Origin of the sequence: Pedobacter zeae (assembly GCF_014196715.1) — a bacterium.
In the GTDB taxonomy this organism is placed as follows: domain Bacteria; phylum Bacteroidota; class Bacteroidia; order Sphingobacteriales; family Sphingobacteriaceae; genus Pedobacter; species Pedobacter zeae.
In genome coordinates, this window is the sequence record NZ_JACIEF010000001.1 from 341,886 (window position 1) to 399,556 (window position 57,671).

Sequence of the window (57,671 nt, forward strand, 5' to 3'; positions counted from 1 at the left end):
AATCGTATCCGGAACTGCGGCTAACCAACGGGTAATATACTCCTTTGATTTGGCAAAACCTTGTCCGCCGATATTCACCACACGGCCGGTACCATTATCCTGGTTAAATAAAGCCTGCAGGTTATTTACAATTTCCGGATGATCTTCTACAAAGGCCCTCGAACCGTTTAAGCCCTGCTCTTCGCTGCCCCAATGCCCCACTAAAATGGTACGTTTCGGGTTAGGATAAAATTTCTTCAGAATACGCATGGCTTCCATCATTAAAATGGTGCCTGAGCCATTATCTGTTGCACCGCTTGCGCCATCCCACGAATCGAAATGCGCCGATAGCATTACATATTCGTTTGGTTTTTGCTTGCCTTTAATCTCGGCAAGGGTATTAAAAGTAGGTACAGCCCCTAATTTTTTAGATTCTGATTCGATTTTAAGCATGGGTTTATTGCCATTTAAAGCCAAACGGTAAACCAGGCCATAATCTTCTACCGATAAATCTAATGTTGGCACTTTGGTGGTGTTCGCGCCAAAAATTTTATCAACCCCAAATCCTTGCGACCAGTTGTTGATCACTACGGCCACAGCGCCCGCATTTTCTAAAGCTACAGGGAGTGTTTTGGCTGTTAAGCCTGTTTTGGCGAGGCTTGCTGCCCATGCTTTTGCAGCATCGGCTTTTTCTTTTTTAAACTTTTCGAAAAGATCTTTTGTAGCAAACTCTTCCCAGTTTTTTTCCGGGCGGCCAGAAAGCTGGTTCATGGAAATTAAAACGATTTTGCCTTTTACATTAGGCAACCATTTCTGAAAAGATACCGAATCGGTAATTGTTGGGAGGATAATGGCTTCTGCATTGATGGCTTTACCGTTGGTTGAGGGGCTCCAGGCCAACTGTGTACCTTCTAAAGTACGTACCCGCGGACTTACCAGGTCGATATGGGTAATGCCACGTTCCCAACCTGCCCATTCACCCCATTTTTCGTTTTTGGCCGAAATGCCCCAGTCGCTGTATTTTTTTACAGCCCAGTCGTTAGCCTGTTTCATTTGTGGCGAACCAACCAAACGCGGACCTACTACATCCAGCAACTCGTGTGCAAGTTTCTCTAATTGCGAGTTTTCGTTTACTTCTTTAACAATATTGTCGATCACTTTTTTGTCTTGTGCAAAAACACTGACCGAAGCGCATAGCAATAGCGCAGAAAAGAGTAGTTTTTTATTCATAATTAGTTAGGGTTGATTATTTGATGTGCTAATTTATGAAATAAGGGGTAGGATTGAGGGATGTTAATGGAAATGTTGCAGTTGGGTTAAGTAGTACAGCCGTTACCAGCCCACACCTATTGATTAACCCGCTAATCTGATTAAAGGTCAGGCGGAAACATCTGACCGCACGGATATAAACCTCACTTCTCATTTTGTGGCGTTAAGCCGGTAGAAATGTCTTTTAAATTGTTATGGCAGGTTCTCCGGCAAACTCAGGATAGCAACTCTTTTTCCTTCATCTGTGGCTAAAAAGTCTAGAAAATGCTCTTCTGTATTTTATCATGAAAAGGCAGGTACGCTGAAAGTGCTGCCGATCCGTACCAGTTATACAATTCTGGCTCTAACAATTTCGCTTTAATGGCAGGATCACTTTCCAATAACTGCCTGGCTTCTTCTATTGATTTTGTATTTAAAATGAAAATGCCACGGTAATTTTTATCGTTTTTGCCCATCGGGCCGGCAACAACCAGCTTTTGCATCTCAACCATTTTACCCATGTTAGCCATATGTCCGGCAAACAGACTATCGGTTTTAGCTTTGGTTTCTGTAATGTTTGGGCCTGTTTTAAGGATTACCAGCACATACATTTTCATTCCATAATTATCGGCCCCGAGTTTTTTAGCCAAGGCCTCGTCGTAAAGTGCTTTAGGTTTTTTCTCCTGTGCATTAACGGAAATCATAGCGGTGATGAAGCAGGTAAGCAGTAATAGGTTTTTCATCTGATTTTAAGTTTGGTTAAGTTAAAAATACGGAAAATTGTAATGTTTTATCCTGACCAGGCAGCTTTTCTTTTGGCTTTAATCAAAAAGCCAACCCCCGGTTTTCTACGAACCCTGGAATGCCTTTAACTGATTTAACCAGCCGAAAAAGGATGCACACAGGTATAAAAATCTGTGTTCATCTGTATAGATATGTGATTAAAACCTTACGTAATGACACTGGGTAAGGATGCTTGTAGCATTTACGGGAAAACCTCTCAAAAGAACCACAAGCTCCTATTAATTAAACCTGATTGCCGCGAAAAGCCCGGAGTGCAACGAGGACTTGAAGCAAAAAGCAGGACTGAATTAACCTAAGTTATTCAAGCCCTGCTTTCTTATTATCGTTTACCAGCTCATTTGTCATTTGCTTATTGGTCGATTTGCAGTAATGAACCAATGCCTAATGAACTACTGAACCAATTTAATTATTCATCATTTTAATAAAAGCGCCCAGTTTAGCTTTCATGGCGCGCCTATCAACAATAAAATCCAGGAAACCATGTTCCAGTACGAATTCTGAAGTTTGGAAACCTTTCGGTAAATCTTTTTTAATAGTTTCTTTAATTACCCTCGGACCGGCAAAACCTATCAAAGCACCCGGTTCAGCAATGTTGATGTCGCCAAGCATGGCATAAGATGCCGTTACACCTCCCGTAGTCGGATCGGTTAATAAAGATATATAAGGAACTTTAGCCTGCCCTAACAATGCCAGTTTTGCTGAAGTTTTAGCCATCTGCATTAATGAAAATGCGGCTTCCATCATTCGGGCTCCACCTGATTTGGAAATCATGAGGAAAGGAACTTTGTGTTTGATGCTATAGTCGATTGAACGTGCAATTTTTTCGCCTACAACCGAACCCATTGAACCGCCGATGAAAGCAAAATCCATACAGGCAATTACAATATCTTGTCCTTCGATTTTACCAACAGCTGCTCTTATGGCATCTTTTAAGCCTGTTTTAGCCTGGCTTTCTTTAATTCTATCAGTATAGGGTTTGTTATCGTTAAAATTTAAAGGGTCGCCTGATGTGAGGTTAGGAAACAGCTCTTTAAACTGATTGTTATCAAATAAAACCTCAAAATATTCTTTTGAACCTACTCTCAGGTGGTAATCACAATAGTGGCAAACATATTTGTTTTCCTGAAGTTCTGCCTGATGTAGTGGTTTCTTGCAATTTGGACATTTATTCCACAAGCCATCCGGTGCTTCTTTTTTCTCTTCAGTTGTGGTAATGATACCTTTATTCTCTCTTTTAAACCAAGCCATATAATTTTTTAAAGAATTGGATTGCAAAGAAACGAAAAATAAAATAAAGTCGAACCTTATTTAGCTGTAAAAAAAGAGAATGCTCAGTTGCCTGATCGTTGATTGCCTATTGTGAAGCGAATGAGAAACCGGTATTGACCTGTTGCCGGCTGCGGAACCTAAAACTATAGTGTGTCTTTTTTACACTAAGGATAATGTGTTTTTTACACTAAATAGGCTTTATTTTGCTGTTAGGCAAATAATTCTGTTGTTACAAAAGCTTGGAATGTTATTTTTTTTTATAACTTCGAATTTAATAAAATTAACAAGAAATGAGTTTAAAAGGCTACAAAGGCGTAATTTACGGAGATGCCGTTCAGGAATTATTTGAGCAGGCTAAAAAACATCAGTTTGCTTTACCAGCAGTAAACGTTACCGGTACCAATACGGTAAATGCGGTAATGGAAACTGCTAAGGCAGTAAATTCGCCTGTTATGATTCAATTATCGAATGGTGGTGCCCAGTTTTATGCGGGTAAATCGTTAGATAATGAGAAATTGCAAGCATGTATTTTAGGAGCTGTATCGGCTGCTAAGCATGTACACTTATTGGCAGAGCATTATGGTGTTGCCGTGGTTTTACATACCGACCACGCCGCTAAAAAATTATTGCCTTGGATTGATGGACTTTTAGACCACGGCGAAAAATTCTTCGCTGAAACCGGAAAACCATTGTTTTCATCGCACATGCTGGATTTATCAGAAGAGTCGATTGAAGAAAACATGGAAATTTCTGCTAAATACCTGGCACGCATGGCTAAAATGAACATGACGATCGAAATCGAGCTTGGGGTTACCGGTGGCGAAGAAGATGGTGTTGATAATAGCGATGTAGACAGTTCTAAATTATATACTCAACCAAGTGAGGTTGCTTATGCTTACGAAGAGTTAAGCAAGGTTTCTCCACGCTTTACTGTTGCTGCGGCTTTTGGTAACGTACATGGTGTTTATAAACCGGGTAACGTTAAACTTCAACCGGTAATTTTGAAAAACTCCCAGGATTTTATCAAAGAAAAATTCGGGCTGACTGCTGAGAAACCGATCAATTTCGTGTTCCATGGCGGTTCTGGTTCTTCTCAGGAAGAAATCAGGGAAGCTATTTCTTATGGTGCCATTAAAATGAATATCGATACAGATATGCAGTGGGCATTTTGGGAAGGTATTTTAGAATATTACAAAAAGAACGAAGGTTATCTTCAAGGCCAGATTGGTAATCCTGATGGCGATGATAAACCAAATAAAAAATATTACGATCCGCGTGTTTGGTTACGTAAAGGTGAAGAAGCTTTTGTTAAGCGTTTAACCACTGCTTTTGAAGATCTGAACTGTATTAATGTAAACGATAAACTTTAATCGGGTTTTAAGGCTGGAAAGTTGAAGGATTTAACCTCACAACCTTCCAATATTTTTAACTTTCTAACAATAAACAAAGCGCCATGAGTTTTAAAACTTATGGCGCTTTTGTTTGTTTTATGGTTATATTTAAACAAACAAATTTGTGATGGCAAAATCTAGAAACGAAACCCGGAAAAACAATTTTTTTGAGCGATTCGCAAATGCGGCAACCAAGTTTACAGGGAGTTCTATTGCATTTATTTCGGCAACGGCTATAGTGGTTCTTTGGGCGGTTACCGGCCCGCTTTTCAATTACTCTGAAACCTGGCAACTGGTAATTAATACGGGTACAACGATTATTACCTTTTTGATGGTATTTCTGATTCAAAAGGCACAGAACAAAGATGGAAAGGCAATACAGTTAAAGTTGAACGAATTAATTGCAGCACACGAAAAGGCCAGTAACCGGATGGTAGATATAGAGGATTTAACAGAAAAGGATTTAGATCAGTTACACAAATTTTACGTTACGCTGGCTACCTTAGCCAAAAAAGAGACCGATATTCATTGTTCCCATTCAATTGATGTTGCCGAAGCATTAAATGAGATAAAATTAAAATCGAATAAACACTTTAAACACCACGGTAATGAGTCTGCACGTTCAAAAGGTTAACCACCCTGAAGATTTAGATAAAGTATTTGCTATACGTAAAATTGTATTTGTAGATGAGCAGAAATGCCCACCGGAGCTCGAATGGGAGCATGAAGATGAATCTACACATTTTCTGGCTACCAGCAACGGACAGCCTTGCGGTGCATGCAGGTGGCGTAAAACCGATCTGGGTTATAAGCTGGAACGTTTTGCAGTTCTAAAGGATTTTAGAGGGCAGGGGGTGGGCCGTGCATTAATTGCAGAGGCTTTATCCGATCTGCCGGAAGATGCACATTATATTTACCTAAACTCACAATTAGATGCCATGAGCTTGTATGCCAAGTTTGGTTTTGTTGCAGAAGGTGAGCAGTTTGAAGAAGCTGGCATACAGCACTTTAAAATGGTGAAGAAAGTCTGAATTTAATTAGCAATGAAGACTTGGAAAGTACAGGTATCAACGAAAAATCGTCATTGCGAGGAACGAAGCAATCTTAAAGCGATCGCTATATCAATGTTGTTTATCCATCCATAGTTGTAGAATTGCTTTGTTCCTGTAAAATTCCCTAGTTAAATTAAAATGGAAAGAGGAGGATGTGTTTATATTATGGCAAATTCTTTTAATACTGTTTTTTATACTGGTGTAACTTCTGATTTGCATGGTAGGGTTTGGCAACATAAAAACAACGAATTTCCAAATAGTTTTACCTCGAGATACAAATGTTATAAATTGGTTTATTATGCATCTTTCTTCGGAATTGAAGAAGCTATTAATGAAGAAAAGAGGATAAAAGGGGGAAGCCGTCAACAGAAAATAGACTTAATTGTAGCTCTAAATCCAAATTGGATTGATTTGTACGAAGAATTGGATAAATAATTTCCTTAGATTACCTGCACATGAAGCATGCTTAAGCAAGCACTAGATTTGAAGTAATTTACCCCATCTATAGTTGTAGGATTGCTTCGTTCCTCGCAATGACGATTCTTTTTATTTGATTGGTCAAAAAAACTACCCGAATATCTTCTCCGATAATACCATTGCTTCGTTCCATTTATCCATATTCAGGTTTAACTGCTCGCCTTTGGCATTTAAAAACCCAATTACATCTTCAGTGGCAATGTTGCCGGTAAGGTCGTCGGCAGCCATGGGGCAGCCTCCAAAGCCTTTTAAAGCAGAATCGATGCGTTTAACCCCTGAACGGTATGCTGCTTCAATTTTTTCGAAGCGTTCGTCAGGAGTGGAGTGCAAATGGATACCGATTTCCGCATGGGTAAACCTTGAAATCAGTCTGGGTAATATGTTTTCAATTTTCTCAGGTGTAGAGACCCCTACAGTATCGGCCAGCGACAAAATCTTCACCCCTTTACTCACCAGTACGTCGGCCCATTGTTCTACAATTTCATAATTCCATTCGTCGCCATATGGATTGCCAAAACCCATAGAGAGGTAAACCACTGCCTCTTTATTGTTTTTAATACAAAGAGAAAGCATTTCCTCCACGGTACTGAGCGATTGTGCAATGCTGGAATTTGTATTGCGTTGCTGGAAGGTTTCGGAGATGGAAAAAGGAAAACCAAGGTAATTGATCTCCTGGTGTTTTATGGCAGCTTCTACGCCACGTAAATTGGCTACAATGGCCAGCAATTTGGTTTTAGTATTGCTTAAATCCAATTTTGCGAGAACTTCGGCTGTATCTGCCATTTGCGGAATGGCCTTTGGCGAAACAAAGCTGCCAAAATCGAGCGTATCAAAACCTACCTGAAGCAACAAATTAAGGTATCCGGATTTGAGCTCAGTAGGTACAAAATCATGAAGTCCCTGCATGGCATCGCGTGGACATTCTACTAATTTGAATTTATTTTGGCTCATATTCTTGGTTTAAACGCAAATTGGGGAAAGTTTTTGTAAAAAAGAAGTAGAGCATGGTGCATAGCGCAGTGTATTACCCGGTCAATTTTCAGTTTGCAGTAAATAATTTTCAGTTGACTAGAGGTTATTCACTAATAATCCATTGGCTATCAGCTATTAACCAATAAGCTGCTGAACGAATGACCAATGAACAATTGACTAATAAACTAATGAACCAATAAACTAATGAACTAATGAACCTTCACCTCACTTTTCACTTCTTCGCGATAATCTACACTCCGGTCTTTTGCAAAGGTTCTGATGATTAAACGGGTTCCCCGGTCATAACTGAAATAACTCCAAACCCAATTCACGAAAACAATAATCTTATTTCTGAAGCCTACCAAAGTCATTAAGTGTACAAACATCCAGGTAAACCAGGCAAAAACACCTTGAAAACGGATTTTACCAATATCAACCACAGCTTTGTTTCTGCCTACTGTAGCCATCGATCCTTTATCGAAGTATTTAAATTTCTCTAATGGTTTGTTCGTAGTGATATTGATCAGGTTCTTAGCCAGATGATGCCCTTGCTGAATGGCAGCTGGTGCTACGCCCGGATGGCCATTAGGGGTTTCTTCATCAATGATAGCGGCTACATCGCCAATGGCGTATATATTTTGATATCCTGTTACTAAATTTTGAGTATCGGTTTTTAATCTTCCTCCCCGCACAATTTCTGCTTTGTCGAGCCCGTTTATCAACTGTCCTTTAACCCCGGCACTCCAAATCACCGTTGAGCTTAAAATAGGCGCTTTATCCTGTAAGGTTAGGGTATGGCCGTCGTAACCCAATACTCGTGTTTCGTTCATCACCTGTACGCCCATGTCGGTCAGGAAATCTTTCGATTTTTTTTGTGCCTGTGGCGACATTACCCCCAGTAGTTCCGGCGAATTTTCGATCAGGTAAATGTTTACCCTGCTTACATCCATTTCCGGATAATCGTTCGGTATAACGTGCTTTTTAAGCTCTGCAATGGCACCGGAGGTTTCTACACCTGTTGGACCACCACCTACCACCACGAAGTTGAGCAGCGCATTCTTTTTATCGGGATCTTTTTCGATCAGCGATTTTTCGAAGTTCTGCAAAATCAGGCTTCTTAAGTCTAATGCTTCCGGAATTGATTTCATGGGCATAGAATTGGCTTCAATTTCTTTATTGCCAAAGAAGTTACTGGTAGAGCCGGTGGCGATAACCAAATAGTCGTACTTGACCCTGCCGATATCGGTTTGTAAACAGTTTTCGGCTGCATTCACTTCTGTAACCTTCGTTACCCGGAAAATAAGGTTTTTCTGACCTTTAAAAATCTTTCTTAGCGGAAAGGCAATAGAATCGGCTTCTAATCCTCCTGTAGCTACCTGGTAAAGTAAGGGCTGGAATGTATGGTAATTATGTTTATCGAGCATCACTACCTGGAAAGGTTTGTTCTTTAAACGTTTGGCTAATTCAATCCCGCCAAATCCGCCGCCAACAATAACTACTCTGGGGTATTCGCTTTTAGGAAGTTGTAAATCCATTTTCTATCGGTTTATCTGCTGCTAATGTAACAAAAAGATGGCCAAAAGGTTTAAAAAATGGGTGTTTTGGTTTACCGGTTATCGTTTTGCCACAGATATAACGTTGGGATGACGGAGGACATTTTTAAACCTGATGGGTTTTGAAAACCTATCAGGTTTGGCATAAAAAAAGCGCCCAGGTTAACCTGGGCGCTTCATATATTAAAGATTTTAAAATCTTATTTTTTCTCAGCTGAGCTACCCAAATCGATTACGATAGGAGTAGAGATACATAATGATGAGTACGTACCGATGATACGGCCGATCAATAAGGCGAAAATGAATCCGCGGATGCTGTCGCCACCGAAAATAAAGATAACCAATAACACGAAAAATACGGTTAACGAGGTTAAGATGGTACGGCTTAAGGTACTGTTTAACGCAAAGTTAATTAAGTTGTTGCGTGCTTCGCCGTGTAAATCTTCTTTGCCGGATTCTTTTAATTTCTCACGGATACGGTCGAATACAACAACCGTTTCAGTCATGGTATAACCCATTACCGTTAATATGGCTGCAATAAAATCCTGACCGATTTCTAATGAGAATGGCATGATTCCATCTAAAATGGTATAGAAAGATAATACCATTAGTACGTCGTGGAATAAGGCAATTACCGCACCTAAACCATACTGCCATTTTTTAAATCGTACTACGATGTAAATAAACATGAACAAGCATGAGATCAATACAGCATAGAAAGCACCATTTACGATATCGCTGGCGATAATAGGGGTTACTTTTTGCGAACTTACGATCTCATATTTAGAACCGGCTAAACCTTTATTTAGGGCATCTTCCACCACTTTATCCGTTTTAATGTCCTGATCTTCGATGTGGAAGGTAGTGGTGATTTTAACCTGGCTATCTTCACCTGCAGTTTTAACCTCAGGGGTTTCGTTGCCGAAAACAGGGCTTAATTTAGATTTTAAATCTTCGGTGTTAACCGCTTTATCGAAGTGAACCAAATAAGTTCTGCCACCTTTAAAGTCTACACCTAAGTTTAACCCACCGTTTTTGAAGTACATACCAATACCCGCAACAATGATGATGGTAGAGATAGCGTAATAGATTTTACGACGGCCAACGAAGTTGAATGCTAAGTTTTTGAATGCGTTACGGGTTAAGCTGTTATCGAAGTTAACTTCAATTTTACGGGCTAACAACGATTCGAAAACTACTCTTGAAATGGCTACAGCAGCAAACAACGAAGAAAGGATACCGATACACAACGTAGTTGCAAAACCCTGAACCGGGCCGCTACCAAAAGCATAAAGGATAGCACCTAAAATGAATAAGGTCACGTTTGAGTCGATAATGGAAGGCATCGCATGTTTAAAACCTTCTTTAATGGCAGCACCAACGTTTTTGCCATGTGCAAGTTCTTCACGTACCCGTTCGAAGATCAAAATGTTCGCATCCACAGATAGACCGATCGTTAACACGATACCGGCAATACCCGGTAAAGTTAACACCGCGCCTAACGATACCAAAATACCGATTACGAAAAATAAGTTGATCAACAATGCAAAGTTAGCAACCCAGCCTGCACGGTGATAATATAACGCCATGAAGATCAGGATTACAATAAAGGCAATTACGAAAGAGATTAAACCATCGTGGATAGCCTGTGCGCCCAAAGTAGGACCAACAATGTAGCTACCCGCAATACGTGCAGGGGCAGGTAATTTACCCGCTTTTAAAATGTTTGATAAATCCTTGGTATCGGCCTGTGTAAAGTTACCAGTGATAGAGGAAACACCACCGGCTATTTCGTTCTGTACGGTAGGCGCAGAATAAACCTGGTTATCCAATACAATTGCGATTGATTTTTTGTTATTTGGATCAGCAGCAGCTTCAGCAGTAATTTTTTTCCATTTAGCAGCACCTTCACTGGTCATGTACATGGTTACCTCTGGTTTACCTTTCTGATCAAAGTCTGCACGCGAATCGCTGATCGCTTCGCCACCTAAATCAGGTTTGCCATCAGCGCTTACCACTTTAATGGCATATAATTCGAAAACTTTAGAACCTTCCCTTGGTTTAACGCTCCACATAAATTTCATTGTAGATGGAATTGCAGCAGCAACCTCAGGTATTCTTAAATATGCATTAACTTTCGCAGTATCTTTCTGTAACGACATCCCAACAACTGCACCTGGCATTAATTGCTGCTGTCCGTTTTGGCCCTGATATATAGGAAGATTAAGAACTGCATAAAGTGGGTTAGATTTTAATAACTCCGCTCTAACGGCTGTAGAATCTTTTTTACCTAAACCCGCAAGTTTACCGCCTTTTGCAGTAGAATCTTTGGTAGCAGTTTTTTCTAAGCCCGCTAATTTGCTTCCGGCTGCAGCTGGGGCAGCAGTTGTATCTTTAGTTGCAGGAGCATCAGCTTTTAATGTTGCTGCTAAAGTTTTATTGATGTTTTCTAATAAAGGCGCAACTTCCTGTACCTGGTATACCTGCCAGAACTGTAATTCGGCAGAACCCTGTAAAAGTTTAGCAATACGCTCTTTATCCTGCACACCTGGCATTTCGATTAAGATGCGGTTGCTACCTTCTTGTTTTTGCATGTTCGGGCTTACTACACCGAAACCATCAATACGCGAACGTAATACTGTAAACGAACGGTCGATAGCACTTGTTGCTTCTTTCTCCAGGAAAGATTCAACATCACTATTGCTTGCATTTGGTTTTAACTGAGATGCATTATCCTGGTTCGAAAAATAATCGGCAAGTTTTACCCCCGGACTTAATTTTTCGAATTCTTTAACGAAAATCTTGATGTAGTCTTTACCACCAGCATTTAACTGGATCTGTGCGTTTTGAACTGCTTTGTTGAAGTTCGCATCAGTAGGATTGCCTGCTAATGATTTAACCAGTTCTGCTAACGATATCTCCATCGTTACGTTCATACCGCCTTTTAAGTCTAGACCCAAATTGATTTCTTTGGCTTTCACTTCTTGATAGGTAAAGCCAACAACCGGATAAACTTTCTCGGTACTCATCGAATCTAAGTAAGCCTTTTCTTTGGCTAAATCACCTTTCGCATAGTTTTTTGCGTCTTTTTCTACCTTGGATGCGACCAAAGTAAAAGAAAGTGCATACGCACAAACGATAGCCAATACTATCGCTATAAACTTAATAAAACCTTTTCCTTGCATTGTTTGTTTAAAATAATTTGTCTTTCGCTGTTTTTTTAACAAGTCGGCAAATCTAATTAAATTTTTAATTTATAGAACCCCTTAATTGATAATTTATTAAGATTAATTTCCAACATGGAATTATCGTTGTAAAATAGTTGTGTTGGGGATTGTGAAATGGAGACGTCATTTCGGGCGGAGTACCGCAGCGCTGAGGAATCTGCGTCTAGGCAATGATTGAAATAGATCGTTATCCTGGTTTGTTATTAGCTTTTTCTGTAGTTTTCTATTGTTTAATTGCTGCTTCACAGTTAATGGCCGTCATGATCGACCTCTTCCCGCCTGCAACGGGCAGGCGTTGCAGGCAGGATGTCGGTTGTTTTAGAAGTGTTGCTCACTTTAAGGAATCATTCGCATACTTTGGTTAGATTGTTCTAAATCCGTTCTAAAACCTCAAAGGTATAATCATACTTATTTTTTTCGTCTGCTTTGTGTGGTTCTGAACTGATTACTTTCCATTCGCTCCGGTTAATTTCGGGGAAAAAAGTGTCGGCTTCAAAAGGATGATGAATGGTGGTTAAATAAAGCCTCTGCGTTTTAGGCAAGGCCTGTTTGTAAATTTCGGCGCCACCCACAATAAATACCGGTTTTTCTTCCGTTTTGGTAATTTCTAAAGCTTTGTCGAGGCTATTTACCACTTCAACACCCTCAATTTTTAACTGGGTATCTCTCGTTATCACGATATTCCTGCGGTTAGGGAGAGGTTTGCCCACCGAATCGAAGGTTTTACGTCCCATAATAACCGTATAGCCGGAGGTAGTTTGTTTAAAAAACTTTAAATCTGCCGGCATGTGCCATAAAAGTTGGTTGTTTTTACCAATTGCGTAATTTTCGCCAATTGCTACGGCTATGGCAAGTGAAGGGCTTCCTGGTTTATTGGTCATTAGTTGTTGTTTATTGGTTCATTCCGCTAACGCGTTCATTAGTTCATTATTTTGAACCAATAGAACCTTTTCCTATGTATTTCATATAGGAATTAAGTTTAATATGAATGATTTCCAGTTTTTTAAAAAGATCCTGATATTCTTTATCTGATATCAAAGTCCTATGTTTCATTTTCCTTAAAAAGGATTTTGTTTCCAGAATTGAGCCACGGCTATAGTAACAGAAATTTTTATTTTCCTTAAAATGATAACGCCCGTAACCTTCTGCAATATTTGCACTGATAGAATCAGCAGATCTGCAAACCTGCTTTCCAATGGTATCTTTAGAGAAAAGATCCCATGTAGTCGTAATGTCCCAAATTTCATTCGACAAATCTTCAGCGAGAAGATACACTTCCAAATCTTCAAGTTTGTTGTAACTCATAATTGTTCTTTTTTATTAAATTAATTACAAGGGATGACTTGAAATATTTGCCTCTAATAATGAACGATTGAACAACTCAACTAATGAACAATTGAACCAATGAACGATTGAACTACACCGCCACCACGCCTTTAATATGCGGATGTGCCTCATAATTTTCGAGTGTAAAATCGTCAAACTTGAAATCGAAAATGCTTTTTACCTCTGGATTGATTTTCATGGTTGGAAGCGGCTTAGGCTCGCGGCTTAACTGCAGGTTGGCCTGTTCGATGTGGTTGTTATACAGGTGGGCATCGCCGAGGGTGTGGATAAAATCTCCGGCTTCAAGCCCACACACCTGTGCCACCATCATGGTTAATAAAGCATAAGAAGCAATATTAAAAGGTACACCAAGGAAAATATCGGCGCTGCGCTGATACAGCTGGCAACTTAACTTACCATCGGCCACGTAAAATTGAAAAAAAGCATGACAAGGGGGTAATGCCATATTTTCGATTTCAGCTACATTCCAGGCAGAAACAATAATCCTGCGCGAATCGGGGTTGTTTTTGATCGTGTTGATGATGTTTGTGATCTGGTCGATATGCTGCCCGTCGGGTGTTGGCCAGCTTCTCCATTGCGAGCCGTAAACCGGTCCCAGGTTGCCATTTTCATCGGCCCACTCATCCCAGATGCGCACACCGTTATCTTTAAGGTATTTAATGTTGGTATCGCCGCTCAAGAACCAGATCAGTTCGTGAATGATAGATTTTAAATGCAGTTTTTTTGTGGTTACCATCGGAAAACCCTCTTGCAGGTTAAAACGCATCTGGTAGCCAAATACACTTATTGTTCCCGTGCCGGTACGGTCGTGCTTTTGAGCGCCGTGATCCAGCACATGCTGCATTAAATCTAAATATTGTTTCATACTGTTCTGATAATTTACAAATATCTAAAATTTATCAGCTGTTGTAAATCATTTTTATAAACACTGTTCACTTACTAACATTGTAATGATAATTGTTTTTAAAGCATATTGAAATCTGATGTTTTAAGGGCTTAACTATTAATACAAGCAGCAACAATCCCCTTAGCCCCGGGTTGAGCGGCTACCCTGCAGCGAGGAGATAGGACAAAGCGAAGCGTAAAAGCGGAATATGGGAAGAAACGGAATAATAGCTACTGCCATTGCGCTCCAAAACATAAAAATACTGTTAAAGCCCATGGAGTAAAAAACACTTTGTATGTTTGCAGAATGAGCCAACTGCTGGTTTTTGCATGATGGCCTCAGGACTTAAAACTCACGACTCAGGATTACCATGCTAGCTTTTCCCAACGCAAAAATAAACTTAGGTTTAAACATCACCGAAAAACGTGCTGATGGTTATCACAACCTCGAAACTGTTTTTTATCCGGTCAGCATTAAAGATTCGGTCGAAATTACCGATGCTGCAGTAACCTCTTGCAAAATACATGGCATCGATATCCCTGGCGATGCGAACGATAACCTCTGTTTTAAAGCTTACCAGTTGCTGAAAAATGATTTCGATATCCCTGCACAGCAGATCAGTTTATTAAAGAACATCCCCGTAGGAGCGGGGTTAGGCGGGGGATCGGCAGACTGTGCCTTTCTGATCAAACTGTTGAATGAAAAATTTAGCTTGGGGTTATCTGTTGGTAAAATGGAAGATTACGCACGTCAGCTGGGTGCCGATTGTGCCTTCTTTATTGAAAATAAACCTGTTTATGCCTATAATAAGGGGGATGAATTTGAAAAATGCGAAGTAGATTTGTCATCCTGGTTTAAAGTTTTAGTAAAACCGCCGGTACATGTCAGTACTGGCGATGCTTATGCACATGTAAAACCTCAAAAACCTTTGCAATCGTTAAAAGAAATCATACATTTGCATCCAACAACATGGAAATATAAGGTTATCAACGATTTCGAATTATCCGTTTTCGCTAAATATCCCCAAATTCGTCAAATAAAAACCAGTTTATACGATGCAGGCGCAACATTCGCTTTGATGAGTGGCAGCGGCTCTTCTGTTTTTGCAATTTTCGACCATCCGGTTAAATTGCCAGAACTGGAAAAAAATAACTTAGTATTTTATGGTATTTAAGCTGAGCGCATGGCGTGTAGCATTTGAATAGCAGGTAAGGTTGAAAGGTTGAAAGATTTTGGGCGCTTAATATGCCTTGCGCTTCAGATCTGACATCTTGATACCAGTAGGAATAAATTTAAACAGAGGTGGATGGTAGAGGGCGTAAGGTATAAGATTTAAAGAGGACTTAAGTCTCATACCTCACATCTCCTATCTCAGGTACCAATAGGACACAACATGAACATAAATCTAATCCGTAAGAGCGGTAAATTTAATTTTGAGGCAGAAAACGAAAGCGGTTTTACGGTAGAGTTGGATGCAAAAGCTGCAATAGGTGGCCAGGGGAAAGGTTTCAGACCAATGGAAATGCTGTTGGTTGGCCTGGGTGGTTGCAGTGGAATTGATATGGTAAATGTATTAACCAAACAGAAGGAACCGCTTGATGATATTAAAATTGCCATAAAAGCAACACGCAGGGATGAAGAAATGCCCCCGATTTTTGATGTAATCGATATTCACTTCGATCTTTTTGGCGATTTAAGCGTTAACAAGGTTGAGCGCGCATTACAAATGACTTTCGATAAATATTGCTCGGTATCGAATATTTTAGGCCGGTCGGCAACCATTAATTTTACTTACAACATCAATAAGGTTTAAGGTAGAGGGTTTAAGGTTTAGGGATAGAATCCCAAATCTTATGTCTCAACCTCACAAATCTCCATACTCATATCATATATTATAATGAAATCTGAAAATTTTGAAACCATAGCTATACGCACTCAAACCGAACGCAGCTTACACAAGGAGCATTCATCGCCAATTTACCTTACTTCGAGTTATAAGTTCGAAGATGCGGAAGAAATGCGTGCTTTATTTGCCAACGAAAAAGAAGGGAATGTTTATAGCCGTTATTCAAATCCAAATACCTCAGAGTTTATCGATAAAATGTGCCTTTTAGAAGGTGCTGAAGACGGTTTTGCAACCGCAACAGGTATGGCAGCCATTTTTACCACTTTTGGTGCTTTCTTGAAAAATGGCGATCACCTGGTGTCCAGTAGATCGGTTTTTGGTTCAACGCACCAATTATTAACCAATGTTTTTTCAAACTGGGGCGTAACTTTCGATTATGCGGATTTGGATAAACCTCAGGATTGGGAAGCACTGATTAAGCCAAACACTAAAATGATTTTTGTTGAAACCCCGTCAAATCCGGGTATCGACATCATCGACCTGGAATTTTTGGGCGGTCTGGCTAAAAAACACAATTTATTGCTGGTGGTTGATAATTGTTTTGCTACACCTTACCTGCAACAGCCAATTAAATATGGTGCGCATATTTCTATCCACTCGGCTACCAAGTATATCGATGGGCAGGGCCGTGTATTAGGTGGCATTATTTTAGGTACAAAAGAGTTAATTGCAGAAGTGGTAGGTTTCGCCCGCCATAGCGGACCGGCTTTATCGCCTTTTAACGCCTGGATTTTATCTAAAAGCTTGGAAACGCTGGCCATTCGTATGGACCGTCATTGCGAAAATGCTTTAAAAGTTGCCGAATATTTAGAAAAACATCCTAAAATCAAATTGGTGAAATATCCGTTTCTGCCATCGCATCCGCAGTACGAAATCGCTAAAAAACAAATGAAACAGGGTGGAGGTATTGTAACCATTGTGGTTCAAGGCGGTATTGATGCGGCCCGCAAGTTTATGGATGGCCTGAAAATGTTTTCGATCTCAGCCAACCTGGCCGATACACGTTCAATCGCAACACACCCGGCTACAAGTACACACAGCAAACTTACCGAAGAACAACGTAACGAAGTAGGTATTGAGCAGGGGTCCATTCGTTTATCAATCGGTTTAGAGCATATCAACGATATTTTGGCCGATATTGAGCAGGCTTTGGCTTAGTAACTGCTGTGAATCAGATAAAAAATGGAGCTTGTTATGCAAGCTCCATTTTTGTGTTGTCACGTTGAGCCTGTCGAAACGCTACCGAAAACATTTCGGATTCTTCAATAAGCTATCAATTAAAGATTTTATACGCATAGATCGTCATTGAGAGGAGTAACGGACGATGTTCGATCAGATTCTCTTTTTGTTTGGCCTTGATCCTGCTATTCGTATTTCGAAAAATCTACCGCAAATATGCAACGGTTAACCTGACTGCCGTTACTGGCACCGGCATTGGGTTCAAATTCTGTTAAACTCCATAAGTATCCGTATTGTGCTTCGAAATATAACGATTCGGCGCCGTAGGGCCATCTGTACCGCACAGTATTGGTATCGCCATCGGTGTATCTGGCTAAACGGGCTGTTGATCCATACGATTCGCTTGGCGATCCGGTGCAGGAAAGCCAGGTTCTGTTACCTTTTCTAAAAACACCCTGTATGCCATGCGCATGATCGGAAGTAAATAAACTGTTTTTAGGGATTACCGTTTGAATGCCCGAATTTTGCAACTCGCCTGATGCATTAATAGGGAATCCGAAAATTTTGGGTACAATCGATGCATCTGCGCTTCCGGCGTAGTATTGGCCTGTCCACAATTGGTTATTTTCATAATTTACCTGAACGGTAGAAAATGGGTCGGCATCGTTAATTTTATAATAACCTACCTGTGGCAGGATGTAGCGGTAATTAAAAGCATAAAGATTACCACTGGCATCTTTACCACATTTACTCTCGGTGCCCGTCCCGGTGGTTACTTCAATAATTTTATCTAAATCAAATACCCTCAATCCGAGGCTGGTACTGCTTAAATAAATTTTACCATTAAAGTAGGCTATTCCACCTGCATGTACGTTTAAAGGGGCGTAAGTGCCGTATTGGGTATAATCTAAAGTGCCTGTGGGCAGGTTAGGCTGTACCAGTAAAATGTGCCGGTAGGTTAAATAAGTGCTCGAGCTCGGGCTGATGTCGATCAGGGTAATTCTCGATCCTTTACTTTCAGCAGCATCTTTGGCATACCAGCTTACCAGTAAATAACGCACTCCATTTCTGGAGAAACCGGCAATTCCCTGAGGGCGCCAGATGGATGTGGTTTCATCATCCTCATTCCATCTAATACCACGCACCCTGTTTTCTTCCGGAATGTTAAAGCCATATACCTCGGTGTAAGCACTTCCGCCGATGGCCACCCGGTTTTTGTCAACTTGGCTTGGATTTAAAAAAGCGAATCCGGTATTGATGTAACTGGAGGTATTCGTGTAGGCATTAACACTTGCTGCCGCGCTGGTTCCGGCAGTTGTAGCCATAAGGCTGTTTTTCTTTTGGCTGGTGGTACTGGTTTGTTCTTCAGTAAGGGTGTTCTTTTGGCAGGAAACGGCGAACAGGCACGAGGCCAACAGTAACCGGAGCATGGTTTTTTTCATGATTTTTTAAGGTTAACAGGTTGTAAGGTTAAAAATTATGCTTGTAAAACCCGAACAAGTTAGGTTGTGGATATAAACTTAACAATCAGCACATGTTAAGGATTGGTTATGTTTAAGCTATTTTCTCCGAAAAAACTATATTTGACCGACGATCAAAATGTACCTTAATGAGCATAAAGAAAATTAGCGCTTTATTCGGCTTTGCCCTTTTATTAACTGCCAAATTTAACTTTGCCCAGGAGCTTGGTATACTTCCTCAGCCAGAATCTGTTAAAGTCCTTCAGGGTAAATTTGTGTTCTCCGGAAATACAGCCATTGTTGATAAAGAAAGTATTTTTTCCATTGCCGCTCAGGAAATTAAGCTGTTGAAAAAAAACAGGACTGGCGGGCTAAGCAATCAGCTGGTTTTTACCCGTGATGCAAGCTTAAAGCCAGAGGCCTATCGCTTAAAAATATTGCCTGAACAAATAACCATTACAGCTAGTAATAAACTGGGAGCTTTCTGGGCCGTTCAAACGCTTAAGCAGTTGGCCGGAACGAACGCCTTTAAAACCAAAAACACCTGGGTATTGCCTGCGCTCGAAATCAACGATCAGCCTAAATTTTCGTGGCGCGGTGTGCATTTAGATGTTTCCCGTCATTTTTTCGATATCGATTATCTTCATCGTTTTATCGATCGGCTTGCCTTTTACAAGTTTAATAAATTTCATTGGCACCTTACCGACGACCAGGGATGGCGGATTGAAATTAAGAAATACCCTGAGTTAACGGCAAAAGGGGCATGGAGAAAATTAAATAATCAGGATTCTGCCTGCTTAAAACTGGCAACTACCAATCCGGATTACCGTATTCCGGAGAAACATTTCAAAATGATCGACGGGGAAAAAATGTATGGCGGGTTTTACACGCAGGAGCAGGTTAAAGAACTGGTATCGTATGCGGCCGGTAAAGGCATTGAAATTATCCCAGAGATCGATATGCCCGGCCACATGCAAGCGGCAACCAGGCTTTTTCCATGGCTAACTTCTACAGGATCGGTACAAAAAGAAAAAAACTTTACCGATCCGGTCTGTCCCTGTAAAGAAACTACTTTTGAGTTTGCTGAACATATTTTTAAGGAAGTTGCGCAGCTGTTTCCATCAAAATATATCCATTTGGGGGCAGATGAGGTTGAAAAAAGCAGCTGGAAGAATATTCCTGAATGTGAGGCCTTAATGAAGCACGAAAACCTTAAAAACATTGATGAAATACAGAGCTATTTTGTAAAGCGGATGGAAAAATATTTTCATAGCCTGGGCAAAGAACTGATTGGCTGGGATGAAATTCTGGATGGTGGTATTTCTCCAACCGCTACTCTAATGTATTGGCGTACCTGGGTGCCAACAGCTCCTAAACACGCAGCAGAAAAAGGTAACCCGATCATCATGACCCCGGGCGAATATTGCTATTTTGATGCACAGCAGGATAGCCATTCGCTCCAAAAGGTGTATAGCTTCAATCCGGTTGGTTTCGGACTCAATGAAAGCGAGCAGCAATACGTTTTAGGCGGGCAGGCCAACATCTGGACGGAGTATATTCCATCAGAACAACGATTGGAATATATGCTTTTCCCACGTATGTTAGCTATGAGCGAAGTTTTATGGGGTCATCAGCAGGATTTTAAAACCTTTAGCCGGAAAATGGATCGGCAGTTTACAGTTTTAGATGCCATGCGCATCAATTACCGCTTTACCGACCTCAAAGGCTTTGCCGAAAATAATGTCTTCCTGAAATCGGCATATCTGAACATTGAAGCACCAAAAAATGCGGTGGTGCATTATACTACCGATGGAAGTACACCGAAAATTAGCGCCCCCAAGTATACCAAACCAATCTACATTGATAAAACCCAAACCATAAAAGCTGCAATATTTGGTGCTGACGGTAGGATGGGCGATGTTTTTACAGCAAATTATGTGCAAACCGGTTATGTTGATGCGGTATCGCTTAAAAATCCAAAACCGGGCTTAAACTTTAGCTATTATCCTAAATTTTATAAAGCAGTAAACTTAATTTCGGAAGCCGATAAAACCAAAACCGCAACTACTGCAGCGATCGAAATTCCGGTTGAAGATAAAGCAGGTAGCTTTGCCACCCGCCATCAGGGCTATTTTTATGCTGCTGAAGATGGTATTTATTCGTTTTTCCTCCGTTCGGATGACGGCAGTGTATTGAAAATACAAAACAAAACCCTGGTCGATAATGATGGAATGCACTTTGCAATCGAAAAATCAGCTCAGATCGCGCTTAAAAAAGGCTATCATCCGTTCGAGCTGTTATTCCTGGAAGGTGGGGGTGGTTATACCCTGCAACTGGAATATAGTTTGGGAGCATCGAAACGTAAAGCAGTTTCGGCAAGTGATTTCGTTATAGAATAGTCGGGTTTAAAGCATATGCTCAGTTTCTAACCAACAGCCATGAATGATCTGGAATTTATCCTTTCTGAACTGAAAGCCATAAGTGAGCCTGGCTATTTAAATAAAATGGCTCATTTTGGAATTGATATTTCCAAAGCTTACGGTATCCGGGTGCCGCATATTCGCAAGCTTGGCAAACAGATCGGCAAAAACCACGAACTCTCCTTGTTGCTGTGGGGAACGGGTTTTCATGAAGCGCGCTTGCTGGCCACTTTTATCGGCGATTTTAAACAGGTTACAGAAGCACAAATAAACGCGTGGACAAACGATTTCAGCTCCTGGGATATATGTGACCAGGCCTGCGGAAACCTTTTCGTTAAAACGCCTTATTTTAAGTCGAAGGTTTTGGAATTTACACAGGCCGATCCTGAATTTGTAAAACGGACCGGTTTTGTGCTCATGGCCGAAGCTGCTGTTCACCTCAAAAAAGAAACAGACGAAACCTTTCTTTCTTTTCTGCCCATTATTGAGCGTGAAGCTTACGATAACCGCAACTTCGTGAAAAAAGCCATGAACTGGGCACTCCGGCAGATCGGTAAACGCAATGCCCTTCTGCACGGGCATGCCATTGAAACGGCCTACAATATTCTTGCTCAAAATAATAAAAAGGCTAATTGGGTAGCTTTAGATGCGTTAAGGGAGCTGAATAGCGATGGGGTTCTTGCCAAAATCAATAAGACTAAAGCTTAAAGACCAAAAGGCTGAAGGCTAAAATAGCTCTTCACATGCTTATTTCGTAAACAATGTACAGTGCTTTCCGTTAACGCTTTTTAACTGGCGCGCTAACGCTTCACCCACTGCTCCATCACTTCTTATCTTACATCAATGCCGGGTTGGCAAATGCGCAGTAAATTTGTATCATAAACAAGAAAGGAAATTTATGTCACAGTTCATTTTGCACAAAGAAAACACCCGCGGCCACGCCAACCATGGCTGGTTAAATGCACACCATTCATTCAGTTTTGCTAATTACTACAATCCGGAAAGAATGCACTTTGGGGTTTTGCGGGTTTTAAATGATGACTTGATTGACGGTGGTATGGGTTTTGGTGCCCATCCACACGATAACATGGAAATTATTACCATTCCATTGGCCGGGGCGATTGCACACAAAGATAGTATGGGTAACTCAGCGGTTATTAAAAATGGAGAAATCCAGGTAATGAGCGCCGGAACAGGGGTTAGCCACAGCGAGTTTAACGCCAATGCTGATGAGCAGTTAAACTTACTGCAGATCTGGTTGTTCCCGAATAAGAAAAACGTTACACCACGCTACGATCAGCAAACATTGGATGTTGCTGCCAGTCACAATAACTTCCAACAGATCTTATCGCCAAATGCAGACGATGCAGGCGTTTGGATCCATCAGGATGCTTGGTTTTCGCTGGGTAATTTTGATGAAGGCTTCGAAACTGAGTATAAAATCAAAAAAGCAGGTAACGGTGTTTATGCTTTCGTAATCAATGGAGAAGTAACCATCAACGGACAGGTGCTGGGCAAAAGAGATGCATTAGGAATTTGGGATACCGATAGCATCAGCTTTAAAGCCAATACCGCCGGGGCTGAAGTTTTATTGATGGATGTTCCGATGGAATTGAATTAAAAATACACAACCAAACCTCGCAGGTTTTAAGCCTGCGGGGTTTATTTATTAAAGAACTATGCAAACTACCATACTTTATATCGGAAGGGATACTGAAATTACCACGGTAATGAGCCGCCTGTTAAATGCCAGGCCTGAGTGGAAAGGGATCTGCGTATGCACGGATGATGAGGCCATTGCTATTTGCAATGAACAGCACCTTGACCTGGTTCTGCTCGGAAACGGAATTGATGCCGAATGTGAAAAAGCATTAAGAGCAAAACTGACCGGAATCAGGCCCGGCCTGAAAATTATCCAGCATTACGGTGGGGGAAGTGGCTTGTTGTATGGGGAAATCATGACCGCGCTTAACCACTAAAGAAATATCCTTTATTCCGATAATGATCTATTATATAAAAACCAATGTGATTGAAAGAAAGTTTAAGAAGATCATTATCCTAAGTTGCCATCATCTCGAGCGAAGTGCAACAAAGCCGAGAGATCTATCAAAACAGATCCCTCCGTTTCACTGCGTTCCAGTCGAGATGACGATCTGTCTATGGATGATCAAAGCACTGGAATCTAATAATCCTGTTCAATCCTGGCACTAGCTGATGTAATCCCTATCCTCATCACTTAATTCCTTTTTGCTGTCGGTAGTTTGTGCTTTCCGCTCAATATCGTCGTCATAACTACTCAATGTTTTTCGTGGCCGGCCTACAACAAAGCCAATAATGAAACCGATGATGATGCAGACGCCGATAACCAAAAGTTTGGATACCGGAACCGTAGCCACCAAAAAATCAAAATCTACAGGGTCGGTGTTTACCATTAAAAAAATGGTTAGTAATGCCGTAAGTATAATAATCGAAATTGTTTTTGCACTCATGGTTTAAAAGCTATAATTAAATGAAAACTCTAATATCGGATTTTGATTGTAAATCTGGTTGACAAAAACCAATCTTGCCCCTAAGTCTACAACAGGCTGATAGCGCAAAAGGTTTACACTGGTGTTTAATTCTACGCCGTAGGTTTTAGGATCGTTAAGGGTAGTGCCCTTGCCGATGTTCTCATAATGGCAAAATAAACCCGCCCTGAAATTCCTTACATAAGCCAGCGGGCCTAACTCCCAATCAGGAAAGGCAAATGGAAAGCGGTAGTTAAAAAGCAGGCTGTTCTGCAGTTTACTTTTTGCCAGGATGTTGTTGTATCCGTACACGATTGCAATCTCCGTTGCATACTGGTTTACCCCGCTTGCTTTTTGGTAATTAAAGCTCGCCAGGAAGGAATGGTTCTTTGCGAAGCCTGGAAAGTAAAGGAAACTTTCGAGTGCTAAAATTTCTCCTTTTAAATTCTTGTCGAAAGGTTGGTGGTTGTAAGTAGCCCTGAGCACCTGTGCCCACCTGGGCGCAATGTCTCTTTCGGTGGTACGTACACTGTGGTTGAAAGTGAAATTATATTCCATCGGGAATTTAAGCTCCCGGATAAAACCAGCCGGCATGTTTTCTGGCATGTACCGTTGTGTAAAACTGGTCGCCGTATTCAGCGCAAAAGCATAGTTCTCGTTACGGGTGTTGAACGATAATGGAAGGGATGCATTAAGCTTTATATAGTTCTCTCTCCAATCGCCTTGCTGTACCACATTTTTAGCCCGGTAGAACGTTCTTTTCGGACGGTTGCGATACAGAACACTAAATACAGGATAAAGCGCCTTATAGCTAATATCTGCTGTGTATTCAAAACGTTTTAAATCGCGGTGGTATTTTGCGCCTGAATAAAAATCCAGCGTATTAAGCAGGTTGTTCGATTGCAGTTCCAGGCCAAAAACATATTCGTTATCAATTACCGGGATAATGCTATGAATGCTGAAAAGATTTAGTGCCTGGTGATAGCGTTTAGACTGGAAAGTGCTATCTGGTATATCGTCAAAAACATTCCCAACGTTTTCCTGCTTTTCTGCTGCGGCCGAAAAATCGACAAAGTTATTTTCACCTATTGGTTTTTCTGTAAGGGCGGTTTCGGCAATTTCGTAGCCGTTGATTTTATAGTCGTTAAAAATGATTTTTCCATCACCGGTTTCGGTGGGGTTAAAGGCACCGTATGGCGATGCGCTAAGTGCTGTTATTTTCTTTGAAACCGGATCAATTGCATAAATATTATCGATGCCATTGAAATGCGCATTGAAAACAATTTTACCGTTAATAAAAACCGGGCGACTGAGCTGTTGCCGGCTGTTCGAAATCAACGCTGATTTTTTTTCTCCTTCCATCAGCCACAAACTTTTTCCTTTTTCTGTTACACCGATGTAAGCAATTTGGTTTCCACTCTTATCGAAGCTTGGTGTTTGCAAAATTTCGTTTCCGGGATTGGGGTAGGTTTTTAAAATCCTTCCTGAAGCCGCATCGATTTCTACCAGGTTGAACTGGTTGTTGAGCTCAACTTTGGCTGCAATGATTTTCTTTCCATCAGCAGAGAGGCTAGGGGAGAAGAGCCTGCTTTTGCTGCTGAGTTTATTGAATTTTTTTGTCTTTAAATTATATGAGCAGATTACACTATAACTCCGCTGTTTATATCTCGGATCGTAACGGATTTCGTCCCAAACCAAAAGGCCGTTTTTCAGGCTGAACCAAGGTTGTTCCTGGTAGCCGATTCCGAATAATTTTTGCTCTGTTTTATCTTCGTTGATCAGTACAAAATACCGGGCATCGGTCTTACTTTCTTTGAGTGCTAAAATCTGGCTATTATTAAGCCTCGCCGGTAAAAAATAATTTGTGGCAAACGATGTTTTTTGATTTAGACTTTCATACTTTTCCGGAGCAGATTTTTCTTCCTGTATTTTCCACTTTTCGGCAAGTTTGTTTTGGGTGGCCAGAAAATATTGGCGCGTATTTTTTCCGGTGTATTTTTTTAGGCTTTTCGAAAATGGGTAAGGCCTCACCGGTCTTTTTCTGATGTCGCTAAGTAAACTATCGGAAATGAACTGGCCGTATTTTTCTTTCATATCCGCAACCATCAAATACCCGGTTTGGTAGTAACCCGGAGTAACGTCTTTGTTCGAACCAAAATAGACTTTGCTGTATGTAAATTTTTTACCTTCTAAAATTGTAGCCCGGTAAGGCATGATCCAACCCGGCTGACGGCCCCGGCCCGAATAGGTGAGTGCGGTTTCATTTACAACGGCATCACCTTCGAAAAACCATGTCGGGATGCCTGCTCCAAAATAGGCAAAGTAAACCAGCTCAGGAAAGGGATGTGTCTGCGTTCCTGTCAACTTGTCAAACTGTGCGACGTGCCGAAGTTCATGTACAGCGAGGTTGTTTAACCAATCCTGACTATCGAAAAACTGAGGGGGTGTGGCATAGAATTCCGACTTCTTCGGACCCAGCTGAACAAAGCCGTTTGCCACCGTTCCGCGGTTCTGTAACAGGAGTGGGATAGTCGTTTTTTGCTGCCGTAAACCTAGTCCAATTTTGGTATAAATATAGGGTAGGGTATTGGCCATTCTTTGGGCTTCCTTTTCTAATTCTTCAGGGTAGATGATTTTAAAGCCTCCCGATGAAATATAGTTCCATTTTACACTAAGTGGGTTTTGTGCCGTGCTGAAAATCTGTCCAAAAACCGATGGCGAAATAAAACTTAAAGTAATCGCACTTAAATACTTGATAATTAATTTATTATTGATTTGTTTTAAATTCATCTAAAATATTTGCTAAAATAATTAGTTTTTTAAATTTTTAAGGGGTCTGAAATTGTAAATTTTTAATTTATGTTAAATGTTTTAATTAACTGATTTATAGTTATTAATGAATTTATATAAATTTATTTATTGTTGGTTTTTTTTATGATTTTAAGCTCATTTTTATATCAAATTCAAGCGCCTCTTCCCATTTTTTATCAATTGAAATTGATTAACTTAATTTACACTTATTAATCGGTTTTTATGGAAAATTTTTGTGGCTTTTTAAATTTTTGTATGAAAGGTTATACCCCGTTTCAATCGTCAAAGTTGGTGCCTTCGCCATGCTGATTTTGGAATCATCCGGTAGGGTTGATAGGGTTTAGATTGCCAGGGCTATTTGGTTGGGTAGAGAAAAATTCTTCCGGTAAATTGGATTTTTTTACGGTCAGAAATTTGATTTTTAAAGCCAAAAATTTTTAAAAATTATATGAAAGAATCTCTAAATTGATGGGAGATTTTAAAATTCAATTTGATTGGTATGATTGTGACTTGTGACAAAATGTCTTTATTTTTTTGCTTCATGATTCGGCCATCTTTCTATGATCAGACTCCAAATTTAACTTTCACAACTGGTGGTTTATCAATGCTGGCGGTTAGGAATGCCACTGGCTGATCGTTTAAAATCCAGGTTTTTTATGGTTAAAAGCAAGATTTCAGGTTCAGAATTTCGGCCTGAATTTTGGTTCCGGTATGCTGATTTGTATGTTTTTTTTACGTTTTTGGCCGGTAAAACGCTCGTTTTTTACCGGGATAATGCAGTTTCCTTGCGATATTTCCCAGGTAAAATGAATTTTGAATAAATTTTCGGAAAAATTGTATTGTATAATAAAAAGTGCCTTTATGGTGGTTTAAGCCGCGTTTTTGACGGAATTTATATTAATTTTTTATCTGATTAAATAGGTAAGGTTTTAATCGGTATGGAGTTGAAAAGACTGAATTATGCGGTGCTGATCAGCCTGTTTTTTCTAGGTTTTCTTACGGCTGTTGGTTAAAATCTTACTGATTTTTTGATTGCACACAGCTGGTTCTTTCGCCAATACCGGATGCGATAATATCAGGTGTTTAGATTGAACTTCTCTATTTCAGTTCCGAATCTTAATGCAAGAACAAGCTAAAAATAATGGTTATTTAGGAAGAACCTGGCCATCCCATTTCATGGGTTTACGATTTAAGTAAGTGTGTAATTTTAGGTGAAATTCAACGCTGATTTCAGCTCCGGTTTGTGGTAGGTTTATGTGTTGTTTCTATATCTATTTTATGCTTTTTTACTGGTTTGTTTTTATTGTATTTTAAGTCTTTTTTATAGGTTGGTTCGAGGTTTTTTATAGGATTATATCCGGGGTTTTTAGCTCTTTTTTTGGAGGGTGATTTTCATATTTTTTTATCAGCTATTACCCTCCATAAGTTGTTGTTTTTTGGTCTTTTGATTCAGCGGTTTTTTATACCTGAAATTTAATTTTTAGTGGTGGGATTTTTATCCTTTTGGATGTTGAATGGAATAGTTTTAGGATATGTTTTATTATTGAAAGGACGGTCATCTGTTCGTGATTTTAGATGCTGTTCTGGCTGTAACCAGCTATAAATAGATGACGAATTTTGATGCTAAAAAAGGAGTGGAATGTCTGGGTTTCATCGATCGATTTTAACAGGGTCGATTTTTATTACCGGAAAGTTTTGGTGATCCGGTCAATGGAATTAGCTTTTTAAAGTTGTGAATATGGAGCGCTTTTTTTTTGCCTGATTAGCAGGTGAAATTCTATACATCGGAAAGCTGTCTCTGGCAGTTAATGCCTATCCGGGGTGCCCTTTTTTGAACCGGCTGTTAATAGGTTGTTGTCGTTTAAGTGTAGTTTATATCTGCAAATAAAAGCGTAATCCGGTAAGGATTTTTGATCAGTGCTACACCGGTTAATGGCTCCTTATTAATGTGAAGATTTTATCAAAACTGCAGGCCCGATTTTCGCCAATAGCTACAGCTTGTTCTTTCTTTTTTTATAGATGGGGTATAAGAATATTGATCCTAAAATAATCGTTGCACCGATGTAGAAACCACCTGTCATCTGTTCTTTATTCTGAAAGAAAATAAAAGCCAGGAGAATACCGTAAACAGGCTCGAGGTTGGTAATTAAAGCCGTTCTGAAGGCAGATAACGTTCGCATTACTGCAACGCCTGCAACATAGGCAACTGACGTACAGAGCGTGCCAAGAAGTGTTAAATAGAACCAGTTTTTTGTACTCAGGTTAAAGGGCGTATGCAATAAAGTTCCGTCGTAGAGGCGGTATATGGTGATCCAGAAAAGCGCACCAACCAGTTCATAAAAACCAATAATTGCAGGATCGCTTTTTTGTACCAATGTCGAATTGATGGTTGAAAAAAGAGCTGAGGCCACAGCAGCCAGCAAACCAAAAATAATTCCCAACGTATATTGGCCTTCAAATTTAAAGATCATGTAAATGCCTAAAATAATCAATAATCCGATCAGGATATCGCCCATTTGTATAGGCTGTTTTTTAATCAGCGGCTCTAAAATAGCGGTAAATAAAGTGAAAGAGGAAAGGCATACCAATGTAACCGAAACGGTAGAGACTTTGATGGCATGAAAAAAAAATATCCAGTGAATGGCAACAATTCCTCCTGTTAAAAAGAACTGAATAAACTGTTTTTTGCTGATCCTGATGTTCTTCCGCGTGATCAAAAACCAGGCAAAAAGTGTGGCGGCTGCAATGAGTACCCGGTACCAAACCATTGGCACAGCATCGATGGAGATTATTTTTCCAAGCACGCCTGTAAAGCCCCAGACAAATACGGTAAGATGAAGAATGAGCAGATTTTTCCTGGTGGTTTCCATTGCTATTTTGGCGCTTTCCTTAACAGGTAAAAACCTAATAGCCCAAAGAAGAGCGTAGGCATAATAACTGCCGCAAATGGAGGTAATCCACCCTTGGTAGAGAACATCTGCGTAAACTGGTTAAATACGATATAAGCAAAGCTGATAAAGATCCCGATGCCTAGTGATACGCCTACACCTCCGCGTACTTTACGTGACGATAGTGCTACACCTATAAGCGTTAATACATAAGCAGAAAGAGGATGGAGGTAACGTTTATATTTTTCGAACTGAAGATCGTTCATGATACCGGTTCCACGTATTTTTTCTTTTCTGATTTTATCTGAAAGTTCCTTTGTGGTTAAATTTTGCACTACATTATCATAAGCAGAGAAATCGTCCGGGCGCATATCCAGGATGGTATCCTTTAATTTTCCGTTACCATAAACCATGGTTTCTTTAAGGCCGTCGATCTTTCGGATAGAATAATTCGTTAATTGCCATTTGCGCTTTAGCGAATCCCACTTGATATTCTCTGCTACAATTTTTTTGGTTAAAATATCACCATTAAAATTATCAAGCGAAAAGCGGTAGCCCGAATTTGTTTTGTTATCGAAATTATCAATGTAGATATAGGTCCTATCATCCAGTTTCATGTGGATTTTAGATTTTGACGACGGGTCGTTACGCTTTACATAAGTGTTTTCGAAACTATTTTTCAGGGTATTGGTATAAGGAAGGATGTACAGGTTGGAGAGCAGGTTGGCAGAGAAAATGATCGAAGCCGATACCAGGTAAGGAAACAAAAAACGGTTAAAACTAACACCTCCACTTAAAATCGGAACGATTTCTGTCTGATCGGCCATCTTGGCCGTAAAGAAAATTACGGCAATAAAATTGATTAACGGCGAGAGCATGTTTACATAAAAAGGAATGGAACCGGCATAATATTTAGAGAGGATTCCCCAAAAACTCAGTCCGCTTTTCATAAAATCATCCATCTTTTCAGATAGGTCGAACACCACAATAATGATTACGAAAATAGCGAGGGTATAAATAAATGTACCCAGGTATTTGCCGATAATATACTGATCGATGATTTTTATCCTTCCTTTTAACAGATTCATTTTATAGCTTATTGCCTAATATTTTAACCATTTTGTTTTTCCACTCGTAAAATTCACCACTAATAATCTTCTCCCTGGCCTGTTTTACTAACCAAAGATAGAAATGCAGGTTATGCAAGGTAGCAATTTGTGCGCCAAGCATCTCATTGCTGTGCACCAAATGCCTTAAATAAGCTTTACTGGTTACCTGGTCGGCATGCAGGTCGCTCTCGGCATCCAACGGCGAAAAATCGTTTTCCCACTTCTTGTTCCTGATGTTGATGATCCCGTTTCTGGTAAAAAGCATCCCGTTTCTTGCATTTCTGGTAGGCATTACACAGTCGAACATATCCACACCTAATGCAATGTTTTCCAGGATATTGATGGGTGTACCCACACCCATTAGATAACGTGGTTTTTCTGCCGGTAATATGTCGCACACTACTTCTGTCATTGCGTACATCTCTTCTGCAGGCTCGCCAACCGATAAGCCGCCAATGGCATTGCCTTCACGGCCCATGCTGGCAATAAATTCTGCAGATTTAATCCGCAGATCTTTATATACTGAACCCTGTACGATAGGAAACAGCGTTTGGTCGAAACCGTATTTGGGTTCTGTTGAGTCAAAACGCTCACAGCAGCGTTTTAACCAACGGTGTGTCATTTTTATCGATTGCGCCGCATAAGCATAATCGCAGGGGTATGGCGTACATTCATCAAATGCCATAATGATATCTGCACCAATGGTACGCTGGATATCCATGGCGTATTCCGGAGTGAAAAGGTGTTTAGAGCCGTCGATATGGGAGTGAAAAGTAACGCCTTCCTCCTTGATTTTACGCACTTTACTTAAAGAATATACCTGGTAACCACCACTATCGGTTAATATCGGGCGGTCCCAGCCGATAAACTGATGTAATCCCCCTGCTTTTTCCAAGGTATCAAGGCCCGGCCTTAAATAAAGGTGATAAGTATTTCCCAGAATGATTTTTGCGTCGATATCATCTTTAAGTTCGCGCTGGTGCACGGCTTTTACCGTTCCGGCAGTGCCCACAGGCATAAAAATAGGGGTTTGTATTTCACCATGAGCGGTTGTTACCGTCCCGGCCCTGGCTTTTGATAATGGATCGTTAGCCTGTAAACTAAATTTCATAATGTGTTTTTACTCGTCAAAAATCTGCCAAAAATAGCAAAAATTGAGGGCATTATTTTGTTTAATTTTTTATCCACATAAAAGTGTTTTACAGATTAAAAATGAGAAATTTGCGCCTGTTTATTTTACCATCGTGATCGTAACCCCACTTGAAATTATCCTGCTCTCGATATTGGCTTTTTGCCTTTTGGTTCAACTCTATTATGTCCTTTTTGTTCACCTGAAACTGGCCAGGGTGGCGATTGAAGAGGTGCCGTTATCGGCACGTAAGCCCATAAGTGTTATTGTATGTGCGAGGAATGAAATTGTAAATTTAGAACAGTATCTTCCTTCGTTATTTAGCCAGAATTACCCTGAATTTGAGGTGGTTGTGGTTAATGATCGCTCCTGGGATGGTACCGGCGAGTTTTTAGAACAATTGGAGAAGAAGTATTCCAGGCTCAAAGTGGTTAAGATTTTAGACAATGATAAGTTTATTGCCGGCAAAAAGTTTGCCGTAACCATGGGGATAAAGGCTGCCAAATATGATTGGCTGGTTTTCACCGATGCCGATTGTATACCTGCTTCTGAACACTGGCTAATGGATATGCAGCAGCCGGCCGATGAAAACACAGAAATTGTATTGGGGTATTCTCCTTATATGAAAAAACGAACCCTTTTAAATGCGCTGATCCGGTTTGAAACCTTTTTTACAGCAGTAAATTACCTGTCATTTGCATTAAAAGGGATGCCGTATATGGGGGTAGGGCGAAATATGGCTTACAAAAAATCGCTTTTTTTTAAGAATAAAGGCTTTGCTGCACACATGCACATTCCATCCGGTGACGACGATTTATTTGTAAATGCACACGCAACTAAATACAATACGGAAATCCGTTTACATCGCGACAGTCATGTTTGGAGCGAACCAAATAAAACCTGGCGTGGTTACCTGAGACAGAAGAAGAGGCATTTTGGAGCGGGTAAACTTTATAAACCCAAGCATAAATTTATTTTGAGCCTGCAGATCGTATTCCAGTTTTTGTTTTATGGCTTTTTTGCTGTATGTATGTTTTTTAGCCGTGAGTCACAATATATAGCCTTGGGGATATTGGCATTAAGTATTCTCATCAGGTGTTTCATCTATCCAAAGCTACTGAAAAGGTTAAGCTATGGCGATTTGCGTTGGTGGTTCCCGATTTTAGATATACTTTTGTTTGTATTTTTAACCCTGAATGGATTTTTAGCCCTTTTTGGTAAGAAAAAAGTAAACTGGAAATAATCAATAATCCTTTAGAGATCATAATATGCCTGATGTAAAGCCCGATATCATTTTAAAATATTTCCCTGATTTAAGCGAAAAACAAATGGCGCAGTTTTCAAAGCTGTTCGAATTGTATAGCTTTTGGAATGCGCAGATCAATGTAATTTCGAGAAAAGATATTGAAGAGTTATATGAGCGCCACGTATTGCATTCGTTAGGAATCGCTAAGGTGTGTACTTTTAAAGCCGGCGAATCTGTATTGGATGTGGGCACAGGTGGTGGTTTTCCAGGTGTTCCCTTGGCCATTTTATTTCCTGATACGCAATTTTACCTGGTAGACTCTATCGGGAAAAAAATTAAAGTGGTAAAGGAAGTGGCTGCGGCATTAGGTTTAAAGAATTTAAGAGCCGATCATTTAAGGGCCGAACAGGTTAAAGAAAAGTTTAATTTCGTGGTTTCACGGGCAGTTACCCGTTTAGGTGAGTTTTATCCCTGGATACAAGGTAAATTTAAAAAAGAATCGATTAACGCCATTCCGAATGGGATCCTGTATTTAAAAGGTGGCGATTTGGCTGAAGAAATCAAAGAATCTAAACTGAAAGCAGAACTATATCCGCTTTCAGCTTATTTTGAAGAAGATTTCTTCGAAACCAAGTATGTGGTTTACGTACCGCAGTAATTATTGTTTTTTGCTGGGCTGACCCACCACGATAACTTCTTCGATCTTTATTCCTTTTACCTTTTTAACGGGAATTGTACTTTTATTGCCTGTACTTGGGTAGCCAACAACAGTTACAGGTTTTAAATCCTTTTGTTCTGCCGGTGAGGTACTTGTAATAGATTGTGCCTTATTATCATCATTGGTTACGGCAATACCGGTAATTGTTTCACTGTCATTTCCGCTTTTGGCTGGCTTTGGTTCAACCGGTGGCGGCGGTGGTGCCGGCATGTCCTTTTTATCTTTTTTTACAATAGGAAGAGGGAAGCGAACCTCATTAACTTTCGGTTGACCAGGTTTTTTTGATTTTAAAGGGCCAGGAGCTGGTGGCGGTGGTGGTAATCTTTTATGATCAGTAACGATAAGTGGTTCATTTATCGTGATTTCCTTAACTTTTTTAGATTTTATTTGGCCCGGTTCTTTAGGTGGGGATGGTGGTAAGTTCTTCTTGGCGGCTTTTTTCTTGGTGGTGTCTTGGAAAACGATGGCTAAACTTTCCTTTTTTTGCCCAAGTTGGATGGTCGCATAATCTTTTGTGAATGCCATCGTAGACAGGCATAGCATCAATCCGGTTAGCGGAAGGATAAACAACAATTTGAGCCTGGCCCATTTTGCCGATTTTTTTTGATTTAACATACTTATTCTGTTTTTTAATAATGACGAATTAAAAAAATGATTGGTTAGGCTAACTTTTTGATTATCATACGAGTTTTGGATCAGAAACATGGCATACTCGTATTTGGCAATATCTTTATTGGTAGTTACTTCGTCTGCCAGGTATTCGTGGATGAGCTTAATATCGTTCTTGATGAGATAGGCTATTGGATTAAACCAGCTGGAAATCTGGATCATTTCAAATAAAAGAATATCTACACTATGTTTTTGCCTGATATGAACCATTTCATGTTTTAAAATGGTTGTTTTCTGATCAAGTTCGGGATCGATAAACAGGAAATTGAAAAACGAAAAGGCCATTTTGGAGTTTTTGATCTCGATTAGGGTAATACGGTTTTCTTTAATCTTTGTAGCTTTACGGATCATGCTTTGAAGCTTGTGTAATCCCAGGCAAATTTTTAAAATGAAAACCAGTGAGATGATGGCATACAATAACAACAAGCCATTTTCAAGGGTAAAAAGTGATGGCGTTTCCGGAGTTCCGGTAAATGTTGCATAACTGATTACGACTTCTTTTTTTAGAAAGCCGAGTTGAAAAAACGGGAGTATAAAAGCCAGTATTGAGCTGAAAATGAGGTAATACCGGTTTAAGGCGTAAAAAGTATCATGGTGGAGGAACAACCTATAAAACCCATAAAACATGACGAGGTATAGATTGGCTTCGAGTAAGTAATATAACCAGTTCATCACTTGTTGTTTTTAAGTTTTTCTGCCAATTGGATAATTTCATCGAGTTCTTTGGTACTCATACTTTTTTCTTTTACCAGGAACGAAACCAGGCTTTCATACGAGTTTTCGAAATAATTGTTCATTACTTTATTTAAAGCAAAGCGTTTATAATCAGTTTCTTTTACAATAGGGAAGTAGATGTAGGTATTGCCAATGGCCTTATGATCGACAAAGCCTTTTCCTTCCAAAACCCTGATTACGGTAGAAACCGTGTTGTAAGCGGGTTTAGGCTCGTTCATTTTTTCAATTACATCCTTTACCAAGGCTTCGCCCATTTCCCAAAGGATGAGCATAATCTGTTCTTCTGCTTTTGTAAGTTCTTTAATCATAGTAACTATTTTTATAGTTTGCTTAAATGAAGTTAATACTATAAAACTAGTTTTCAAACTATTTTTATAGTATTTGTTTTAACTATTTGATAGTCAGTGTTTTATTTTTTTAATAAATGGGATGGTATAAAAAAACCTGCCGGTTAGGGCAGGTTTTAATCTCTTTATAGCGGATGGAGAAGTAGTAATTAAAACTTCTGTGATTTTTGAGGATTGTCCATCATAATCATCTTGTCTTTAAGTAATTGCTGTAAACCCGATTGCGCATCAATGCGTTTTACCACATCTAAAACGGCCTCGGCGGCTTTACTAAAAAATGCAGGGGTAATGCTGTTGTACTCGTCGGTTGCTTTGTGGTAATCTTTATGGTCTTCAACACCGAAATACAGGAAGGGAATATTTTTAGCGTTAAATGCACCCTGATCGCTCTGGTTGGTCCAGTCGTCGTGGCCCTGTTTGGGGTCGTCATGACCAAAAAGAACTTTGATATTGGTTCGGGTCGTATCTACATATTTCTTTAAATCAGGATGTTTGAATGTTCCGCATACATATAGTTCGCCTTTATCACTGTGGCTGATCATATCCATATTGAGATCGATCGCAATGGTATTAATGTTCACCGGCGGATTGCCTACAAATGCTTTCGCGCCTTGTAAGCCCATTTCTTCTGCATCAAACGCAGCAAAAATTATGGTGTTGGTGGGTTTGTGTTTGGCAAAGTAAGCTGCAATTTTTAACAATCCGGCTGTACCCGAAGCATTATCGTCGGCACCATTAAAAACCTCGTCTTTAATCACACCTAAATGATCGTAATGAGCCGATACCACAATAACGTTGCTATTTTTACCGGGAATGTATCCAATAATATTGGTCCCGTTTATTTTTGAACCATTTCTGCCATTAAAAGTGAATTCCTGGGCATAGTTTACATGTTGAGGATAAGATTTTAGACCCAGCTTCAGAAAACGTTCAATAATATAGGTCCTGGCCATTTCTGCACCTTTGGTGCCCGTTTTCCTGCCCTGGTAAGCGTCTGAAGCCAGTACTTCAACGTCTTTAAGGAGTTGGGTGTCAAGCTTTTCATTGCTACTGGTGCTTTTGTTCTTCACTGATGAACAGCAGCTTAGCATCATGGCTAAGGGAAGGGCATATAGGATTTTCATATTTTATGATTACAATAAGTAAAATCGTCTTTACGGGGCGTCGTTTCGGCATTAAGCCATGTGAGAGAGCTGTTGATGCAGATTTCTCGACTGTATTACACTTCGCTCGAAAAGACGATTACCCGTCTAAAATTTCCTAAAGATATTAATTATTAGGATATAGAACTGCAAACGCTGTTTTTTGTACTGTATTGCATTGCTAAACCTGCTGGAAGCAGCAGCCCGAGCTTTTCGCGAGGCTATAGTGTACAGCAGGACTGAAGGCCGACAAAAGCTGTTGCTTTCATTTTCAAATTAAAAAAATTGCTAATAAAAGATTGCTTGGTCTAAAATTGAGGTGTGCTATTGTAACCCCTTAGGCTTCACCGGTTTTTAAAACCTGCAGGGCCTGGAATATGCTATGCCGCCACTTCCCTTAAATCGACAGCCACGACCCTCGAAACGCCTTGCTCTACCATGGTTACACCATAAATAATATCGGTACTGGCAATGGTACGTTTGTTATGTGATACAATGATAAACTGCGACTGATCTGAGAATTTGCGGATAATATTGTTGAATTTATCGATGTTGGTATCATCCAATGGGGCATCAACCTCGTCGAAAATACAGAAAGGCGCAGGTTTTAACAGGTAAAGTGAAAATAACAGGGCGGTAGCGGTTAGCGTTTTTTCACCACCCGATAATTGATTGATCGATAATGGCCTTTTACCCTTCGGACGGGCCACTATGTCGATATCGGCCTCTAATGGATTGTTAATATCGGATAAAATCAGGTCGCAGCTGTCTTCCTCGTTAAACAAAGAACGGAATACCACGATAAAATGTTCGCGGGCCTGGGTAAAAGCCTGCATAAATTTATCTTTTGCGGTGTCGTCGATCTCTTTGATGGTTTGTAAAAGATCAGTTTTGGCTGCATTGAGATCTTTTTTCTGGTTCTGGATGAAGGTATAACGCTCTTCCATTTCTTTAAAGGCTTCCATCGCCATCGAGTTGATGGCCCCAAACTCATCCAGCTGGCGCTTCATCTTTTCTACTTTTTGACGGATCTCGAACTCGCTTTCCAGCGCTTCAATTTCATGCTCGGTTTCTAAAAGATCATTAATATCGATATTAAATTCGACTGCTAAACGCTCTTTTAGTGCATTTAAATCTATTTTTAAAGCATTCTTTTTATCCTTGATCTCGGTTAACAGAAAATCGGTTTCTTCGCGGTTTTTACGGATATTGGTCAGGTCGTTTTCAACTTCGTTGATACTTCCTTTGCTCGTAAAATAAGCCTGTTCGGCTTCGGCAAGCGCTTTTTCCATTTCCTCACGTTGCTGGTACATTTCTAAGAGCGTATCATCGTTCAGATCGGTATGTTGTAACGTTGCGGTAATCTGGGTTAACGTTTCCTGTAACTCTTTGTCGTTTTGGGCAATACGTTTGTTCAACGCCTCCTCCTGTACGAAACGGTAATCTAAATCTTTTTCGAGGCCCGATAGTTTATTCTGTTGTTGGTGGAAACGGATATTGTCTTGATTGTACTTACCTGCGCTTTCATTTACCTGGTCGGCAATTTCCTGATAATTAAGCTGTTGTTCCTGCAGGTTAACATGCGCTTCCTGCTGGTCTTTTTGCAGTTGAACGAGTGCAGGTAATTTTTCTGATAAGGCTTTTTCTATCGACACGATTTTTTGGGCAATATCGGTCTTGCGGTTTTCGCTGGTGGTGATAAATTCCTGGTATTGATCGCGACGGGTCTGCACCGAAATGTGTTCGTTGTTTAAACGGTTCATTTCCTGCTGTAAAGCATTGATCTGATTGATTTTTGAAGCCTCTTTTAAGGCAAAAATATTGTCAGTTTCAACTTTTATAGCGGTATTATACTGGTTGATCAGTGATTCTGAGGCTTTAATTTCTTTAGCCAGGTTTTCTAAATTCTTGGCACGGCCAATTCTTTTACCCTCAAATAAACCAACAGAACCACCCGATAAGGTGAATTTGGTCTGTGCGTACTTCCCGTTTTTTGCTAAAATGGTTAAACTATCGGTTGGTGTTTCTTTGAATAGGTTTTCCTGCTCGGCGATTGCAATATATACATTTTGTAAAAGCAGGTTGCAGAGCTGCTGGTATTTTTTGTCGACCTCAATCACCGATAAAGCAGAAACTAAGCCTTCGTGTGTACCAATAAGCGGGTTTTTATCAGGAATATTTTCTAAAATAAAGAAATTTGCCCTTCCACGGCTGGCGTCGGTTAAAAGATTAATGGCCTGAACAGCATCGGTATATTTTTCGACCACGTAGTGGTTCATTACCGGTTCGAGGTAGTTTTCTATGGCAATCCGGTAATCCTCGTTACAGAATAAGATGTCGGAAAGGAGCAGGGCACTTTTGGCAAAAGCATTGTTTTTCTTTAAAAAACGAATGGATTCCGGAAAACCCTCCAGGCTGTCGACCAACGATTTAGTCAGGTTATATTCGTTCTGCTTGGCATCTTTTTTACGGTTTTCGGCCGCTAATTTTTCCTTGTTCGAACTTAAGTTAATTTCCGAATCGGCCAATTTTTCTTTTAAGATTTCTTCAGCTTCAGTGAGGTTTTTAATATGGGACTGTTTTTCCCTAACCTGTATATCCAGCTCGGCCAAAGCATGATCAAATGCTTTTAATTCTAAGGTTTTGGTTTCCGTATCATCAACATTCCGGTTGCTTTCCTGTACAAGGGCATCTTTTTGAATGTTTAAGATATCTATTTCTTTTTGCGACTGATATACACTGTTCTGCAGTTCATTAACGGATCTGGTCAGGTTGTCAATTCTGTTTTTCTCCGTCTGTTGTTGTTCCCGCAAAGTGTCTAACGCAGATTTCAAGCTCTTCAGATCCGATTCCAGGCGGCTAAAAACAGCTGTTTCTGTGGCTACTTCTTCATTTAAACGCTTAATGTTGTATTTAATGTGGTTAACCTGGTTTTTATCTTTTTCGAGCTCGGCAGATAAACGTGTTTCCTTTTCCTGTAAAAAGCGCATCTGTTCGTTCTTTACTTTTTTCTCGCTCTCGTAGGCACGGATTTTGGAAACAAACTCATTTGTAGCTTTTTGTTGCACAGAAAGGTTTTTCTCCTGGCTGATGCTATCCAGCTTAAGCTTTTGCAGTTCGGCTTCGCCGGCATCAATTTTGGCGCTAAGTTCTGTACGGTTAACCTGTTGATTCTGCTCCTGTATTTCTAAGGCATTTAAATCGGTACGAAAGAAAGCAATACGATGGGTTGCCAATTGTACGCTCAATTCGCGGTATTGTTCTTTTAATTTATAATACCGTTCTGCTTTACGGGCCTGGTTTTCTAATGTTTTAAGGTTTTTTTCAATTTCGAAGAGCAAATCTTCAACACGCTCCAGGTCGGCTTCTGTATCTTTTAATTTGTTGAAAGTCTGTTTCTTACGTAGTTTGTATTTCGAAATTCCGGAAGCTTCCTCGAACAGGGAACGGCGGCTGTGCTCTTTATTGGTAATGATCTCATCAACCATTTTGAGCTCGATAATCGAATAACTGTCAGAGCCGATTCCGGTATCCAGAAAAAGATCGGTAATATCTTTTAGCCTGCACTGCACATCGTTTAAACGGTATTCGCTATCGCCGTTTCGATAAAGTTTACGGGTTACGGTAACCTGTGAGTACGCGGTAGGAAGGATGTTCTTGGTATTATCAAAGCTTAGCGAAACTTCAGCGAGCTGTGCCTGTTTACGGTTTTTTGTTCCGTTAAAAATGATGTTCTCCATCTTTTCCGATCGCAACGCTTTGGTACTCTGTTCGCCCAAAACCCAACGCATGGCATCGATAACATTCGATTTTCCGCAACCATTAGGACCAACAATAGCGGTAACCCCCTCATTAAAATTGATGGTCACTTTATCGCCAAAGCTCTTAAAACCTTTAATTTCTAACCTGGTAAGTTGCATGGTTTGTAATCGGGAGAACCGACCTCAATATTAAGGATAATTTTGTGTTTTTTCAAGTGGTTTTCACCGTAAAGGCCACTGATAGAAAAGATAAAGGAGGCAAACTGAAAGAATAGTCGTTTCATTATTCTTATTCTATTTTCCATAATGAAACACAAAGACACAAAAGCACAAAGTTTAGATTAATTTTCTTCCTCACCTGGTGCCTTTGTGGTGAAAAAATTACTTCACAATCATCAGTTTCGCAAATTTAAGCAGTAACTGTTTATTGCCCAATCCCTGAAAAAATACCGTTGCTTTTACATCGGGTAATGTCCCTTCAAGGCTGACGATTTTTCCGAAACCGAATTTTTCATGTTCTACTTCCATGCCCACCTGAAATTCGTGTGGTTGCGAAGGGCTAAATCCTGGCGATGGTATATGCGCTTTTGCCAGTAATGAGGTGGTTTTAGGGCGTGCCGATGGGGCAGAAGCCGTTGCACCTGGTGCGGGTTTTGGTTTGCTGAAAAAATCGCGGGGCTGTGAAGTCCATGTTTTTCGCTCAACATCAAAATTACCGTCAAAAGAATTTGATTTGGCCGGTTTAACGTCTAATTCTAAAAATCTTGGGTTAATTTCATTGATGAAACGGCTTGGTTCGCAGTTGGTTAGTGTTCCCCAACGGTAGCGTGAAGTAGCATAGGTAAGGGTAAGTTTGATCTCTGCACGCGTGATGGCCACATAGAACAAGCGGCGCTCCTCTTCCAGGTCGGAACGGGAGTTAACAGACATTTGCGATGGGAAAAGATTCTCTTCTAAGCCAACAATAAATACGTTTTTAAACTCCAAACCTTTGGCAGAGTGGATCGTCATTAACGAAACGGTATCTTTATTTTTATCGCCGTCTTTATCATCATTGGTTAAAAGGGCCACATCCTGCATAAAAATATCAAGCCCCTTTTCTTCTATATCTTCACGTTCGGCAAATTCCTTAATACCATTTAATAACTCCTGGATATTTTCGTAGCGTGCGCGTCCTTCAACACTGTCATCAGTATATAATTCCTTTAAAATACCTGTATGCTGCGCGATAAACAGGGCCGAATCGTAGGCATCAAGTTTTTTGGCCTCCGCCTGAAAACTCTGTACCATCATGGAGAAATCATTCAGCTGATTGGCCAAACGCCCGTCTACATACTGGTGTGCATTCGAAATCACATCCCACATGGTAAGGTTGTGCTGATCAGCTGCAACGATAATCTTATCGATTGAAGTATCGCCAATACCACGCTTCGGATAATTGATTACCCGTTTAATAGCCTCTTCATCTTTAGGGTTAAAGGTTAAGCGGAAATAAGCAATTAAATCTTTGATCTCTTTACGTTGATAAAAAGATGTGCCCCCGTAAATTCTATACGGGATATTCAGTTTGCGTAAACCTTCCTCCATTGCGCGGCTCTGCGCATTGGTACGGTAAAGAATGGCAAAATCGTGGTAGGAATAACCTTTTAGGCTACGCTCCTGGATAATGGATTCGGCAACCAGTTTACCTTCTTCATTGTCGGTAAAAGCACGTGAAACTTTGATCCTGTCGCCTGGAACATTTTCTGAAAACACATTTTTTTCCAGCTGGTTTTTGTTATTGGCAATAATACTGCTTGCTGCATCAACAATATTTTGGGTAGAACGGTAATTTTGCTCCAGTTTATAAACTTTTAAATCAGGATAATCGCGTTCGAAATTTAAGATGTTCTGGATGTTTGCACCACGGAAAGCGTAAATACTCTGTGCGTCATCACCCACTACACAGATGTTCTGATAGGCGGCAGCCAGCTTTTTAACAATGGTATACTGTGAAAAGTTGGTGTCCTGGTACTCATCCACCATCAGGTACCTGAATTTCTGCTGGTATTTGTTTAAAACATCAGGATGCTCTTTTAAAAGGATATTGGTTTTAAACAATAAATCGTCAAAATCCATTGCACCGGCCCTAAAGCAGCGTTTGGCGTATTGTTCGTAAATCTGGCCCAACAACGGTCGTTTATTCTGGATATCCTCAGCCTGGATCTGATCGTTGGCCTGGTATTCTCCCCACGAAATAAGGTTGTTTTTTGCCGAAGAAATCCGGCCGTAAACAAAATTCGGGGCATATAATTTGTCGTCCAGTTGCATCTCTTTTAAGATGGCACGGATTACACTTTTACTATCGTCAGTATCGTAAATCGTAAAATTGTTAGGATAACCGATTTTTTCGGCCTCCACACGCAAAATTTTTGCAAAAACGGAGTGAAAAGTGCCCATCCAGATATTTTTGGCCTCTGCACCAACCACTTTACTGATACGCTCACGCATGTCCTTACTCGCTTTGTTGGTAAAGGTTAAAACCAGGATGTTAAAAGGATCGGTACCGGTTTGGATCAGGTGGGCCACACGGAAGGTAATTACCCTGGTTTTGCCCGAACCGGCACCCGCAACGATCATTACCGGTCCCTTTGTGTTTTCTACTGCTGCTCTTTGTTGTGGGTTTAATCCTGCTAAATAATCCAAATCGGCTCCTGTTTTTTTGAGGTTCAAAAATAACAATTCCCATGGCTTTTTGCTAAAGGTGTTGGTAATTAGTTTAAAACCCAAAATCATATTTTATCGCTCGTCATTCTGAACTTGTTCCAGAATCTATTGAATGAAGGCTCATGTTTTATTGCGAATTAGTTGTCGGTATAGTAAAACCGTTATTTGGTTTTTAGAAAAGCAATACCTGTATTTCATTGGTATCGGTAGCCCTTTGCTTTGCTCATACACCTGCAGGCCTTATGCACCAGGCCGGTATCCGCTTCGCCAAGGTTTAGGCAGGTTATTTGTGCTGCTATTCATGGCTAAACCCATAGCTTTAAATACAAGCTTAGATATTAAGCTGATGTCAAACTTATATGTCACACCTGTTATTCCTTTAATTCAATCAAAATGGCGGATTTTGAGTTAAACGATGTGTCAGAATTACATACTCATGGTTTAGGTATAGATTTTGATTGGATCTGATCATGGAAGAGAAAAGAATAAATAAGGATATTGAATTAACTGATATCCCAGAGGGAAAGAGTACAGACATTTATGTGAACTTAAAAGAGAAATTGGAAAGTGTTGAGCGGTTCCCGGGAGTTTATAATTTCAAATTTATCATCACCGGGGGGTTGGATAAAATAAAAGATTTGCGTGCCATTTTACCTGATGATGAATTTATGGAGCAACCGTCAAAAACGGGAAAATATGTTTCTATTACGGTAAAAAAACAGGTGCAAAATGCCGATGAGGTAATAGCTGTTTATAAACAGGCAGGAAATATCAAGGGGATAATGATACTCTAGGCTGTGTAATTATTAAGGGGTTAAAACCCAAAGTCATATTTTATCGTCCGTGATGCTGAACTTGTTTCAGTATCTATTGATTAAGCTTCATGTTTCTTAACCGGAAATGAACCCTATTTCATTCAGGCAAATGAATTGTTGGCATGCAAAACGGTGACCTCTGATTTTCAGAAAGCCACTTCCGTATGTCATTTGTACTGTTAGTCTTTTGCTTTGCTCATACCGGTCTGTTCGTTTGGGCGGGCGCCTTCGGCAGCGGGTAGTATTCGGTACGTCAAGGTGAGGTAAATGCTCTGCTCCGGGTAATGGAGTTTAAAACCAGGTGCCTGAATTGCTGCCTTTATGGTATTTTAATCAACTCTTACTCAGAAGGTCAGGTGCTTTTTAATGATATAGTATAAACAACACTGAAGTTAAACCGAACCATTTTTAACTGCCCAATCCACCATTGAGTCGAGCACGGTAAAAAGATCTTCTCCTGGTTTTGTTAAGCTATATGTAACAACAGGAGGCACAACAGCCTGTGCATCCCTGTGCACAATATCGTCAGCCTGTAACTGCTTTAAATGCTGAATGAGCATTTTTTCGGTAATCTGCGGAATGGCCCTTTTCAATTCACTGTAACGTTTTGGCCCACTCATTAAATGATATATAATGATAGGCTTCCAGTAACCGCCAATTTTTTCCATTACAAAGGTTACCGGGCAGCTGGTTAATGCCACACCCTTATTAAAATTTCTGGTCGAAAGCTCTTTAATTGCCGTCATGTCTACATACTTTGGGGTAAGTACTTGTATAAAAGTAAGTGCAAATATAGCTTTGCATTCATAATTTAAAAACAAAATATCATGAAAATCACATTAACAGGATCGTTAGGAAATATTACCAAACCACTAGCCGAAACTTTATTAGCCAAAGGTCACGAAGTCAAAATTATCAGCAGTAATCCCGGTCGGGCAGAGGCTATTAAAGCACTGGGTGCTATTCCGCTGATTGGTAACGTGGCCGATATTACATTTTTAACCGCCGCTTTTACAGGTGCCGATGCCATTTACACGATGGTGCCACCTGATTTTTCTGCACCTCGATTTAAGGCTTACATTAGCGAAATCGGTAAAAACTATGCTGTGGCCATTCAGCAATCGGGAGTAAAAAAGGTAGTGAATTTAAGTAGCATTGGTGCCGATTTACCAGACGGAACCGGGCCTATTGCCGGATTACACCAGGTGGAAAATACTTTTGCCCAACTGGACGGGGTAGCGATTAAACATTTGCGTGCAGGTTATTTCTTTATCAATTTCCTGTCAAATATCGATATGGTTAAACATGCCAATATTTTAGGTTCAAACTTTGGTGCCGATGCCAAATTAGTATTGGTACACCCACGTCATATTGCCAAAGTGGCTGCCGAAACATTGGAAGGTGAATTTATTGGGAAAAGTGTATTGTATGTAGCTAATGATGACCAAAGCATAGCTGCCGATGTAGCTAAAACTTTAGGAGCCGCTGTTGGTAAACCCGAATTACCATGGATTGAATTTAGCGATGAAGAAGCCCTTAATGGTATGACTGGTGCGGGTTTACCAGAAGAAATTGCCAAAAACTACGTGGAAATGGGCGATGCGATCAGAAGCAACAGGCTTTTTACGGATTATTACAAAAACAGACCGGTTTTGGGTAGCATTACCCTTCAGGATTTTGCAGCTGAATTTGCTGCCGCTTATAATAGCTAAGATACTTCAACAGTTGCCGGGTTTTAAAACCTGGCAATTGCTATTTCATTTACATCCAGCTCTTGTTATCGTGCTCAACCTGGTATAACCAATAATTTACCAGCTGTTTAATTTCGGTATAATTGCCATATTTAAAATGGATCTGGCCTGCTGCGGTATGTAAAGAAAGGTGTCCTACATCAACACCCTTGTGCCAAGGATATTGAAAAGTGGTAATCGCCTGAATTTTATTTGGCTGTATAATTTCATTCGAAATATCCCATATTCCGCTGGTTTTGATGATGAAATCTTGATTTACCGAAATGCGGTGCCTTCTGTAACTGATATAAATCATCAATACACCTGTTATAAAGTAGGCGAATGCAGCACCGATAAAAGGTTTCACCGCAGGAATATTAAAAGCCAGGATCAAAAAGATTGAAACGGGTAAAACCAGTCTGAAAAAAATCGGCAGGTTCAGAAAACGCCAGTCGGGGATGAAGGTTTTACCCTTTAGAGGAGCCTTACTCAGAATCATTTTTAACAGTTCATCACGTTCAGTAACATTACAACCCGGGATTTCGAGGGTGTTCCCCTGCATTTCATGTCCTTTTTTGTTTTGACCAAAATGTGCCTGCCTTAAACTCATGTTCAGCATATTCATCTTCTTCTGGAAATAATTTTGGCTGTACTTGGTAACCTGCACTTTATTTGGGCTGATCAATGTATTTTTCTTGGCAATTAATCCCGAAGAAAGGAGCAGGGCATCTTTATGCTGCATGATCTGAAGCTCGAAATATTTATAGAAGGTTCTTACGAGATTGATAATCAGCAGTACAATTAAAAGGCATGCAATTAAAATGAAAACCGTAACAATGGTTAGCATTCCTGTTACCGTACTCTGAATTTCATCCCTGTTGATTTTGAATGCATCAAGCAGTTGCCTGCCTTCGTAAATAACCGTATAAAAAAAAGCGGCAAGCAAAGCTAAACTTTGTCCATAATTAGAAGTTAAGCCCACTTTAAGTAAAGTAAGGCCACTGATCTTTAAAAATGGTGTTTCTTCAATAAGGTTATTTTCACGAACCGCTTCGGGTTGTTCTCCACCTATGGCCTTTCTGTTCAGTAGATGTGCCTGAAGGTTGTAGGCAGTCGTTTCGTCGATGGCTCTTATGCTTACTTCTTCTCCATGTGCACCGGCGGTATCAATTTTTAATCCATAAACGCCAATAATTTTCTGCAGAATATTCTGGTTAATGTTAACCTGTTGAATTTTATCGAGTTGAATAATAACCTGATCGCGATTGAATATGCCTTTATTAACCACAAATTCCTGCTTTTCTTTATCCAGGAAGAAAGTGAATTTTAAATACCACAGGTATGCAAATATGAAGCTGATGAACAGGATAGCCAGGACGCCCGTTATCAGGTAGATAAAAGAGGTGCCCGACATTTTTACAAATGCTAAAATAAATAAGAAAAAGCTTGCCTTTACAATTTTTACCAGGGTATGTGCACCCATTATTATAATGCCAAAGGCCGATTCACGTTGTGGTTTGCTAAAATCGTTGTCCATTACACTTCTGTTTCAGTTATTGGATTTTCCAGCAGGTCTAATTTTTTCAAAAGCAGGTCTCTGATGCTTTTTGCCTCCCCGATAGGTATACCCGAAATGTGGATATGCCCGCTTTGGCCCCCTGCGGTAAATAACTGTAATGACCCTAATTTATACATCCGCGAAAAAATACCTTCGTTTAATTCAATGTGCTGGATCCGGTTTAAAGGAACAATTGTGGTCGATTCAGCTATAATTCCGCTTTTATAGAGTACATCATGTGTACGTACTGCATAACCACGTTTTTTAAAGCTTAAACGGAAAAGAAAGAAGAAAATAATGATTAAAGCCAGGTAAACAGGTACAATCCATACTGCATTGAGTTTAAACTCATCAACAAATAGCAGTAGAGCACTTAATCCGAGTCCTAACAAGCCAAAAAAGATCAATAAGTTAATGCAGATAATTTTCCAATAATCGGCATGCGGCTGCTTTAATAAAATTTCTTCGTACTTCGGAAGGTGTTCAAGGTCAATTGCTTCGTTAGTGAAAGGTGTATCGGCTGACATAATTAAAATTATAACTTATTAATCAAATATCTGATTAATATTTAAAGCTTTTGTTACCTCGCTATGATAAACTTTTTTACCGTGTTGTATTGTCCTGAATCGGAAGAGATCTTAAAGAAGTAAATGCCGGGAACGAAAGTAGAGGTGTTGATCTCTAAAGTGTGTTTACCCGTATTCAGGTATTCGTTTACCACAGTTTTAACCAATCGGCCCATTAAATCGTAAATCTGGATGTTAAGCTTATCCGGTTCGGGTAAAACCACATCAATAAAAGTTTGCATGGCCGCAGGATTCGGATAATTCTGAGAAACCGTAAATTTTAGGAATTTGTCAAAAATAGCCTTGTTAATCGTATCAAAAATCACATAGCTCAATAACCTGTAGCCACGTGCATTTGGATGGAAAGGATCCTGGTATAAACTAAAATCGCGTCTCATTACCGCATTTACATCAGCTAAATATATTTTATATTCAGTTGCTAATTTTTTATATGCCGTGTTAATGTTCCGGATATTGGTATTTACAGCAACATAACTTTTAATCGTTCTGTCATCTACAAACTGAAGTGTACACAAAATCGGGATTAATTTTTGTTTAAGGCTTGCTGTAATTAAAGCCCTCATATTGGCAACAGTTTCAGCTACACTTCCTTTGCCGGCAGCAATCGAAAGGGCATCATTAATGCCCATATCAATTACAATAAAGCCTGTTCTGTTGGCTATTGCATTATCAATTCTGAGCAGCCCCTGAAAAGTAGTCTGGCCGCCAATACCGTGGTTGGTAATATCAACGATTTTATTGGTATAACAACTTATAAAATTATTTTGTAGCAGGGTTTGAAAACCAAGACCTTTTACGCCCTCAACGGTGCTGGCTCCAAACGTTACAATATTTATACTGTCTTTCGAGTAGTATTGAGCTGCTTCGGGGCAGCTTACACGGGTTGGACTTGGGGCCTGAGCGAAAGAATACACATGGACAAACAGAAGCAGCAGCAGAGATAAAAATACTTTTGCGCTAAACTTCATTGTTAAAATTCTTTCTTACAGGATTTAAGGATGTCTGTTAAGGGCGCAATTTACAAAAAAGTAAATATAAATGATACAGTGCTTTTTTCTTTTTTACATACAATAAACTATTTTTTTGTATTTATTAACAGACGGGTTTAAATTTTAAAACACGCCTGGTGGTAAGACTGATCTTACTACGAGAAAGTTATAATTTGCAGCTACTTTTAGGCTGTTTATTTGGTAAAGCCTATATTTGTCCAAATTCATTTTGTTATGCAAGAAATTAAAAAATACGTAGAAACGCACAAGCAACGTTTTTTAGATGAGCTGTTTGAGTTGTTGCGTTTTCCATCGGTTAGTGCTGATCCGAAATATAAAGGCGATGTTTTAAAAACTGCCGATTATGTTGCGCAGAAATTAAAGGATGCCGGCGCTGATAATGTTGAGATCTGTCCGACAGCCGGTTACCCGATCGTATATGGCGAAAAAATTATAGATACTGCTTTACCAACTGTTTTAGTATATGGCCATTATGATGTTCAGCCTGCTGATCCGTTAGAACTTTGGCACACCCCACCTTTTGAGCCTACTGTACGCGATGGTAAGATTTATGCCCGCGGTGCCTGCGATGATAAAGGCCAGTTTTACATGCATGTTAAGGCTTTCGAACTGATGATGCAAACCAATACGCTGGCCTGCAATGTTAAATTTATGATCGAAGGCGAAGAAGAGGTAGGTTCAGCAAACCTTGGTATTTTTGTAAAAGACAATGCCGAACGTTTAAAAGCCGATGTGGTTTTAATTTCAGATACATCGATGATTAGTATGGAGCATCCATCAATCGAAACCGGTTTACGCGGTTTGGCCTACATGGAAGTGGAAGTGGTAGGACCGAACCGTGATTTGCATTCAGGTGTGTACGGTGGGGCAGTAGCTAACCCGGCAACGATTCTTTGCAAAATGATCGCTTCATTACACGATGAAAATAACCACATTACCATTCCTGCTTTTTACGATAAAGTGGTAGAATTAACAGATGCAGAGAAAAAAGCGCTGAATTCTGCTCCTTACGATGAAGCAGAATATAAAAAGGACCTCGATATAGAAGAAGTTTGGGGTGAAAAAGGTTATTCTACTTTAGAGCGTACCGGTACCCGCCCAACTTTAGAGGTTAACGGAATATGGAGTGGTTACATTGGCGAAGGTGCAAAAACAGTACTGCCAAGTAAAGCCAATGCCAAAATTTCGATGCGTTTGGTGCCGAACCAAAACTCAGAAGAAATTGCCGAAATTTTTACCAAACATTTCGAAAGCATAGCACCTAAAAATGTTAAAGTAAAAGTTACACCACACCATGGTGGCGAGCCCGTGGTAACCCCAACCGACAGTATAGCATACAAGGCCGCTGAAAAAGCGATTGAAGATAGTTTCGGTAAAACTGCTATCCCAACACGTGGTGGGGGTAGTATTCCGATCGTAGCATTGTTCGAGGATGTTTTGGGTATTAAATCGGTACTTTTCGGTTTCGGTTTAGACAGTGATGCCTTACATTCTCCAAACGAGAAATACGATATTTACAATTATTATAAAGGAATCGAAACATTGCCTTTATTCCATAAATATTTCGCAGAATTAAGTAAATAAGCTTAATCGCATCAGCCTGAACAACCGATTTTTCAGTCTGAGCGGAGTCAAAGACCATCCCTGCCTATTTTTTTAATAAGCAGGGATTTTTTTTGAAAATGAGCGGCCTGTATTCCATAGGTGCTTTCGTCCCGCCATTCGCTTATAGTCCTCATTTCGTTTCTCTCCATTCCGGGCTATTTAGCTTTGTCGGGTTTATTTAATAGCGGTTCGTTCTTCGATGCAAGGCCTGTTATGGCAACCAGGTTATAAAGCTTAAACAGTATTGCCAGCCTGGCCACCTAAACCTGATCGAAATGTAAAACCCGCAGGCCGAAACATGAGGACGAGGATTTGAAACGAAGAGCAGGGCTTTCCACAAGTTAAGCGTTACAGGTTTTGCTTTCCAAAACGATATCAATATCAATTGTTACCTGAGGTATTTTTTTGAAAATGAGCGGCCTGTATTCCATAGGTGCTTTCGTCCCGCCATTCGCTTATAGTCCTCATTTCGTTTCTCTCCATTCCGGGCTATTTAGCTTTGTCGGGTTTATTTAACCGCGGTTTGTTCTTCGAAGCAAGGCTTGTTATGGCACCAGGTTATAAAACTTAAATAGTATTGCCAGCCTGGCCAGCTAAACCTGGTCGGAGTGTAAAACCCGCAGGCCGAAACATGAGGACGAGGATTTGAAACGAAGAGCGGGGCTTTCCCCAAAGCTAAGGATTACAGGTTTTGCTTTCCAAAACGATATCAATTGTTACCTCGGGTAATTTTTTTGAAAATGAACGGCCTGTATTCCATAGGTGCTTTCGTCCCGCCATTCGCTTATAGTCCTCATTTCGTTTCTCTCCATTCCGGGCTATTTAGCTTTGTCGGGTTTATTTAATAGCGGTTCGTTCTTATAGGCAAGGCTTGTTCCTGGCATTTGCTTTAAAACGTTAATAACATTGCTATCTCTGCTACCTAAACCCGATCTGAGTGGAGCTCCCGATTCTTCATCGGAGCAGGAACGGGAGCGGGGCTGTCGAAACCGATAAAGCACTACAACTGCTTTCCAAAAACAATTTTAAGTTTGAAACTCAGCATTCTTCGCTTTCTCTTAGCACGCTTTGCAGTTAAATTTGCCCGATTTTATCTATGGCCAAACTTAGTGTGCTCTGTGCACCGTCTCTGTTTCCTCGGTGGTTAATTAATTTTTAAACCACAGATTTTTTTCTAACTTGTACCCATGAAATATTTATTTACATCTCTTTTACTTTTATCCGGCATCACTTCTTTTGCTCAAGATACTAAAACGATTAAGCAGTCTGGAAACCCTATTTTTCAAGGTTGGTATGCCGATCCTGACGCCGCTATTTTTAACTCAAAATACTGGGTTTACCCAACCTATTCGGCAAAGTACCGGGAACAGGTATTTTTAGATGCCTTTTCGTCTGACGATTTGGTGAAATGGGAAAAGCATCCCCGTATTTTAGATACCGCCGCGATAAAATGGGCCAATAAAGCGATGTGGGCACCCGCAATAGTGCAAAAAGACAAAAAATACTATTTGTTTTTCGGCGCTAACGATATTCAGAATGATCAAGAAATCGGTGGGATTGGAGTGGCAGTGGCCGATAAGCCTGAGGGACCTTATAAAGATCATTTAGGTAAACCTTTGGTTGATAAATTCTACAATGGTGCACAACCTATTGATCAGTTTGTGTTTAAAGATAAAGATGGACAGTATTATTTAATTTATGGTGGATGGAAACATTGCAACATTGCCAAACTGAACAAAGATTTTAGTGGGTTTTTACCTTTTGAAGATGGTACAACCTTTAAAGAAATTACGCCCGATAATTATGTTGAAGGACCTTATATGTTTATCAGGAACGGTAAATATTATTTCATGTGGAGCGAGGGTGGTTGGACCGGTCCTGATTATTCTGTAGCCTATGCCATCGGAGATTCGCCTTTCGGGCCATTTAAACGTGTGGGCAAAATCTTAAAACAAGATCCGGCCATAGCAACCGGGGCAGGGCATCATTCGGTAATTATCAATGAGAAAAAAGGTGCCTATTATATTGTATATCACCGCAGGCCATTAAGCGAAACCGATGGCAACCACCGTGTTACCTGTATCGATGAAATGAAATTCGATGCAGATGGTATGATTTTGCCTGTAAAAATTACCAATGAAGGTGTTAAAGCCCAAAAAGTGAAATAGTTTGCCTTTTTAACTCATATTTTTAGTTTACAGTGGGGAGGTTTCCACTGTAAACTAATTTGTTTTCAATACAGGCTGCTGACGTTTATTCAACACGCTAAAGCCATAGGCGCAAAGCAAAAGGATACATGCCAATCCAAACCAAAGCCAGTTATAACCCAATTGTTTGGCAATTAAAAAACCAAAATACGGCCCGATAACCTGTGCGCACGACCAACTCAAAGTATAACCTGCTGCATATAATCCCCTGTTATGGGCATTACTGCGGCTGATAACAATGGTATTTATAAATGGTAATACAAACATTTCGCCTATTGTAAAAGTTACAATGGTTAATGCGGCTGATACGACATGAAAAATAACCGGTGCACTTAACAACAGGTAAGAAACAGAAAAGAAAATTGCACCGATGATGATAAAAAACATAGGCGACTTTTTCTTTTCAATTTTATTGATCATAATCATTTCGAAGAGCGCGATTATTGCGCCGTTTAAGCCGATAATAATACCGATGGCAAATTCGTTGATATGCCATTCTTCTTTAAAAAATACGGGCACAACCCTAAACATCAGAAAAGCACAGGTAATAAAGAGGGTGGTTAAAAGAATAAATCTTACATAAAAACCATCTTCCCATGGTTTTAAAATAACCATGTTATTGCGGGTTTCTTTCGCTTTTTTGATAAAATCCTTCACTTTAGGCAGCAAAAACAGAATAGAAAGTCCAACCAGGATACTTACAGAACCTTCTACAATAAACAATAGCTTATAGTTGATGGAGGCAATAATCCCAGCCATACTAATCCCCGCCGACCAACCTATATTTACCGCCAGCCGGTTAAGCGAATAGGATCGGGTAATGGTATTTTCTTTTGCATAATGGGCCACAGCAGTGAAATTTGCCGGTCTGAAAGCTTCAGAAAAAAAGCTGATTACGACTGCCAATACACAAAGGGTAGAAAAATGGGTAATGGTAGAAAATAAGATGAACAACAATCCCCCGATAATGGATGAAAGAATCTGTACCGGCCTGAACCCAATCATGTCTGTTAGTTTTCCTCCGGTTGCAGAGCCTAAAATAGAACCCACACCAAATAAGGTGATGATTAAACCTGCATCCATTTCCGACCGGTGCAGGCTTTGGGTAACGTATAAGCCCATAAATGGAACGGCCATGCTGCCACACCTGTTAAACATCATTACGATGCTTAATAACCAGGTTTCGCGACTGAGGCCGCTAAAAGATGCTTTATAAGTATTAAAAATGAGTTTGAACATGGTAATTCCGGATGTTGTAAAAATACCAAAAGCGAGGTATTAATTAATCATCTGAATTCCATATCCTGTATTAAACTAAAAAAGTTGTGCAAAAAAATATCCCGTAAATTTTACAAATTTGCATCCGGAAACCGATCAAATGCCCCCAGAGAAAAGAACCCCAATCAATAAAGGCCCTGTTGCCAGGAAGCCTGCTGCTAAAAAAACTGTAACCAGAAAATCTACGTCAGGTAGAAAAAAGAAAGCGGTGCTTTCGGTTCAGCTTAAATTGGTAATAGCAGGTTTATTATTGATTTTACTTTCTCCCTTTTATTATGGCTATGTATTACAAGGTTTTGTGGCAACCTGGAGCTGGGTTAGAGATTGGGGACAAGATCCGAATTACAGAACTTATGAAAGTTTTAACATCAGGATCCCAAAAAAATATACCGTTCACGGGATTGATGTTTCTTACTATCAGGGTAAAATAAACTGGCAAAAAGTAAAAGAAATGAAGGAGGATGAGGTGAGTATTCGCTTTGCCTTTATCAAAGCAACGGAAGGCTTAATGTTGGTTGACCCCTATTTTCAGCGTAACTGGCGCGAAGCCCCAAAAGCAGGCATAATTTGTGGTGCGTATCATTTTTTCAGGCCAAAAAAGGATGGCAAAACGCAGGCTAAATTTTTCTTGCAAGTGGTAAATATCGAGAAAGGCGATTTGCCACCTGTAGTAGATATTGAATCTTTAGACGGCGTTTCACCGCTAAAAATGAGGGCCGAACTTTCTGATTTCCTCAATTACATCGAAATGAAAACAAAAGTAAGACCGATTGTTTACACCGGGCTTAAATTTTATGATGATTACCTGGCGGGTTATTTTGACGATTATCCCTTATGGATTGCCCATTATTATCAGCCAAAGTTAAGGATGGACAAAAGTCGATGGAAATTTTGGCAGCATTCTGATAAAGCCAAAATTAACGGAATCGGTCACGTGGTCGATTTTAATGCTTTTAACGGCGATAGCCTGGCGCTTGATAGGTTATTGGTTCACTAGTCGTTAGTTTGTGGGTTAACTGGTTAATTGTTTAAATCAATCGGTTAAGCGACTCCAAGCGCCAAACGCTCAACTCCAAACTATCATGCTAAACCATAAACGCTAAACTACGTTATGTAATGGGCGCCATACCTGAAAACTAATAAACCATTGACTATTGAACAACTGAACTAAATAGTCCAGCTTTCACATTCTGCTAAGAAAAATTCATCGGCTTCAGCACCAATACCAATTTCTTCGGGAACATCAAGAAAGTAGCCGTTGTAGGTAAGGCCACCAACAACCGGATCAACCAGGTGCCCCAATAGTGCGGTATCTAAGTCAAAAAATTCTACATTCGGACTCGCATAAGCAAAATGCAGGTTGGCACTTAAAGCAATCCTGGTTTCGAGCATGCTGCCAATCATACATTTCACACCCCGTTGTAAGGCTTCTTCATGGATTTTTTGCGCCTCTAAAATACCTCCGGATTTTGAAAATTTAATGTTCAGGTAAGTGGTTGACTGGCTATTGATCAGTTTCCGGGCGTCGTGGTGATTGTAGCAGCTTTCATCAGCCATTAATTTAATTGGCGAATTAAGGTTCAGTTCGGGTAATTTATCATCGTACCAGGTGCGCATGGGTTGTTCGCAAAACTCGATATTATATTTTTCCAATTCACCTAAAGCGAATAAAGCATCATCAAAACTCCAGCCCTGGTTGGCATCCAGGCGTAAAATCAAATCTTCACCTACGGCCTCACGGATATGTTTTACCCTTTCTATATCATCATGTACTTTTTTGCCCAGCTTAATTTTTAAAATCCGGCAGCCCTGGCTTTTATATTTTAAAGCTGTAGCGGCCATTCCCTCTGGTGTATCTATACCGATCGTCATATCGGTTTCTATAATACGTTTAGTTCCACCGAGGAATTTATAAAGTGGTAAGCCTGCATTTTTGGCAGCAAGATCAAATAAAGCCATATCGAAAGCACTTTTAATGGTGCTGTTGTGATCAGCATAGCCCAGCAGGTCGTTCATCCGCTCCGGAATATCTAAGGGATCTTTACCTTTTAAAATGGCGGCAAAGTCTTTGGCCATGGCAATGCAGGTTTCCTGTGTTTCGCCTACAATCATCGGAAATGCCGAGCATTCGCCAATACCATGAATGCCGGTATCGGTGTAAATGCGTACCAATACATTTTGTGCAAAATGCATGGTTCCGGTGGCAATCACAAAAGGTTCCATGGGGATGCTGAAGCGGTATATTTCGGTATGGGTAATTTTCATTTTTTTTTAAGGCTGGATTTCAGACTAAAGTATAAAAACAAAAACTAAATAGGAACAGGTTTGTAGAATATTAATAGATTTACGCCTCAAATTAAAATTCCACTTTCTTTCTTACCTTTTACAAGCCATGCCATGTCAGAAACCAATAATTTAATCCACGCCTCATCGCCTTATTTGCTTCAACATGCCCATAATCCTGTTGAGTGGTACGAATGGGGTGTAGAGGCATTAGAAAAAGCAAAAGCCGAAAACAAACTGATTTTGGTGAGTATTGGCTACTCGGCCTGCCATTGGTGCCATGTAATGGAGCGCGAAAGTTTCGAAAATCATGAAGTTGCCGAAGTGATGAACCGGCATTTTGTGTGTATTAAGGTTGATAGGGAAGAACGCCCGGATATTGACCAGATTTACATGTATGCCATCCAACTTATGACCGGTAGTGGAGGCTGGCCTTTAAACTGCATCTGTTTGCCCGATCAGCGTCCGATTTATGGCGGAACTTATTTCCGTAAAAACGATTGGATCAATATTCTGGAAAATGTGGCTGCCCTTTGGACAAATGAACCCGATAAAGCCATTCAATATGCCGAGCGTTTAACTTCGGGGATCAAAGACAGTGAAAAGATAATCGCTGTGGAAACAGCAGAAGAATATACCCACGAACATTTAACTGAAATTATCGATCCCTGGAAACGTCATTTCGATATTGGTTACGGAGGTTATAACCGGGCTCCAAAATTTCCTTTGCCCAATAATTGGGTGTTTTTATTGCGTTATGGCTTTTTAAAAGACGATGAATCTGTTTTTACGGCGGTTTGCCATACGCTCGAAGAAATGAGCAGGGGTGGGATTTACGATCAGATTAGGGGAGGCTTTGCCCGGTATTCGGTTGATGATAAATGGCATGTGCCTCACTTCGAAAAAATGCTTTACGATAATGCACAATTGATCAGTTTATATACCGAAGCTTACCAGTGTACCAAATTCGATTCCTTTAAACAGACCGTGGTGGAAACGATAAATTGGGTTGCTGATGAGATGACTTCTGCAGAGGGCTTATTCTATTCGGCACTGGATGCGGATAGCGAAGGGATAGAAGGTAAGTTTTACGTTTGGGATAAAGCAGAATTCGACCAGGTTTTGGGCGAAGATGCTCAATTGATTGGCGCCTATTACAACATTACCGAAGAAGGTAACTGGGAAGAAGAACAAACTAATATCCTCCGAAAAACAATTGGTGATGACGATTTACTGGCGAAATTTAACATTACAGCCGGGGTGCTTTACGATAAGGTAAACGCAGCTAAAGAAAAATTATTGGCTGTGCGTAGCAAAAGGATCAGACCAGGTTTGGATGATAAATGTTTAACCGCCTGGAATGGAATGATGATCAAAGCGTTAGCCGATGCGGCCGAAGTATTCAATCACCAACCCTATTACGAAAAAGCCTCAACTGCAGCTAATTTTATTTTAAACCACTTAAAATCAGAAAATGGCGGTTTATACCGTAACTACAAGAACGGGAAAGCTTCCATTACAGGGTTCTTAGACGATTATGCCTTTTTTATTGAAGCGCTGATTGCTTTGTATGAAGCCGATTTTGATGAAAAATGGTTAGAAGAAGCGAAATTATTGACCGGTTATGTGATGGCTAATTTTACAGATGCAGATTCGCCAA

45 protein-coding genes (2 of these 45 cut by a window edge) are annotated in these 57,671 nt (G+C 40.1%); 19 read left to right on the forward strand and 26 right to left on the reverse strand.

Features of this window, described 5'->3' with window-relative positions; all coding sequences use genetic code 11:
* The 3 genes from GGQ60_RS01300 to accD all read right to left on the reverse strand — a co-directional run.
* Window positions 1-1,209, reverse strand: the 5' portion of a protein-coding gene (locus tag GGQ60_RS01300; protein WP_183759587.1) for a M20/M25/M40 family metallo-hydrolase. 339 nt of this gene lie to the left of the window's left edge; 1,209 of the gene's 1,548 nt are visible here — the first part of the coding sequence; the start codon lies at window positions 1,207-1,209; the stop codon falls past the left edge of the window.
* A gap of 296 nt (window positions 1,210-1,505) precedes the next feature.
* The gene (locus GGQ60_RS01305) at window positions 1,506-1,970 is read right to left on the reverse strand and encodes a YciI family protein (RefSeq protein ID WP_183759588.1); all 465 of its coding nucleotides are present in this window, start codon (window positions 1,968-1,970) and stop codon (window positions 1,506-1,508) included.
* Window positions 1,971-2,433: 463 nt separating this feature from the next.
* Window positions 2,434-3,279 carry an acetyl-CoA carboxylase, carboxyltransferase subunit beta gene (accD, locus tag GGQ60_RS01310; protein ID WP_183759589.1) on the reverse strand — a complete coding sequence of 282 codons (846 nt, stop codon included), beginning with the start codon at window positions 3,277-3,279 and terminating at the stop codon, window positions 2,434-2,436.
* 311 nt (window positions 3,280-3,590) lie between these two features.
* Between accD and fbaA the strand changes: the two genes are divergently transcribed.
* The 4 genes from fbaA (at window position 3,591) to GGQ60_RS01330 (ending at window position 6,178) form a co-directional block, all read left to right on the forward strand.
* Entirely contained in the window at window positions 3,591-4,670 is a 1,080-nt protein-coding gene (fbaA, locus tag GGQ60_RS01315) for a class II fructose-bisphosphate aldolase (RefSeq protein ID WP_183759590.1), read from the forward strand.
* Window positions 4,671-4,818: 148 nt separating this feature from the next.
* Window positions 4,819-5,325 carry a low affinity iron permease family protein gene (locus tag GGQ60_RS01320; RefSeq protein ID WP_183759591.1) on the forward strand — a complete coding sequence of 169 codons (507 nt, stop codon included), beginning with the start codon at window positions 4,819-4,821 and terminating at the stop codon, window positions 5,323-5,325.
* Complete coding sequence (locus tag GGQ60_RS01325; protein ID WP_183759592.1) at window positions 5,300-5,722, forward strand: GNAT family N-acetyltransferase; 423 nt, start codon at window positions 5,300-5,302, stop codon at window positions 5,720-5,722. Before GGQ60_RS01320 ends, GGQ60_RS01325 begins: the two co-directional genes overlap by 26 nt.
* 159 nt (window positions 5,723-5,881) lie before the next feature.
* A complete protein-coding gene (locus tag GGQ60_RS01330; RefSeq protein WP_183759593.1) occupies window positions 5,882-6,178 on the forward strand; it encodes a GIY-YIG nuclease family protein in 297 nt (98 codons plus the stop codon).
* A gap of 132 nt (window positions 6,179-6,310) precedes the next feature.
* Here GGQ60_RS01330 and GGQ60_RS01335 read toward each other — a convergent pair whose 3' ends face one another.
* The 6 genes from GGQ60_RS01335 to GGQ60_RS01360 form a co-directional block, all read right to left on the reverse strand.
* Window positions 6,311-7,171, reverse strand: a complete 861-nt coding sequence (locus tag GGQ60_RS01335) for a hydroxymethylglutaryl-CoA lyase (protein WP_183759594.1) — start codon at window positions 7,169-7,171, stop codon at window positions 6,311-6,313.
* A 230-nt stretch (window positions 7,172-7,401) separates the two neighbouring features.
* Window positions 7,402-8,727, reverse strand: coding sequence for an NAD(P)/FAD-dependent oxidoreductase (locus tag GGQ60_RS01340; protein WP_183759595.1), 1,326 nt, complete (start codon window positions 8,725-8,727; stop codon window positions 7,402-7,404).
* 218 nt (window positions 8,728-8,945) lie between these two features.
* Window positions 8,946-11,930 carry a protein translocase subunit SecDF gene (gene secDF / locus GGQ60_RS01345; protein WP_183759596.1) on the reverse strand — a complete coding sequence of 995 codons (2,985 nt, stop codon included), beginning with the start codon at window positions 11,928-11,930 and terminating at the stop codon, window positions 8,946-8,948.
* 413 nt (window positions 11,931-12,343) lie between these two features.
* Entirely contained in the window at window positions 12,344-12,853 is a 510-nt protein-coding gene (locus GGQ60_RS01350; RefSeq protein WP_183759597.1) for a dihydrofolate reductase, read from the reverse strand.
* Window positions 12,854-12,899: 46 nt separating this feature from the next.
* Window positions 12,900-13,277 carry a four helix bundle protein gene (locus GGQ60_RS01355; RefSeq protein WP_183759598.1) on the reverse strand — a complete coding sequence of 126 codons (378 nt, stop codon included), beginning with the start codon at window positions 13,275-13,277 and terminating at the stop codon, window positions 12,900-12,902.
* Window positions 13,278-13,389: 112 nt separating this feature from the next.
* Window positions 13,390-14,184, reverse strand: a complete 795-nt coding sequence (locus tag GGQ60_RS01360) for a thymidylate synthase (RefSeq protein ID WP_183759599.1) — start codon at window positions 14,182-14,184, stop codon at window positions 13,390-13,392.
* 391 nt (window positions 14,185-14,575) lie between these two features.
* Here GGQ60_RS01360 and ispE point away from each other — a divergent pair, with 391 nt between their 5' ends.
* The 3 genes from ispE to GGQ60_RS01375 all read left to right on the forward strand — a co-directional run bounded on the left by ispE (window position 14,576) and on the right by GGQ60_RS01375 (window position 17,269).
* Window positions 14,576-15,379 carry a 4-(cytidine 5'-diphospho)-2-C-methyl-D-erythritol kinase gene (gene ispE, locus GGQ60_RS01365; protein ID WP_183759600.1) on the forward strand — a complete coding sequence of 268 codons (804 nt, stop codon included), beginning with the start codon at window positions 14,576-14,578 and terminating at the stop codon, window positions 15,377-15,379.
* Between the two features lie 219 nt (window positions 15,380-15,598).
* The gene (locus tag GGQ60_RS01370) at window positions 15,599-16,018 is read left to right on the forward strand and encodes an OsmC family protein (RefSeq protein WP_183759601.1); all 420 of its coding nucleotides are present in this window, start codon (window positions 15,599-15,601) and stop codon (window positions 16,016-16,018) included.
* Window positions 16,019-16,102: 84 nt separating this feature from the next.
* Window positions 16,103-17,269: a trans-sulfuration enzyme family protein gene (locus GGQ60_RS01375; RefSeq protein WP_183759602.1), complete on the forward strand. Its 1,167-nt coding sequence runs from the start codon at window positions 16,103-16,105 to the stop codon at window positions 17,267-17,269.
* A gap of 206 nt (window positions 17,270-17,475) precedes the next feature.
* Here the strand turns inward: GGQ60_RS01375 and GGQ60_RS01380 are convergent, their stop codons facing one another.
* Complete coding sequence (locus GGQ60_RS01380) at window positions 17,476-18,732, reverse strand: hypothetical protein (protein ID WP_183759603.1); 1,257 nt, start codon at window positions 18,730-18,732, stop codon at window positions 17,476-17,478.
* A 167-nt stretch (window positions 18,733-18,899) separates the two neighbouring features.
* On the opposite strand from GGQ60_RS01380, the gene GGQ60_RS01385 reads away from it, so the two are divergent.
* The 4 genes from GGQ60_RS01385 (at window position 18,900) to GGQ60_RS01400 (ending at window position 23,149) form a co-directional block, all read left to right on the forward strand.
* Window positions 18,900-21,149: a family 20 glycosylhydrolase gene (locus tag GGQ60_RS01385; protein WP_183759604.1), complete on the forward strand. Its 2,250-nt coding sequence runs from the start codon at window positions 18,900-18,902 to the stop codon at window positions 21,147-21,149.
* A gap of 39 nt (window positions 21,150-21,188) precedes the next feature.
* Entirely contained in the window at window positions 21,189-21,878 is a 690-nt protein-coding gene (locus tag GGQ60_RS01390; RefSeq protein ID WP_183759605.1) for a DNA alkylation repair protein, read from the forward strand.
* A 190-nt stretch (window positions 21,879-22,068) separates the two neighbouring features.
* Window positions 22,069-22,791, forward strand: coding sequence for a pirin family protein (locus tag GGQ60_RS01395; protein ID WP_183759606.1), 723 nt, complete (start codon window positions 22,069-22,071; stop codon window positions 22,789-22,791).
* Between the two features lie 58 nt (window positions 22,792-22,849).
* Window positions 22,850-23,149, forward strand: a complete 300-nt coding sequence (locus tag GGQ60_RS01400) for a hypothetical protein (RefSeq protein ID WP_183759607.1) — start codon at window positions 22,850-22,852, stop codon at window positions 23,147-23,149.
* Between the two features lie 228 nt (window positions 23,150-23,377).
* Here GGQ60_RS01400 and GGQ60_RS01405 read toward each other — a convergent pair whose 3' ends face one another.
* The 5 genes from GGQ60_RS01405 to tgt all read right to left on the reverse strand — a co-directional run bounded on the left by GGQ60_RS01405 (window position 23,378) and on the right by tgt (window position 31,596).
* The gene (locus tag GGQ60_RS01405; protein ID WP_183759608.1) at window positions 23,378-23,659 is read right to left on the reverse strand and encodes a LapA family protein; all 282 of its coding nucleotides are present in this window, start codon (window positions 23,657-23,659) and stop codon (window positions 23,378-23,380) included.
* A gap of 3 nt (window positions 23,660-23,662) precedes the next feature.
* Entirely contained in the window at window positions 23,663-26,467 is a 2,805-nt protein-coding gene (locus GGQ60_RS01410) for a TolB family protein (RefSeq protein WP_183759609.1), read from the reverse strand.
* A 2,012-nt stretch (window positions 26,468-28,479) separates the two neighbouring features.
* Window positions 28,480-29,358: a DMT family transporter gene (locus GGQ60_RS01415; protein WP_183759610.1), complete on the reverse strand. Its 879-nt coding sequence runs from the start codon at window positions 29,356-29,358 to the stop codon at window positions 28,480-28,482.
* 2 nt (window positions 29,359-29,360) lie between these two features.
* Window positions 29,361-30,464: an LptF/LptG family permease gene (locus GGQ60_RS01420; protein WP_183759611.1), complete on the reverse strand. Its 1,104-nt coding sequence runs from the start codon at window positions 30,462-30,464 to the stop codon at window positions 29,361-29,363.
* A gap of 1 nt (window position 30,465) precedes the next feature.
* Complete coding sequence (tgt, locus tag GGQ60_RS01425) at window positions 30,466-31,596, reverse strand: tRNA guanosine(34) transglycosylase Tgt (protein WP_183759612.1); 1,131 nt, start codon at window positions 31,594-31,596, stop codon at window positions 30,466-30,468.
* Window positions 31,597-31,639: 43 nt separating this feature from the next.
* Here tgt and GGQ60_RS01430 point away from each other — a divergent pair, with 43 nt between their 5' ends.
* Window positions 31,640-32,857: a glycosyltransferase gene (locus GGQ60_RS01430; protein WP_229685063.1), complete on the forward strand. Its 1,218-nt coding sequence runs from the start codon at window positions 31,640-31,642 to the stop codon at window positions 32,855-32,857.
* 25 nt (window positions 32,858-32,882) lie between these two features.
* Entirely contained in the window at window positions 32,883-33,518 is a 636-nt protein-coding gene (gene rsmG / locus GGQ60_RS01435) for a 16S rRNA (guanine(527)-N(7))-methyltransferase RsmG (protein WP_183759613.1), read from the forward strand.
* Here the strand turns inward: rsmG and GGQ60_RS01440 are convergent, their stop codons facing one another.
* The 5 genes from GGQ60_RS01440 to GGQ60_RS01460 form a co-directional block, all read right to left on the reverse strand.
* On the reverse strand, window positions 33,519-34,919 hold the full coding sequence (locus GGQ60_RS01440; RefSeq protein ID WP_183759614.1) for a M56 family metallopeptidase: 1,401 nt from the start codon (window positions 34,917-34,919) through the stop codon (window positions 33,519-33,521).
* The gene (locus GGQ60_RS01445; RefSeq protein WP_183759615.1) at window positions 34,919-35,290 is read right to left on the reverse strand and encodes a BlaI/MecI/CopY family transcriptional regulator; all 372 of its coding nucleotides are present in this window, start codon (window positions 35,288-35,290) and stop codon (window positions 34,919-34,921) included. Before GGQ60_RS01445 ends, GGQ60_RS01440 begins: the two co-directional genes overlap by 1 nt.
* Before the next feature lie 188 nt (window positions 35,291-35,478).
* Window positions 35,479-36,453: a M28 family peptidase gene (locus tag GGQ60_RS01450; RefSeq protein ID WP_183759616.1), complete on the reverse strand. Its 975-nt coding sequence runs from the start codon at window positions 36,451-36,453 to the stop codon at window positions 35,479-35,481.
* A gap of 398 nt (window positions 36,454-36,851) precedes the next feature.
* Window positions 36,852-40,391, reverse strand: a complete 3,540-nt coding sequence (smc, locus tag GGQ60_RS01455) for a chromosome segregation protein SMC (protein ID WP_183759617.1) — start codon at window positions 40,389-40,391, stop codon at window positions 36,852-36,854.
* A gap of 222 nt (window positions 40,392-40,613) precedes the next feature.
* Window positions 40,614-42,917, reverse strand: coding sequence for an ATP-dependent helicase (locus GGQ60_RS01460; RefSeq protein WP_183761186.1), 2,304 nt, complete (start codon window positions 42,915-42,917; stop codon window positions 40,614-40,616).
* Between the two features lie 491 nt (window positions 42,918-43,408).
* Between GGQ60_RS01460 and GGQ60_RS01465 the strand changes: the two genes are divergently transcribed.
* Window positions 43,409-43,732: a DUF493 family protein gene (locus GGQ60_RS01465; RefSeq protein WP_183759618.1), complete on the forward strand. Its 324-nt coding sequence runs from the start codon at window positions 43,409-43,411 to the stop codon at window positions 43,730-43,732.
* Window positions 43,733-44,145: 413 nt separating this feature from the next.
* On the opposite strand, the gene GGQ60_RS01470 is transcribed toward GGQ60_RS01465, so the two are convergent.
* On the reverse strand, window positions 44,146-44,499 hold the full coding sequence (locus tag GGQ60_RS01470; RefSeq protein WP_183759619.1) for a winged helix-turn-helix transcriptional regulator: 354 nt from the start codon (window positions 44,497-44,499) through the stop codon (window positions 44,146-44,148).
* A gap of 81 nt (window positions 44,500-44,580) precedes the next feature.
* Here GGQ60_RS01470 and GGQ60_RS01475 point away from each other — a divergent pair, with 81 nt between their 5' ends.
* Window positions 44,581-45,465: an NAD(P)H-binding protein gene (locus GGQ60_RS01475; RefSeq protein WP_183759620.1), complete on the forward strand. Its 885-nt coding sequence runs from the start codon at window positions 44,581-44,583 to the stop codon at window positions 45,463-45,465.
* A 49-nt stretch (window positions 45,466-45,514) separates the two neighbouring features.
* Here GGQ60_RS01475 and GGQ60_RS01480 read toward each other — a convergent pair whose 3' ends face one another.
* Genes GGQ60_RS01480 through GGQ60_RS01490 form a run of 3 tightly spaced genes read right to left on the reverse strand, consistent with a single transcriptional unit; the run spans window position 45,515 to window position 48,596 of the window.
* Window positions 45,515-47,020, reverse strand: coding sequence for a PH domain-containing protein (locus GGQ60_RS01480; protein ID WP_183759621.1), 1,506 nt, complete (start codon window positions 47,018-47,020; stop codon window positions 45,515-45,517).
* A complete protein-coding gene (locus GGQ60_RS01485) occupies window positions 47,020-47,568 on the reverse strand; it encodes a PH domain-containing protein (RefSeq protein ID WP_183759622.1) in 549 nt (182 codons plus the stop codon). The genes GGQ60_RS01480 and GGQ60_RS01485 overlap by 1 nt, the downstream gene beginning before the upstream one ends.
* Before the next feature lie 53 nt (window positions 47,569-47,621).
* Window positions 47,622-48,596, reverse strand: coding sequence for an SGNH/GDSL hydrolase family protein (locus tag GGQ60_RS01490; protein ID WP_183759623.1), 975 nt, complete (start codon window positions 48,594-48,596; stop codon window positions 47,622-47,624).
* A 255-nt stretch (window positions 48,597-48,851) separates the two neighbouring features.
* Here GGQ60_RS01490 and GGQ60_RS01495 point away from each other — a divergent pair, with 255 nt between their 5' ends.
* Window positions 48,852-50,222 carry a dipeptidase gene (locus tag GGQ60_RS01495; protein WP_183759624.1) on the forward strand — a complete coding sequence of 457 codons (1,371 nt, stop codon included), beginning with the start codon at window positions 48,852-48,854 and terminating at the stop codon, window positions 50,220-50,222.
* A 1,208-nt stretch (window positions 50,223-51,430) separates the two neighbouring features.
* Window positions 51,431-52,411 carry a glycoside hydrolase family 43 protein gene (locus tag GGQ60_RS01500; protein WP_183759625.1) on the forward strand — a complete coding sequence of 327 codons (981 nt, stop codon included), beginning with the start codon at window positions 51,431-51,433 and terminating at the stop codon, window positions 52,409-52,411.
* A gap of 54 nt (window positions 52,412-52,465) precedes the next feature.
* Here the strand turns inward: GGQ60_RS01500 and GGQ60_RS01505 are convergent, their stop codons facing one another.
* Window positions 52,466-53,689 carry an MFS transporter gene (locus GGQ60_RS01505; protein ID WP_183759626.1) on the reverse strand — a complete coding sequence of 408 codons (1,224 nt, stop codon included), beginning with the start codon at window positions 53,687-53,689 and terminating at the stop codon, window positions 52,466-52,468.
* 139 nt (window positions 53,690-53,828) lie between these two features.
* Between GGQ60_RS01505 and GGQ60_RS01510 the strand changes: the two genes are divergently transcribed.
* The gene (locus GGQ60_RS01510) at window positions 53,829-54,725 is read left to right on the forward strand and encodes a glycoside hydrolase family 25 protein (RefSeq protein WP_183759627.1); all 897 of its coding nucleotides are present in this window, start codon (window positions 53,829-53,831) and stop codon (window positions 54,723-54,725) included.
* 170 nt (window positions 54,726-54,895) lie between these two features.
* Here GGQ60_RS01510 and GGQ60_RS01515 read toward each other — a convergent pair whose 3' ends face one another.
* Window positions 54,896-55,993 carry a mandelate racemase/muconate lactonizing enzyme family protein gene (locus GGQ60_RS01515; RefSeq protein WP_183759628.1) on the reverse strand — a complete coding sequence of 366 codons (1,098 nt, stop codon included), beginning with the start codon at window positions 55,991-55,993 and terminating at the stop codon, window positions 54,896-54,898.
* Between the two features lie 132 nt (window positions 55,994-56,125).
* Here GGQ60_RS01515 and GGQ60_RS01520 point away from each other — a divergent pair, with 132 nt between their 5' ends.
* On the forward strand, window positions 56,126-57,671 hold the 5' portion of the coding sequence (locus tag GGQ60_RS01520; RefSeq protein WP_183759629.1) for a thioredoxin domain-containing protein. It continues 464 nt past the right edge of the window; the window shows 1,546 of its 2,010 coding nt (coding positions 1-1,546); the start codon lies at window positions 56,126-56,128; the stop codon falls past the right edge of the window.

Bases quoted from the DNA above. Each gene is read 5' to 3' on its own strand.
- GGQ60_RS01510 (WP_183759627.1), top strand. From the start codon at position 53,829: ATGCCCCCAGAGAAAAGAACCCCAATCAATAAAGGCCCTGTTGCCAGG.
- GGQ60_RS01380 (WP_183759603.1), bottom strand. From the start codon at position 18,732: ATGAAAAAAACCATGCTCCGGTTACTGTTGGCCTCGTGCCTGTTCGCC.
- GGQ60_RS01515 (WP_183759628.1), bottom strand. From the start codon at position 55,993: ATGAAAATTACCCATACCGAAATATACCGCTTCAGCATCCCCATGGAA.
- GGQ60_RS01330 (WP_183759593.1), top strand. From the start codon at position 5,882: ATGGAAAGAGGAGGATGTGTTTATATTATGGCAAATTCTTTTAATACT.
- GGQ60_RS01470 (WP_183759619.1), bottom strand. From the start codon at position 44,499: ATGACGGCAATTAAAGAGCTTTCGACCAGAAATTTTAATAAGGGTGTG.
- tgt (WP_183759612.1), bottom strand. From the start codon at position 31,596: ATGAAATTTAGTTTACAGGCTAACGATCCATTATCAAAAGCCAGGGCC.
- GGQ60_RS01445 (WP_183759615.1), bottom strand. From the start codon at position 35,290: ATGATTAAAGAACTTACAAAAGCAGAAGAACAGATTATGCTCATCCTT.
- fbaA (WP_183759590.1), top strand. From the start codon at position 3,591: ATGAGTTTAAAAGGCTACAAAGGCGTAATTTACGGAGATGCCGTTCAG.
- smc (WP_183759617.1), bottom strand. From the start codon at position 40,391: ATGCAACTTACCAGGTTAGAAATTAAAGGTTTTAAGAGCTTTGGCGAT.
- GGQ60_RS01320 (WP_183759591.1), top strand. From the start codon at position 4,819: ATGGCAAAATCTAGAAACGAAACCCGGAAAAACAATTTTTTTGAGCGA.
- GGQ60_RS01325 (WP_183759592.1), top strand. From the start codon at position 5,300: ATGAGTCTGCACGTTCAAAAGGTTAACCACCCTGAAGATTTAGATAAA.
- ispE (WP_183759600.1), top strand. From the start codon at position 14,576: ATGCTAGCTTTTCCCAACGCAAAAATAAACTTAGGTTTAAACATCACC.
- GGQ60_RS01450 (WP_183759616.1), bottom strand. From the start codon at position 36,453: ATGAAAATCCTATATGCCCTTCCCTTAGCCATGATGCTAAGCTGCTGT.
- GGQ60_RS01485 (WP_183759622.1), bottom strand. From the start codon at position 47,568: ATGTCAGCCGATACACCTTTCACTAACGAAGCAATTGACCTTGAACAC.
- GGQ60_RS01335 (WP_183759594.1), bottom strand. From the start codon at position 7,171: ATGAGCCAAAATAAATTCAAATTAGTAGAATGTCCACGCGATGCCATG.
- GGQ60_RS01420 (WP_183759611.1), bottom strand. From the start codon at position 30,464: ATGAATCTGTTAAAAGGAAGGATAAAAATCATCGATCAGTATATTATC.
- GGQ60_RS01480 (WP_183759621.1), bottom strand. From the start codon at position 47,020: ATGGACAACGATTTTAGCAAACCACAACGTGAATCGGCCTTTGGCATT.
- GGQ60_RS01415 (WP_183759610.1), bottom strand. From the start codon at position 29,358: ATGGAAACCACCAGGAAAAATCTGCTCATTCTTCATCTTACCGTATTT.
- GGQ60_RS01495 (WP_183759624.1), top strand. From the start codon at position 48,852: ATGCAAGAAATTAAAAAATACGTAGAAACGCACAAGCAACGTTTTTTA.
- accD (WP_183759589.1), bottom strand. From the start codon at position 3,279: ATGGCTTGGTTTAAAAGAGAGAATAAAGGTATCATTACCACAACTGAA.
- GGQ60_RS01305 (WP_183759588.1), bottom strand. From the start codon at position 1,970: ATGAAAAACCTATTACTGCTTACCTGCTTCATCACCGCTATGATTTCC.
- GGQ60_RS01390 (WP_183759605.1), top strand. From the start codon at position 21,189: ATGAATGATCTGGAATTTATCCTTTCTGAACTGAAAGCCATAAGTGAG.
- GGQ60_RS01375 (WP_183759602.1), top strand. From the start codon at position 16,103: ATGAAATCTGAAAATTTTGAAACCATAGCTATACGCACTCAAACCGAA.
- GGQ60_RS01370 (WP_183759601.1), top strand. From the start codon at position 15,599: ATGAACATAAATCTAATCCGTAAGAGCGGTAAATTTAATTTTGAGGCA.
- GGQ60_RS01340 (WP_183759595.1), bottom strand. From the start codon at position 8,727: ATGGATTTACAACTTCCTAAAAGCGAATACCCCAGAGTAGTTATTGTT.
- GGQ60_RS01490 (WP_183759623.1), bottom strand. From the start codon at position 48,596: ATGAAGTTTAGCGCAAAAGTATTTTTATCTCTGCTGCTGCTTCTGTTT.
- GGQ60_RS01410 (WP_183759609.1), bottom strand. From the start codon at position 26,467: ATGAATTTAAAACAAATCAATAATAAATTAATTATCAAGTATTTAAGT.
- GGQ60_RS01385 (WP_183759604.1), top strand. From the start codon at position 18,900: ATGAGCATAAAGAAAATTAGCGCTTTATTCGGCTTTGCCCTTTTATTA.
- GGQ60_RS01440 (WP_183759614.1), bottom strand. From the start codon at position 34,919: ATGAACTGGTTATATTACTTACTCGAAGCCAATCTATACCTCGTCATG.
- GGQ60_RS01360 (WP_183759599.1), bottom strand. From the start codon at position 14,184: ATGAAACAATATTTAGATTTAATGCAGCATGTGCTGGATCACGGCGCT.
- GGQ60_RS01405 (WP_183759608.1), bottom strand. From the start codon at position 23,659: ATGAGTGCAAAAACAATTTCGATTATTATACTTACGGCATTACTAACC.
- GGQ60_RS01400 (WP_183759607.1), top strand. From the start codon at position 22,850: ATGCAAACTACCATACTTTATATCGGAAGGGATACTGAAATTACCACG.
- GGQ60_RS01350 (WP_183759597.1), bottom strand. From the start codon at position 12,853: ATGACCAATAAACCAGGAAGCCCTTCACTTGCCATAGCCGTAGCAATT.
- GGQ60_RS01505 (WP_183759626.1), bottom strand. From the start codon at position 53,689: ATGTTCAAACTCATTTTTAATACTTATAAAGCATCTTTTAGCGGCCTC.
- GGQ60_RS01465 (WP_183759618.1), top strand. From the start codon at position 43,409: ATGGAAGAGAAAAGAATAAATAAGGATATTGAATTAACTGATATCCCA.
- GGQ60_RS01475 (WP_183759620.1), top strand. From the start codon at position 44,581: ATGAAAATCACATTAACAGGATCGTTAGGAAATATTACCAAACCACTA.
- secDF (WP_183759596.1), bottom strand. From the start codon at position 11,930: ATGCAAGGAAAAGGTTTTATTAAGTTTATAGCGATAGTATTGGCTATC.
- GGQ60_RS01395 (WP_183759606.1), top strand. From the start codon at position 22,069: ATGTCACAGTTCATTTTGCACAAAGAAAACACCCGCGGCCACGCCAAC.
- rsmG (WP_183759613.1), top strand. From the start codon at position 32,883: ATGCCTGATGTAAAGCCCGATATCATTTTAAAATATTTCCCTGATTTA.
- GGQ60_RS01355 (WP_183759598.1), bottom strand. From the start codon at position 13,277: ATGAGTTACAACAAACTTGAAGATTTGGAAGTGTATCTTCTCGCTGAA.
- GGQ60_RS01500 (WP_183759625.1), top strand. From the start codon at position 51,431: ATGAAATATTTATTTACATCTCTTTTACTTTTATCCGGCATCACTTCT.